The sequence below is a fragment of the Providencia sp. PROV130 genome, from assembly GCF_028482225.1.
GTDB lineage: Bacteria > Pseudomonadota > Gammaproteobacteria > Enterobacterales > Enterobacteriaceae > Providencia > Providencia rettgeri.
The window spans coordinates 57672-115342 of sequence record NZ_JAMPQC010000003.1; the positions used below are offsets into that span (position 1 = coordinate 57672).

The 57671-nt window shown below is 39.9% G+C and carries 51 protein-coding genes and 1 tRNA gene (2 of these 52 cut by a window edge); 38 read left to right on the forward strand and 14 right to left on the reverse strand.

Features of this window, described 5'->3' with window-relative positions; translation table 11 throughout:
- From ldtD to PSF28_RS01365, 4 genes are all read left to right on the forward strand, one after another.
- On the forward strand, window positions 1-942 hold the 3' portion of the coding sequence (gene ldtD, locus PSF28_RS01350) for a L,D-transpeptidase (protein ID WP_210838434.1). It extends 801 nt beyond the left edge of the window; 942 of the gene's 1743 nt are visible here — the last part of the coding sequence; its start codon lies off the left edge, out of view; it ends in the stop codon at window positions 940-942.
- A gap of 381 nt (window positions 943-1323) precedes the next feature.
- Complete coding sequence (locus tag PSF28_RS01355; RefSeq protein ID WP_210838436.1) at window positions 1324-1872, forward strand: YcbK family protein; 549 nt, start codon at window positions 1324-1326, stop codon at window positions 1870-1872.
- Between the two features lie 39 nt (window positions 1873-1911).
- Entirely contained in the window at window positions 1912-2559 is a 648-nt protein-coding gene (locus PSF28_RS01360) for an MBL fold metallo-hydrolase (protein WP_210838438.1), read from the forward strand.
- A 220-nt stretch (window positions 2560-2779) separates the two neighbouring features.
- Window positions 2780-11428 carry an anthrax toxin-like adenylyl cyclase domain-containing protein gene (locus PSF28_RS01365; RefSeq protein ID WP_272684525.1) on the forward strand — a complete coding sequence of 2883 codons (8649 nt, stop codon included), beginning with the start codon at window positions 2780-2782 and terminating at the stop codon, window positions 11426-11428.
- Between the two features lie 101 nt (window positions 11429-11529).
- Here PSF28_RS01365 and PSF28_RS01370 read toward each other — a convergent pair whose 3' ends face one another.
- The 4 genes from PSF28_RS01370 to pncB form a co-directional block, all read right to left on the reverse strand.
- Window positions 11530-12720, reverse strand: coding sequence for an amino acid aminotransferase (locus PSF28_RS01370; protein WP_272684526.1), 1191 nt, complete (start codon window positions 12718-12720; stop codon window positions 11530-11532).
- A 417-nt stretch (window positions 12721-13137) separates the two neighbouring features.
- Window positions 13138-14244 (reverse strand): porin, encoded by a 1107-nt coding sequence (locus PSF28_RS01375; protein WP_272684527.1) that lies wholly within the window; start codon window positions 14242-14244, stop codon window positions 13138-13140.
- A gap of 567 nt (window positions 14245-14811) precedes the next feature.
- Window positions 14812-16212 (reverse strand): asparagine--tRNA ligase, encoded by a 1401-nt coding sequence (gene asnS, locus PSF28_RS01380; protein ID WP_210838451.1) that lies wholly within the window; start codon window positions 16210-16212, stop codon window positions 14812-14814.
- A 490-nt stretch (window positions 16213-16702) separates the two neighbouring features.
- Window positions 16703-17917: a nicotinate phosphoribosyltransferase gene (pncB, locus tag PSF28_RS01385; protein WP_272684528.1), complete on the reverse strand. Its 1215-nt coding sequence runs from the start codon at window positions 17915-17917 to the stop codon at window positions 16703-16705.
- A gap of 521 nt (window positions 17918-18438) precedes the next feature.
- Here pncB and pepN point away from each other — a divergent pair.
- The 3 genes from pepN (at window position 18439) to PSF28_RS01400 (ending at window position 23211) form a co-directional block, all read left to right on the forward strand.
- Window positions 18439-21057 carry an aminopeptidase N gene (pepN, locus tag PSF28_RS01390; RefSeq protein ID WP_272684529.1) on the forward strand — a complete coding sequence of 873 codons (2619 nt, stop codon included), beginning with the start codon at window positions 18439-18441 and terminating at the stop codon, window positions 21055-21057.
- A gap of 328 nt (window positions 21058-21385) precedes the next feature.
- A complete protein-coding gene (pyrD, locus tag PSF28_RS01395; protein WP_210838460.1) occupies window positions 21386-22396 on the forward strand; it encodes a quinone-dependent dihydroorotate dehydrogenase in 1011 nt (336 codons plus the stop codon).
- 269 nt (window positions 22397-22665) lie between these two features.
- A complete protein-coding gene (locus PSF28_RS01400) occupies window positions 22666-23211 on the forward strand; it encodes a cell division protein ZapC (RefSeq protein ID WP_004909622.1) in 546 nt (181 codons plus the stop codon).
- Window positions 23212-23344: 133 nt separating this feature from the next.
- Here PSF28_RS01400 and PSF28_RS01405 read toward each other — a convergent pair whose 3' ends face one another.
- A complete protein-coding gene (locus PSF28_RS01405; protein WP_210839529.1) occupies window positions 23345-24460 on the reverse strand; it encodes a YcbX family protein in 1116 nt (371 codons plus the stop codon).
- Between the two features lie 98 nt (window positions 24461-24558).
- On the opposite strand from PSF28_RS01405, the gene rlmKL reads away from it, so the two are divergent.
- From rlmKL to rmf, 6 genes are all read left to right on the forward strand, one after another.
- Window positions 24559-26667, forward strand: coding sequence for a bifunctional 23S rRNA (guanine(2069)-N(7))-methyltransferase RlmK/23S rRNA (guanine(2445)-N(2))-methyltransferase RlmL (gene rlmKL / locus PSF28_RS01410; RefSeq protein WP_210839522.1), 2109 nt, complete (start codon window positions 24559-24561; stop codon window positions 26665-26667).
- 11 nt (window positions 26668-26678) lie between these two features.
- Entirely contained in the window at window positions 26679-28586 is a 1908-nt protein-coding gene (locus PSF28_RS01415; RefSeq protein ID WP_210839513.1) for an ABC transporter ATP-binding protein, read from the forward strand.
- A 30-nt stretch (window positions 28587-28616) separates the two neighbouring features.
- Complete coding sequence (gene pqiA / locus PSF28_RS01420; RefSeq protein WP_210839511.1) at window positions 28617-29891, forward strand: membrane integrity-associated transporter subunit PqiA; 1275 nt, start codon at window positions 28617-28619, stop codon at window positions 29889-29891.
- On the forward strand, window positions 29888-31537 hold the full coding sequence (gene pqiB / locus PSF28_RS01425; RefSeq protein ID WP_210839503.1) for an intermembrane transport protein PqiB: 1650 nt from the start codon (window positions 29888-29890) through the stop codon (window positions 31535-31537). Before pqiA ends, pqiB begins: the two co-directional genes overlap by 4 nt.
- Entirely contained in the window at window positions 31537-32091 is a 555-nt protein-coding gene (gene pqiC / locus PSF28_RS01430) for a membrane integrity-associated transporter subunit PqiC (RefSeq protein ID WP_109911061.1), read from the forward strand. The genes pqiB and pqiC overlap by 1 nt, the downstream gene beginning before the upstream one ends.
- A gap of 357 nt (window positions 32092-32448) precedes the next feature.
- Window positions 32449-32619 (forward strand): ribosome modulation factor, encoded by a 171-nt coding sequence (gene rmf / locus PSF28_RS01435; RefSeq protein ID WP_004909639.1) that lies wholly within the window; start codon window positions 32449-32451, stop codon window positions 32617-32619.
- Window positions 32620-32748: 129 nt separating this feature from the next.
- Here the strand turns inward: rmf and fabA are convergent, their stop codons facing one another.
- From fabA to PSF28_RS01450, 3 genes are all read right to left on the reverse strand, one after another.
- Window positions 32749-33267, reverse strand: a complete 519-nt coding sequence (gene fabA, locus PSF28_RS01440) for a bifunctional 3-hydroxydecanoyl-ACP dehydratase/trans-2-decenoyl-ACP isomerase (protein ID WP_004909641.1) — start codon at window positions 33265-33267, stop codon at window positions 32749-32751.
- 96 nt (window positions 33268-33363) lie between these two features.
- A complete protein-coding gene (locus tag PSF28_RS01445) occupies window positions 33364-35100 on the reverse strand; it encodes an AAA family ATPase (RefSeq protein ID WP_210839501.1) in 1737 nt (578 codons plus the stop codon).
- A gap of 208 nt (window positions 35101-35308) precedes the next feature.
- On the reverse strand, window positions 35309-35485 hold the full coding sequence (locus PSF28_RS01450) for a GhoT/OrtT family toxin (RefSeq protein WP_004909646.1): 177 nt from the start codon (window positions 35483-35485) through the stop codon (window positions 35309-35311).
- Between the two features lie 173 nt (window positions 35486-35658).
- Between PSF28_RS01450 and matP the strand changes: the two genes are divergently transcribed.
- Window positions 35659-36129 carry a macrodomain Ter protein MatP gene (matP, locus tag PSF28_RS01455; protein ID WP_210839499.1) on the forward strand — a complete coding sequence of 157 codons (471 nt, stop codon included), beginning with the start codon at window positions 35659-35661 and terminating at the stop codon, window positions 36127-36129.
- Between the two features lie 182 nt (window positions 36130-36311).
- Here the strand turns inward: matP and ompA are convergent, their stop codons facing one another.
- Window positions 36312-37382 carry a porin OmpA gene (ompA, locus tag PSF28_RS01460; protein ID WP_210839496.1) on the reverse strand — a complete coding sequence of 357 codons (1071 nt, stop codon included), beginning with the start codon at window positions 37380-37382 and terminating at the stop codon, window positions 36312-36314.
- 355 nt (window positions 37383-37737) lie between these two features.
- The gene (gene sulA, locus PSF28_RS01465) at window positions 37738-38259 is read right to left on the reverse strand and encodes an SOS-induced cell division inhibitor SulA (protein ID WP_210835319.1); all 522 of its coding nucleotides are present in this window, start codon (window positions 38257-38259) and stop codon (window positions 37738-37740) included.
- Between the two features lie 231 nt (window positions 38260-38490).
- Here sulA and PSF28_RS01470 point away from each other — a divergent pair, with 231 nt between their 5' ends.
- The gene (locus tag PSF28_RS01470) at window positions 38491-39105 is read left to right on the forward strand and encodes a TfoX/Sxy family DNA transformation protein (protein WP_210835317.1); all 615 of its coding nucleotides are present in this window, start codon (window positions 38491-38493) and stop codon (window positions 39103-39105) included.
- Window positions 39106-39207: 102 nt separating this feature from the next.
- On the opposite strand, the gene yccS is transcribed toward PSF28_RS01470, so the two are convergent.
- Window positions 39208-41358: a YccS family putative transporter gene (gene yccS, locus PSF28_RS01475; protein WP_272665293.1), complete on the reverse strand. Its 2151-nt coding sequence runs from the start codon at window positions 41356-41358 to the stop codon at window positions 39208-39210.
- A gap of 123 nt (window positions 41359-41481) precedes the next feature.
- On the opposite strand from yccS, the gene helD reads away from it, so the two are divergent.
- Window positions 41482-43533 carry a DNA helicase IV gene (gene helD, locus PSF28_RS01480; RefSeq protein WP_272684530.1) on the forward strand — a complete coding sequence of 684 codons (2052 nt, stop codon included), beginning with the start codon at window positions 41482-41484 and terminating at the stop codon, window positions 43531-43533.
- A gap of 55 nt (window positions 43534-43588) precedes the next feature.
- On the opposite strand, the gene PSF28_RS01485 is transcribed toward helD, so the two are convergent.
- Window positions 43589-44047, reverse strand: a complete 459-nt coding sequence (locus tag PSF28_RS01485) for a methylglyoxal synthase (RefSeq protein ID WP_210835313.1) — start codon at window positions 44045-44047, stop codon at window positions 43589-43591.
- A 114-nt stretch (window positions 44048-44161) separates the two neighbouring features.
- On the opposite strand from PSF28_RS01485, the gene PSF28_RS01490 reads away from it, so the two are divergent.
- Window positions 44162-44575 carry a CoA-binding protein gene (locus tag PSF28_RS01490; protein ID WP_210835312.1) on the forward strand — a complete coding sequence of 138 codons (414 nt, stop codon included), beginning with the start codon at window positions 44162-44164 and terminating at the stop codon, window positions 44573-44575.
- 84 nt (window positions 44576-44659) lie between these two features.
- Here the strand turns inward: PSF28_RS01490 and hspQ are convergent, their stop codons facing one another.
- Complete coding sequence (gene hspQ / locus PSF28_RS01495) at window positions 44660-44980, reverse strand: heat shock protein HspQ (RefSeq protein WP_004256095.1); 321 nt, start codon at window positions 44978-44980, stop codon at window positions 44660-44662.
- Between the two features lie 219 nt (window positions 44981-45199).
- Here hspQ and PSF28_RS01500 point away from each other — a divergent pair, with 219 nt between their 5' ends.
- The gene (locus PSF28_RS01500) at window positions 45200-45478 is read left to right on the forward strand and encodes an acylphosphatase (protein ID WP_004909670.1); all 279 of its coding nucleotides are present in this window, start codon (window positions 45200-45202) and stop codon (window positions 45476-45478) included.
- A gap of 7 nt (window positions 45479-45485) precedes the next feature.
- Here PSF28_RS01500 and PSF28_RS01505 read toward each other — a convergent pair whose 3' ends face one another.
- The gene (locus PSF28_RS01505) at window positions 45486-45815 is read right to left on the reverse strand and encodes a TusE/DsrC/DsvC family sulfur relay protein (RefSeq protein WP_004256090.1); all 330 of its coding nucleotides are present in this window, start codon (window positions 45813-45815) and stop codon (window positions 45486-45488) included.
- Between the two features lie 183 nt (window positions 45816-45998).
- On the opposite strand from PSF28_RS01505, the gene PSF28_RS01510 reads away from it, so the two are divergent.
- From PSF28_RS01510 to PSF28_RS01610, 20 genes are all read left to right on the forward strand, one after another.
- A tRNA-Ser gene (locus tag PSF28_RS01510) sits at window positions 45999-46086 on the forward strand.
- Window positions 46087-46250: 164 nt separating this feature from the next.
- Window positions 46251-47462, forward strand: coding sequence for a tyrosine-type recombinase/integrase (locus PSF28_RS01515; protein ID WP_008915269.1), 1212 nt, complete (start codon window positions 46251-46253; stop codon window positions 47460-47462).
- Window positions 47463-47675: 213 nt separating this feature from the next.
- On the forward strand, window positions 47676-48647 hold the full coding sequence (locus tag PSF28_RS01520) for a DUF6387 family protein (RefSeq protein ID WP_210855019.1): 972 nt from the start codon (window positions 47676-47678) through the stop codon (window positions 48645-48647).
- 130 nt (window positions 48648-48777) lie between these two features.
- Window positions 48778-48996: a helix-turn-helix transcriptional regulator gene (locus PSF28_RS01525; protein ID WP_210855021.1), complete on the forward strand. Its 219-nt coding sequence runs from the start codon at window positions 48778-48780 to the stop codon at window positions 48994-48996.
- Window positions 48996-49391, forward strand: coding sequence for a hypothetical protein (locus PSF28_RS01530; RefSeq protein ID WP_210855023.1), 396 nt, complete (start codon window positions 48996-48998; stop codon window positions 49389-49391). The genes PSF28_RS01525 and PSF28_RS01530 overlap by 1 nt, the downstream gene beginning before the upstream one ends.
- A 12-nt stretch (window positions 49392-49403) precedes the next feature.
- Window positions 49404-49997, forward strand: a complete 594-nt coding sequence (locus PSF28_RS01535; protein ID WP_272684531.1) for a BRO-N domain-containing protein — start codon at window positions 49404-49406, stop codon at window positions 49995-49997.
- A complete protein-coding gene (locus PSF28_RS23620; RefSeq protein WP_442958796.1) occupies window positions 49997-51214 on the forward strand; it encodes a host cell division inhibitor Icd-like protein in 1218 nt (405 codons plus the stop codon). The genes PSF28_RS01535 and PSF28_RS23620 overlap by 1 nt, the downstream gene beginning before the upstream one ends.
- Window positions 51207-51380: a DUF4222 domain-containing protein gene (locus PSF28_RS01550; protein WP_004265088.1), complete on the forward strand. Its 174-nt coding sequence runs from the start codon at window positions 51207-51209 to the stop codon at window positions 51378-51380. The genes PSF28_RS23620 and PSF28_RS01550 overlap by 8 nt, the downstream gene beginning before the upstream one ends.
- Before the next feature lie 2 nt (window positions 51381-51382).
- Entirely contained in the window at window positions 51383-51643 is a 261-nt protein-coding gene (locus tag PSF28_RS01555; protein ID WP_004255438.1) for a hypothetical protein, read from the forward strand.
- On the forward strand, window positions 51640-51837 hold the full coding sequence (locus PSF28_RS01560; RefSeq protein WP_137019079.1) for a hypothetical protein: 198 nt from the start codon (window positions 51640-51642) through the stop codon (window positions 51835-51837). The genes PSF28_RS01555 and PSF28_RS01560 overlap by 4 nt, the downstream gene beginning before the upstream one ends.
- A complete protein-coding gene (locus PSF28_RS01565) occupies window positions 51834-52013 on the forward strand; it encodes a hypothetical protein (protein WP_004255431.1) in 180 nt (59 codons plus the stop codon). Before PSF28_RS01560 ends, PSF28_RS01565 begins: the two co-directional genes overlap by 4 nt.
- Complete coding sequence (locus PSF28_RS01570; RefSeq protein ID WP_004906529.1) at window positions 52010-52219, forward strand: hypothetical protein; 210 nt, start codon at window positions 52010-52012, stop codon at window positions 52217-52219. The genes PSF28_RS01565 and PSF28_RS01570 overlap by 4 nt, the downstream gene beginning before the upstream one ends.
- Window positions 52216-52800, forward strand: coding sequence for an ORF6N domain-containing protein (locus PSF28_RS01575; RefSeq protein WP_137019073.1), 585 nt, complete (start codon window positions 52216-52218; stop codon window positions 52798-52800). Before PSF28_RS01570 ends, PSF28_RS01575 begins: the two co-directional genes overlap by 4 nt.
- Window positions 52797-52970 (forward strand): hypothetical protein, encoded by a 174-nt coding sequence (locus PSF28_RS01580; protein WP_004265069.1) that lies wholly within the window; start codon window positions 52797-52799, stop codon window positions 52968-52970. Before PSF28_RS01575 ends, PSF28_RS01580 begins: the two co-directional genes overlap by 4 nt.
- A complete protein-coding gene (locus tag PSF28_RS01585) occupies window positions 52970-53164 on the forward strand; it encodes a hypothetical protein (protein WP_004265067.1) in 195 nt (64 codons plus the stop codon). The genes PSF28_RS01580 and PSF28_RS01585 overlap by 1 nt, the downstream gene beginning before the upstream one ends.
- On the forward strand, window positions 53164-53778 hold the full coding sequence (locus PSF28_RS01590) for a hypothetical protein (RefSeq protein ID WP_210783428.1): 615 nt from the start codon (window positions 53164-53166) through the stop codon (window positions 53776-53778). The genes PSF28_RS01585 and PSF28_RS01590 overlap by 1 nt, the downstream gene beginning before the upstream one ends.
- A gap of 59 nt (window positions 53779-53837) precedes the next feature.
- Complete coding sequence (locus PSF28_RS01595) at window positions 53838-54212, forward strand: hypothetical protein (RefSeq protein ID WP_004265397.1); 375 nt, start codon at window positions 53838-53840, stop codon at window positions 54210-54212.
- Window positions 54199-56601 carry a primase-helicase zinc-binding domain-containing protein gene (locus tag PSF28_RS01600; protein WP_272684533.1) on the forward strand — a complete coding sequence of 801 codons (2403 nt, stop codon included), beginning with the start codon at window positions 54199-54201 and terminating at the stop codon, window positions 56599-56601. Before PSF28_RS01595 ends, PSF28_RS01600 begins: the two co-directional genes overlap by 14 nt.
- Before the next feature lie 460 nt (window positions 56602-57061).
- Window positions 57062-57460 carry a ProQ/FINO family protein gene (locus tag PSF28_RS01605; protein WP_272684534.1) on the forward strand — a complete coding sequence of 133 codons (399 nt, stop codon included), beginning with the start codon at window positions 57062-57064 and terminating at the stop codon, window positions 57458-57460.
- A gap of 12 nt (window positions 57461-57472) precedes the next feature.
- Window positions 57473-57671, forward strand: partial view of a tryptophan synthase subunit alpha gene (locus PSF28_RS01610; protein WP_272684535.1) — the 5' portion only. 20 nt of this gene lie beyond the right edge of the window; 199 of the gene's 219 nt are visible here — the first part of the coding sequence; its start codon is at window positions 57473-57475; its stop codon lies off the right edge, out of view.

A 57671-nucleotide genomic window follows, 5' to 3' on the forward strand; every position in this document is an offset into this window, starting at 1 on the left:
GAACCAACAGAAACACCTGTGAGCACTGTGTCAAAAGTATATGACCAAGAACTCGTCGACGCTGTAAAAAAATTCCAATTACAATATGGTTTAGAAGCCGATGGTGTGGTTGGAAAAGGTACACGTGTTTGGCTAAATATGCAGCCTAAGCAGAAAGCGGGTTTAATGGCGCTTAATATTCAGCGCTTGCGTATTATTCCTGCAAGTAGTGGTACTGGGATTTTAGTTAATATTCCAGGTTACTCTTTAGATTTTTATTTAAATGATGAAGTAATATTAGATTCTAAAGTGATTGTTGGTCGTGCTGATCGCAAAACACCGATCATGAGCAGTGCGCTAAATAACGTGGTCATTAATCCGCCTTGGAGCGTGCCAACCAGTATGGCCCGTAAAGATATTGCACCGAAAGGAAAACAAGACCCAAGTTATTTTAGCCGTAAAGGATATACGGTTTATTCCGGATGGGGCGCTGATTCATATGAAATCAACCCATATTCTATTGACTGGGATAATATCACCCCAGCGAATTTCCCATATCGCATTCGACAAGCACCGGGCCCAACTAACTCATTAGGGCGCTACAAGTTTAATATGCCGAGTTCAGATGCGATTTATTTACACGATACACCAAACCATAGTTTATTTAATCGTAATGCACGTGCAATAAGCTCTGGATGTGTGCGAGTGAATAAAGCAAGCGAATTAGCCAGTATTTTGTTAGGTGATGCCGGTTGGGAACAAAAACGAATTGATGGTGCATTGAAAGAAGGCTCAACACGGTATGTGAATATACCCGATAGGATCCCGGTTTTTCTGTACTATCAAACTGCTTGGGTAGATAAAGACCAGCAACCACAATATCGAGCCGATATTTATCAGTATGATAATTCCATTAATAATGCAGATAAATATTTGCCAATATTGAAAAAGGTTTTACACTAATCGTTTATTTAAAAGGGGAGCTTTTCTCCCCTTAAATATTTTAAATTAACTGTTTGAATATTCTTCGTCGTACATTTCCATTCAGCAAAACTCCACTAAAATCCGTTTTTATCCTGTTTATTCCGTTGTTTTATGGGTATCCACTTATTACCATTGTATTCACCTTTGATAAAGGCAGCATAATTTGTGTTTTAAATTGCATGTTTCGAGCAGTTTGAGTGACAAAACTCTCTTTTTGACGAAAATTGCAATAAAATTCCTGTGAAGTATGCATATCTTTACATAATTATACATTAAAGCTAGGCATGATTTGCTAGACTCAATAGGTTGCCAAAATTTTATCGATTAATACTGAATTTATTAGAGTCTGAGCTATCACCTATGGATATAATTGATCAATCCCGCAGAAAGTGGTTAGGTATTGGGGCCGCAACGATTGGCCTTAGCTTATTACCAAGCCATGTATTTGCTGCAATGACGACCCCTCGACCACGTATTTTACGTTTTCAAAATATTAATACAGGCGAATCGTTAAAAACTGAATTTTTTGACGGGCGCCGTTACAATAAGTCTGAACTAGCACGTTTAAATCATTTTTTCCGTGACTATCGTTGTGACAAAGTGAAAACCATCGACCCTAAACTGTTTGACCAAATCTATTTATTACAAATGATGATGGGAACAAATAAACCTGTACAGCTGATTTCAGGTTACCGTTCCTTAGAAACAAATAACCAACTGCGCCGTAAGGGTTCAGGGGTAGCGAAAAAAAGCTATCATACTCGCGGGCAAGCAATGGATTTTCATATCGAAGGGTTACAATTGAGCAATATTCGCAAAGCTGCGCTGAAAATGAAGGCTGGTGGTGTTGGTTATTATCCTCGAAGCAATTTTATACATATTGATACAGGACCTGCAAGAACGTGGTAATCTGTGCATAGGTGACACAGATTACGGAGTAATTGCTCGATGAAATATACTATTATCCCAGTAACACCGTTTATGCAAAACTGCCAAGTTATTTGGGATGAAAATACGTTAGATGCAGTCGTTGTTGATCCCGGTGGAGAAGCAGAAAAATTAATTTCTGCTATTGAAAACCTTGGGTTGAAGTTAACTAAAATTCTGTTAACTCATGGACATTCTGATCATATAGGTGCATCAGCTATTCTTTCTAAGCATTTTTCAGTGCCTATTTATGGCCCACAAAAAGAAGACGCTTTTTGGATTGAAAACCTCGCAGAGCAAAATGCGATGTTTTACATAGGTGAATGCCCTGATTTTACGCCAGATTACTGGTTAGAAGAAGGGGATAAAGTAACTTGTGGCAATATTACATTCGATGTATTGCATTGTCCTGGTCATACCCCTGGGCATATTATTTTTGTGAATCACGCTGATAAATTAATTTCAATGGGTGATGTATTGTTTAAAGGGGGAGTCGGGCGAAGTGATTTTCCACGTGGTAACCATCAAGACTTAATTTCCTCTATTAAAAACAAAGTATTGCCTCTTGGCGATGATTTTGAATTTATTCCAGGGCATGGCCCAATGTCTAATCTCGGTTTTGAGCGAAAAACAAACCCTTTCTTGCAAGATGAACAGCCTATCTGGTAATCATCTCATCTGATTTGAACCCCTTAAATATAGGGGTTTTTTTATAGTTTGATATTTAGCATGTTATAAAAATAATAATTAACACTATGTCCTAATTGTTCTCAATCTAGTTTGGGAATACCTTGAATTTTGCTATTTTCCTATCGAAAAATAATTATTTTTTTTAATAATAATTAATTGAAATGGTTAGTGAATTTGTAATTTTTAGGGAAATAAGAATATGAATGATAAGGATGTCAAAGTAACAATTCAAGGTAATAACAAAGCAGGACGAGGTTATTCGAGTATCAATCTACAGCTGAAACCGTTGGCAGAACCTGTCTCGCAGGTTAAAACAGGCATTCCAGTGAGCCATCAACGCATTTTTACGAAAATAGCTACCGAAGAAAATATTATTATTGGTATACGGCCAGTAGATATTAAATCAACGAGTTTAATTGAATCGGGAATGTACAGTAGTAAAGGTTTAGCCGTTAAAGGTAAAAGTGCAGATTGGGGACCTCACAGTGGCTTTATTCCAATTCAACAACAATTTGCAAAAAAATCAGGTCGAGATAATAGCAGCCAATTTAATGACCAAATTCAGGGGCTACTTGGCACTGGTAAGGTCATTAGTGTTCATTTAGAGATTAGTACTGAGCGAATTGATGAATTATTGCGATTTAGTGCCATTTCACCATTAGAACCCATCGATAATGGTGGCTATCAACGTATTACATCTATTGTTAATGGTAACGAAAAAGTATTTTTTCTGAGGAAAAATGAAAATAGCGCTTCAAATAGTTGGAAAGTTTATCATCAAGATAGCGGAAAATTCACTGAATTTCTGGTTGTTGGAGATAGCAAAACTGGCAAGCCGATAACGGCTGATTATGATTTATTTAGTATTATATTTCCAATATCGGATTTGGAACATTATATCAAAGTCAGTGAAATGCCATCTTGGGAAGAGTGGAAAAAAAGTGTTAATTATGATGAATTATCCTTCAAGCAAAAAAAATTATTTAATAACAAGACGGAATATGATCGTTATGAGGGGCAAGATAACGGAGTTATCAATAAAAAAATAAAACAGATTAAAAATAATATTAATCGCCAACTAGGCCGTGAAAATGGGTTTGAAATGGTTCACCACGGTGCTGATGATGCTAGCCCTGCCAGCGTTATGAGTGAAAATTTTCCGATAACGTTTTTCTTACCTGAAAGTTTGAAGGGTAAAAATAAACTTAAGGGATCAACCGAATCAATAAAAACTTATTTTCCAACGAATTCCAATGGCTCTATTATTATTAATGATGTGGATCAGCTATCTAATTTCCAACAACTATTAATTAATCAGGGATATCGAGCTCCGTTAAACAAAAAATGGAGTGAAGGTGATAGTAGCGGGTTATTTGAACCGAAAAGAAAAATATCAGCCAGCTACTTAGAAGGGGTAATATCAATTCGGCGGAAAAAAAGCCTGAATGACAATGCGGAAAATAATCAACAAGCTAGTGATATTGACGATGAATTTAAAGATATCCATTTAGATGATGATGCTAATAAACGTAAACCTATTCTTGCAGGAGAGCATTCACCCGAAATAGAAAACATAGATATTTGGAAGAAGCCTTTGCTGGAATATAATAATGAGAAGACTTTAGAAACAAAAAATAATCAACAAAGTAGTACTAATAGTGAGCAACCAAATAAGTATAACTATAATGTCATCATTCAATTAGAGGGGGATAGTGTAACTGCGGGGGCTGTAGCTAATGCATTTTCTAAACACCCTGCTGATACGATGGTTATTCAATATAGTTTAATGACACAGCAATATAATGTTTTACATGGTGATATTACCCGAGCTCAGTCAGGGAAAGTGCGTTGGATAACGGTAGGGCATGGTGATTATTTTGGCGCAAATAATCCAACCGTCTATGCCTATAAATCAGCAAGTGAATATACCGAAGGACTAAATTATCTAAAACAAAAAGTGTTCAATAATCATAATCCAGATAAGTTAGTCATGTTGGGCTGCCAGTTAAGCCGCGGCGGGATAAATGAAAACTTTGCATTGAAAGCCGTTGTACTGCTAAGTGAGAGCCATATTAATGTGCCAGTTGTTGCTTACAGCCGGGAAATTAATGTGGCAAATAATGGCCAGAAAAGAATTTATCCTACTGGGGAATATGGAAGTTCAGTTGCTACAGAGGGTTATAAGATGATTTATACATATCATTCTGAGACGGGCCAAGTAGAGATAAATAATCGGTTCGCAGCACTACATTTTATTAATGAATTACGTCGTGGTGAACTCACCTTTGCCCAGTTAATACAATCTTCTAAGATAGATCCTTTACGTATGTTTAGAGGTATAGATCCTCGAATATTTGATATCAATTTATTAAAACAAGTGTGTTATAACCCTGATGCATATAGATTATTCGATGAAGAATTAAACAAAAGTAATGGAGTTTTACCGGCGGATTTTCACACGAAATTTTCCAAGAAACTTAGCGAAATGAAAATTACTGATGTGCCTCTTTGGGAAATGGTCGACGCTGAACGCATTCTTAAAGCACCGACGGGTAGACAGCCGACGAGCTCAGAGCAGGTTGTTGTTATTCGCTTGTCTGAGGGTGAGAGTGGCTTACATCTAGCAGAAAAAATAGCGACTAGGGACCCATTGGGTACGGTAATATTTCAAATGGATGTAGACCGGAAAAAACACATTTTAGAATATGGTTCATTAGATTTAGCCACTTCAGCTCAAAGGCAACATAAGGTCAGTTGGTTGCTTATAGGGGATGATGGCGTTATTCAAAAATCAGCGACTAGGTTGGCCGCTGAATTATCGGTATTAAGAAAGAAGTACCCACAAATAGATGCTCAAAATATTATATTTCATTTAACCGATCCTTCAATGAAAGAGACAGGAAGTCGGCATAGGCAATTTATCTATGAGTTTTCTAGTAACCTAAAAACACGTGGAATTCCATTGACAGTTAAATCTAACTTTAATGATGAAACTCAAGGTCATTTGTTAGAGCCACATAATAAAAAAAGAAAGGAAACAGTACTCAGTAAAAAATCACCCCATTCTATTATTGAGATACTTGAAAAAATAGCGTTAAAAGAAATTTCTATTCAAGATATCAATAAGACAGATCACGCTTATTTATTGACGTATTTTTCAGATGAAAATGGAAATATAGATGTTAAAAAATTAAACATCGCAGTATCAGACCCGTTAGTTAACCGAAAACTAAATGAATTTCTAAGTCATAACGCTGAAACGAATACATTATCACTAGAGCTGCTTTTAGAACCTACAATATCAAGTAGCCATCAACAACAAGCAGGCGATATTCAGACATTATTGATCGCAATAAAAAATGACATATCAATATTAAATCACTTAAGTGGGCGTTCGCAGAAGATATTAATGAAACTATTTCCCGCAGGGGATGGAATAGATAAAGGCAAAATTTTAGCATTAGTGACAGATAATCATGAATTCATTTCATTTAGCAATAGGTTAAATGACTTTAGTAAACTCTCCACAGCTAATTTTACTGGCGATAATGCGCCATTAAAAAAATATTCTTTTGCGGATGCATTTAGTATTTATGAACAAAGCCAAGTACAGCGATTGACCCAATTTAACCAACAGTTAATGTATGGTAATAAGGTTGAGCTAGTGAACCATGGAGTTATTCGTTTTGGCTCTCAAAGCCGCGGGATGGATCAAACTTTGGGGGGAACATACGCAGTTGAATTTTATTTAGCAGGTGGTCATTTAGCACGAGACTTTATTGAACGTAAATCGCAAATAGAGCAAGCTACAGTGAAAAATGCATCGACATCAGCAGAAAGATCACTGTTGAGAAAGATGGAACAGTACAGCCAATATATTAATATTGAAGTTCACAATAATGGGGTTTCAATAGCGGATCAACCGATAGAAAATCTATTTTCAGCAGTTACAGATACGAATAACGTAATAATATTCTTAAAGGGGAAAACGGTCACTTACACCGTCACTCATGTGCAACGTAATGGAGGTTATGAAATTAGCTTATTTGACCCTCAAGGGGTCCAACTGAGTGTAAAAAACAGATCTTCTCAGCAAGCTCAGCAGCAATTCCAACGGCAAATTAAGCATTACTTTAGTGAAAGCCTCCAACTTTCTGATGGTGAATTCAGAGCAGACTTCCAGCTTATTGACTTGGATTCGACAGGTTTTAAAAGCGCATTGCCTTCTATGCGCAGCCAACGACAAACAATTATTGACCAAGCTGAATTTACGCTACCAAAAAACCGTTGGGTCACGCTCAATGGTGAAAAAATTGCCTTTGCGAAATTACAACAACTAGGTGCAACGATTGATGGAAAACCAATTTCTTTAGGTGACCTTAATACTACTGATTTACATAATAAAATTCGTTTTTCCCCTGATAAACTAACCATGTATTTCACGCTGATGGAAGGCGGAAAAGAAGATCTCGCTTTCATTAAAGTGTTCCATGAGCAATTAAAATCAGCAGATATCCATCAGCTAGTCGAGCGCCAAGTTAATTTTGCAGAATCGGGGGTATTGAAAAGACAGTTCAAATATTTGGCGAATAATCTCGATATTCAACGGGATATTATCCCACCGTCAACGCTGCTTAAGATTCACCAAGCCGGCCATAAGCTTCCTCAATTTCAGCGTATAGCAAATCGCTCTGGGCAAATAATGGGCGCAGCCGGTGCTATCCAAAGTTTGATTAGCGCGCATACAATTTTGGATAAATTAGATAACCCTGACCTTAGTGACGAGGAAATTAAAGAGTTAGAAAAACAGTTTTATTTGCTGGCTGCGTCTGCCCTGTTTAATTATGGCGATATGATAGTGCAACCAATGCTATTAAATATCGCACCAGGTAAGGGAGCCACCTCATTAGTTCGCGCGAGGATTGCTACAGGAACCGTGGTGATTTTCAATTTGGTGGGGATGGGAATTGATGTTTATCAAGCTTACGATAGCTTATCTAAATTGGACTGCGTAACAGACTCTAAACAGCGCCAAGACCTTATTGTAAATGCTTCTTTTTCTATTGCGAGTGCAGTGATTAATGGAGTCACCGTTATTGGTATTTTAGTGGGGTCCTCTGCAATTCCAGTCGCTGGGCTAGTTATTGGTGGGATATTACTAGTAGGAGGCTGGGTTTATAGCGGCGTTCGCGCGGTTGAAAATATCAAACAAGTTATTGATATTGATTGGGATCGTGAATTAGAAGAAGGGATCCGTGGTGCTTTAGGCCTAGACCCAACCCTACGTAGTCAGCAAGAAATGAATGTACAACATTATATTAATGCTTTTAAAGAGCAAGATTGGCATATGGATCTAGCTTTATTTGAAAATAATATTCTACAAGCAGGATTTGCTCATCACCTCAGTATTATTGAAAAGCCCACCTATGAAAATGAACAGCGATACTATTTAGTTGATAATTATAATAATTATAATAATTATGATAATTATTTCTACGGTAAGCTGGGGAATCTATATATGGGGGCGGGGGAGACTTCTGTACGGTTTGTACGTAAAGGGGCTCCCACGTTTACGGCTGATGAGGTTGATTTTATTTTAAAAAATAAAGTTGTCCGAACCACTGCGTGGTTTAAAAATTTAAAGCATCTCTATGAAAAAATGGGCTGGCCTTTTCGTCATGGTTTTCGTCTTCAATCAAAAAAGAAAGCGGTATTTGATCTTAAAAATACGGGCAGTATCGCCACTCATGAGCGTTATTCTTTAAATTCTGCTTATAAGAGCCCATTATTTGAGGCATTTAAAGCACGACATCAAATTTTAGATAATGAATTGTCATTGCCCCTGCAATATCAGTTAATAAATTCTCACCCGGAACAAATTAGTTTTTATTCGAAAAAAACGGAGTTCGGTGTCTTAGGGCAACATATGTTCAGAGAAAACGAACGTGCTTTTAGTGAGCATTTAGTGAATAACAGCCAGCGAACAGCGTTATATATTGAAAATACCAATAGTGAAGGAACCAGCTGGAATACGGCGAATGGTAATGATGTTGTCATTGGTAAAAAAGCACAGAAAAATGCCTTTCAGGTGTTATCCGGTGAGAAATATTTTGCAGGAGGAGATGAGAGCGATCTATTTTTTATCCGAGATAGCAGTTTAGCCTCGTTAACATCCCGAGAAGATAACAAGCCGACTAAGTACCTTGATGGCCAAGGGGGGCAGGATACCGTCATTATTGATAACCTACCCGATAGCTATCGTGTATGCGTAAACTTAAACAAAAATATGTTGCATTATCAGCGAGAGGGAGATAACCCATTTATTCCGGTTGCGCATTTGCAAAGTATGGAAAGTGTGATGGTCAGGGGGAATAGCAATGACCATTTACAGGGGAATGACACTGCAAACATATTGGATGGTGGGCTAGGTCAGGATATCTTAAAGGGTAAAGGAGGGGATGATAAACTCATTTTAACTCAAGGTATTGCCATTGGTGGTGATGGAAATGACAATTATCATATTCGCCGCTATGAGTGGCTTGAACATGCTGATGACTTGTACCTTACAGAGCGTTATTTTGACAGAAAAGACAAAGCAGTGAAAACGCGAAAGTACCTTAACCCTAGCTATACAGAAGGTCGCCATCAGTTTCAGGCAAAGGTGGTTATTAAAGAATCTAATTACTTACAAAGCAGAGTCACTTTAGAGTATTTTTTAGATGAAATAAAGCACGTTCAAATAGACGGCAACCACTTGGTTTTAACGCTCAAACAACCCAAAAATAGTATTGATGGCCATTTTTTTCAAAATGTGGAAAGTGAAGTCACTATTGTTCTCGAAAATGTGCAAGATTCGGCTTTGAAGGCACCACATCATGGATATCAGCTACAAACTCTTGATGGTTGGGTGATGATAACAGTGATAGATGAAAAACATCCTAACCAGTATTTCAGCTTAAGTTATGTACAAGAAAGTGACCAACTCCCTTCTACAGACGGAAAATCCGTCAAAATAGATGAATCAGTGGGTATTATAACGATAAACCAATCTCGTCATTATAAAAAGCCTACATGGGGATGGTTCATTCCAATAGGCCATGCAAAGCATTTAACTTACCGTGGAAATAGTCAAAACAACGTATTACCCCTGATAAAACTAGGGAGTTATATTGAAGTGAGTCAAGGACTAGATACCTATCAAATAGTGCAAGGCAAAGAGGAGTATGGTGAGGTTGAGTTTGATTTTTCTAAAGTAAATGACTGTTTTACAGATAAAGATAGTCTGTGCTTATTGTTACCTACAGAGATTGGTTATTCACTCTATATGGACGATGGACAGCTATACAGCGTAGATAAATTTGGGCAAAAAAAATTGGCGATTAAATTTAGCAACGTAGGTAATAAGCTCTCTGACGTTGTTTTAATCCAAGATAAGCATAGCAATTTATTTAAAGTCAACTTACAGGAAAACCGCCTATCACCAGTAAACCCAGTTAAAGAAAGTAGCACAAGTGACGATCAAATTATCTTGCCAATGGGCTATCAATCCGAAAAGCATGTTATTGATGCTCAAAGCGGTGACGATACTATTATCAATAAAGGTTTAGAAAGTTATGTCCTGTTGGGGGGAGATGGTGATGATAATCTTAAAGCTAGTGGTGGAAATAATATTTTATATGGTGGTGCGGGGGATAACTTTGTCAGTGGTGGATTAGGCCATGATCTGCTGTTATCAAGTCAGGGAAACGATACGCTAATGGGAGGCGTTGGGGATGACCACTATATCATCGATGGTAATCAGACTGGTGCGGTATATATTGAAGACTCTATTGGGAATAACAATATTCATTTGGTTAATTTTAAACATCAACCAATCGAAGAGGGTGATGCAAAATACCAGTTTTATGCATCATCAGCCGGTAAGCTTGTAAAAATTAAAGCCTTTAACGACGATGGCGAAGGAAACTTCAATATTCACCACTATGAGCGGCTAGACGAAAAATTTAGCTCCTCCACGAGCCACGGGATGACCCCGCTCGTTAATTATCTCTCTGAAAAACTCCATAAAGCCAAGCAGTCTGGGGAATTCACCACTTGGAAACCTATTGATGAACTTACAAGCACATTAAATGGCGTGGTAGTCAATGACGGCGCGAGACCTTTAAACCTAACGTTGAAAGATGATGGCATTGTATTACATCAGGATTGTACAAGAAATAATTGGCTTATTGATACCTTAGGTGGCAATGATCATGTCATGGATATGTCTCAACAAGGGCGCATTATTAAGGGGGGGAGTGGTCACGATAAGCTGATTACCCAAGGCGGTGAAAATGTGCTGTATGGCGGGCAAGGTGATGATATTTTATTGGCACAAGGGATGCATCAAGATGTACTAATCTCTTTAGATGGAAAAGACCAATTAGCGGGAACTCAAGGTGATGACCTCTATATTGTCAGCGGTCATGGAAAAGGTGATGTGAAGATCACGGATGTTGAGGGGCGCAATCAAGTGGTGTTAATTGATTTAGAGGAAACTAATTATAAACAATTATCAACTAACATTGCTGAAACAACATATCGCTCAAAGAGTGGAAGGGAAGTAACGCTGATTCATAACAACCATATTGGGTCAAAGAATCATGTCATGCAGGTGCGTCATCTTAACAGTTATCAGCAATTATCGGAACAACATATAGAGAAAACCATTGACCGTTTGGTTCAGCTACTCGTTGAAGAGCGCATTGATTATGAACGAAATCTCGACCTTAGCATCCCTAATGATAATTACCGGAAGAATTGGGGAGCGGTACAAATAACGGAGCGCTTCCTTAGCCATCTTAAATAGCTTTTTATAAAAAATGCCAGTCAGTAACGCGACTGACTGGCATGATATTAAATACGCTGCTTTAACATTTTCAATGATTAATTTTTAATGCATCCGAACAATTACAGCACTTTCACGATAGCGTCACACAAAGGAACCATGTTCTCAAGTGTTAAGCCTGCTACGTTAATACGGCCAGAACTTACCGCATAGATACCAAATTCGCTACGTAGACGCTCTACCTGCTCTTTTGTTAGGCCACTGAAGGAGAACATACCATTTTGGTTAATAATGAAGCTAAAGTCTTGTTTAGCGCCTTTTTCTTCCAATGTTTTCACTAACAGTTGGCGCATGCGCTTAATACGTTCACGCATTGCGGTTAATTCTTGGACCCACTCAGCTTTTAACACGTCATCAGAAAGGATGGTTGTTACCACTGCGGCACCGTGTGCTGGTGGGTTTGAGTAGTTTGCGCGAATAACCGCTTTCGCTTGGCTGAATGCGCGCTCTGCGTTGTCACTGTCTTTGGCAATGATGGTACAAGCGCCGACACGCTCATTGTATAAACCGAAGTTTTTAGAGAATGAGCTCGCAACAATCATTTCAGGGTTGTTTTTGGTGAAAATACGCAGGCCTTCGGCATCTTCATCTAAACCTTTTGCAAAACCTTGGTAAGCAAAGTCAAAAACCGGTAATAAGCCTTTTTCTGCACATAATGCGGCGAGTTTTGTCCATTGTTCAGCGGTTGGGTCAATACCCGTTGGGTTATGGCAGCAGCCGTGTAAAACAATCACATCACCCGCTATCGCAGATGATAAGCTGTTAAGCATGCCGTCAAAATCCATACCGTGGTTGGCTGCGTCATAGTAGTTGTAAGTTAAAACTTCTAAGCCAGCAGCTTCAAAAATATTTTTATGATTAGGCCAAGTTGGGTTGCTAATCCAAACACGTTTTGCATTGGTTTGCTTGGCAATAAAGTCAGCGGCGATACGCAGTGCGCCTGTACCACCCGGTGCTTGCGCTGTACGTGCACGTTTCGAGGTGACAATTTCATGTTGTGCACCGAATAACAGTTCTTGTGTTACACGGCCAAATTCTGGCATTCCGCTAATCGCAAGATAGTTTTTGGTGTTTTCGTTATCCAGCAGGAATTTTTCTGCTTTTTTAACGGTATCAAGCACAGGGGTTTTCCCTGATTCGTCTTTATAGACGCCAATACCTAAGTTGATTTTATTATCGCGGGGATCAGCACGGAAACTATCAGCAAGACCTAAGATTGGGTCAGCAGGGGCAGAAGTAATTTTTTCAAACATGTTGTCGATTCCAAAGCTCTGTAGTGGTACCCACACAGTTCCTAAGGTATGAAGGCATAAGTGAGAATGCGGTTGGCTATCCTTGCTTGTTATCTGCCCAGACCATACGAAACTCGCGGGTGTAGCTGAAAACGGGTTTAGTCGAACGAGTCGAGTTCTCAGGGTAACGTGATAAAGGCTTTTTGCCAACCGTTTTACCAAAAATTGGCGAGATCTTGTGAACTAGGTAGGAATTGCATGTAATCTGACCATAAATATCTATAAAGATGGTGAATCTGTCTGTCTTATTGATAATTCTGGTGTTTTTGTGGAGGAGAAATTTATGCTAGAGATGAAAAAAGAGAAATAAAAAAGCAGCGCCGAAGCGCTGCTTACAAAAACATGTTACCGTTTTCTAACTTATCAGTTAACTGATAATTAGAATTGGTAGATCAGACCTAAACCAACTACGTTATCAGTGTTGATACCGTTAGCTGTGTTTTTAGTGAAGTCATTGTCTTTTAACAGGTTGATTTTGTAATCAACAACTGCAGACATGTTTTTGTTGAAGTAGTAGTAAGAACCAACAGATACATATTTCAGGATATCTTTATTGCCGTAGCCTGGCAGGTCTTTACCTTTAGACTGTACGTAAGCAACAGATGGTTTCAGACCGAAGTCGAACAGGTATTGAGCAACTAATTCAACGTTTTGAGTTTTGTTAGCGATGAAATCTTTGCTACCGTAGTGAGTCATGTTCAGTGTCTCACCGTACATAGCTGCTAAATAAACGTTGTTAGCGTCGAATTTACCACCTACGTTCCATGCTTGTGCACGGTCACCACGAGCTTGGCTAGTTTTCTGGTTTTCAGTACGAGCAGAGTTAGAATAACCACCACCCAGAGTTACGCCCCAGCCTAAGTCATAAGCTGTTGAGAAACCGTAACCGTCACCGTTGTTTTTGTAAACTTCAGAAACGCCAGATTTGTTAGTTTCGGTATTTTTACCTTGATATTGCAGAGCGAAGCTCAGGCCATCAACATAACCGAACATGTCGCTGTTACGGTAAGTTAATAGGTTACGGTTACGACCAGTCATGAATGTGTCAGTCTGAGCCATAGAGTCGCCGCCCCATAATGGCAGAACGTCGGTCCATGCAGCTGTATCATATACAACACCGTAGTTACGACCGTAGTCGATTGAACCGAAATCAGCAAATTTCAGACCAGCATACGCTAAACGGTTTTTGTTGGTGTTGTTGTCTTCACCTTTGTTGGTTTTAGTTTCCCACTCGAAACGACCAAAACCAGTCAATTGATCAGTGATTTGAGTATCACCTTTCAGGCCTAAACGAACACGTGAATCATCACCGTCTTCGCTCTTAGTACCATTACTACCTTTGCCATCTGCAAAGTAGTGACGAACGTCAACTTTACCGTAAACGTCTAATTTGTTGCCGTCTTTGTTGTATACTTCAGCTGCGTTTGCTGCACCAGCAGCTAACAGAGCTGGGATAACCATTGCAAGAATATTGCGTTTCATCATTATTATTACCCTCATTGGTGTTATTCGGACACCTGCCACTGCCAAAAATAATTCGCAAAAAATAATTGGAACTATTTGTGAGAGATTAGTGTCGTCTATGTCGGCGACCAGTGTTCCATTGCTAAATAAAATTATCTACCCTCAAAGTGCTACAAAATCAAAGATTCTGAAACAAATGGTAACTAGATGTTTCAAAATGTAAAAAATAGATCAATAAATAACCACTCATCGTACCAGTTTAAAAAATATTACAAAAATTAGGGAACTTTTTCAAAAGACAAATTGAGTTTTTTTTGAGCAGTTTAGCGAATGTAAAGCGGTTATTTATCACTAGTAAAAAGAGAATAGTGAGATTAAAAAGCAGATTATTCTTAGCACTAGCAGATTGCTGGCTGTTTACGGAGAATAATAAGGTGATAACGTAAAAATTGTGATCTGGTTATCATGTGGCTGCAATTCGATGTAACGAGATGAGATAGTTCTACAGCGAAAGTATATTAGGGCTGAAAAGTAACGGGCCAACATCAGCTGGCCCGTAAATTAGGGTGTTAATACAGAAAGCCGTTATTAGAACGCTGCATTTCTTGGGGTACGTGGGAATGGAATTACTTCACGCACGTTACCGACACCAGTGACATAAGCCACTAAACGCTCAAAACCAAGGCCGAAACCTGAGTGAGGAACGGTGCCATAACGACGCAGATCACGGTACCACCAGTAATCTTCTTTATTCATACCCATTTCTTCAAGGCGTGCATCGAGCATATCAAGGCGCTCTTCACGCTGTGAACCTCCGATGATTTCACCAATACCCGGTGCTAATACGTCCATCGCGGCAACGGTTTTGCCATCTTCATTAAGGCGCATATAGAACGCTTTGATGTCTTTCGGGTAGTTTTTCACTACCACTGGTGCTTTAAAGTGCTGTTCTGCTAAGTAGCGCTCATGCTCAGAAGACATGTCGACACCCCAATAAACTGGGTTTTCGAATTTTTGACCACAAGTTTCAAGGATTTTAATGGCATCCGTGTAATCAACTTGTGCAAAGTCTGAGTTAACAAAGCTTTCTAAACGGTTGATAACGTCTTTATCGACACGCTGAGCAAAGAATTCTAAGTCATCACGGCGTTCTTCAAGAGCAGCTTTGAAGGCGAATTTCAACATTTTTTCTGCCAGACCAGCCACATCATCTAAAGAGGCAAAAGCCACTTCAGGCTCTAACATCCAGAATTCCGCTAGGTGGCGGCTGGTATTTGAGTTTTCTGCACGGAAAGTTGGCCCGAAAGTATACACTTTGCTAATAGCCGTTGCGTAAGCTTCACCATTGAGCTGGCCTGAAACAGTTAAGAACGCTTCGCGACCAAAGAAGTCTTCACTGAAGTCCACTTCACCTTTGTCATTACGTGGCAGGTTGTTGTAATCCAGCGTGGAAACGCGGAACATCTCACCAGCACCTTCAGTATCTGACGCGGTAATTAATGGCGTAGAAACCCAGAAGTAGCCTTGTTCATCAAAAAAACGATGCAGGGCTTGAGCTAATGTGTGGCGCACACGCGCAACGGCACCAATTAAGTTAGTGCGCGGGCGCAAGTGGGCCGCTTCACGTAAGAATTCAACGCTGTGGCGTTTTGCTGCCATTGGGTAGGTGTCAGGGTCTTCAACCCAGCCAACCACTTTAACAGCGGTGGCTTCAAGTTCAAAGGATTGACCTTGGCCTGGGGATTCTTTTACGGTACCCGTAACTTCAACTGAACAACCCGTTGTGAGATGCAGGACTTCGTCATTATAATTAGGTAAATTATTATTAATGATAGCCTGTAACGGGTTAAAGCAAGAACCGTCATAAACGGCGAGGAAAGAAAAACCAGCATTTGAATCTCTCCTTGTACGTACCCAGCCTTGAACGGTGACTTCTGTGCCTACCGCCACTCGGCCTTGCAGTACGTCGACTACAGGCGCTACTATCATATAATTCACTCTCTTCATATTTAACGATATCTACTTCGACTATCTCAATCCGTCATACTTCGAGCCGTAGATGCGTTGGCTTCACAAACCGACCCTAGTCACATACCTATGTATGCTCCTAGGGCTCACTTTGTTTGCCGCCTTCCTACAACTCGAATTATTTAGGATGTAATTCAAATTGTTTTAAATCCATTCAACCGCTTATATCTATGAATATTATTCAAAAAATGTCATCGGTTTATGGCGATTAAAATAGTTAAAGTAGGGATATTAACGAAATCCCATGTTTCATGGGGCCAAAGCTCTATGTTACTTGCCATTTATTAGGAAACAAGTAAAAAATCGCGATAAAACATTTCTGTTGAAGCGAAGCGTGGTTATTGAGCTTAAAAGCTATAGTAATAGTAAGTGAATAAAAGAAAAAGGGGTTTTAAAGCTCTGGGCAAGAAAAGTGCAAATTCTTACTCAGAGCTAGGGAAAAGCGACTTAATTAGCTGGCTTTTTCCATTTTAGGCAGGTCAAACGCTTTTCTGAGTTGATTGACGAACTCATCATCTTCACAAATGGTTTTTCCTGGGCTGTCAGATAGCTTAGCGACAGGTTTACCATTGCACTCGACTAGCTTAATCACAATATTCAATGGGGTTACATGTGGAATATTGCAGGTTAGACGAGTACCGATACCAAAAACAAGGTTAATCCGCTGATGAAAATAACGATATAACTCAAGTGCTTTTTGTAGGTCTAAGCTGTCAGAGAACACCAACGTTTTGTTCATCGGGTCAATACCCAATTTTTGGTAATGAGTGATGGCTTTTTCACCCCATTCGATCGGGTCCCCCGAGTCATGACGCAACCCTTGGTAGCGGTTCGCAAAGTTAGCATCAAAATCACGCAAAAAGGCATCCATAGTGATACAGTCAGTTAATGCCACACCTAAGTGATTAGGGTATTCATCAAGCCAGCTCTGCAATGCCTCACGTTGGCTATTTGCTAACTCAGGGCTGATTTGTTGATGGGCTTGGAACCATTCATGGGCTTGTGTGCCAACAGGGGATAAATCTAATTCGTGTGCAAGTTTGTAATTGCTTGTTCCTACAAGATAAGGAAACTCTTGTTTAAGCATTGAAACAATGGCGGATTGTACGTCGTAGGAGAAACGGCGGCGTGTCCCAAAGTCCATAAGCTTAAAGTTAGACAAATCAAGTTGGTGTTCATCGGCTTGTTGATAGAAAACATTTAACAGCTTTTTGAGTTGCTGAACAGCATCGTCAGGATGAATGTTTGGGTGCCTATCTTTTTGGATGATTTCACTGACCAATGCAAGGAGCGGTACCTCCCACATAATCACTTCACGCCAAGGCCCACTGATGCGAATCGCTAACTGACCTTCATTTGTGGTACTGACAACGACTTGTTCTGGGTTAAAGCGGAACGACTTTAACCACATAAGATAGTCTTCTTGGAAGAAAGGTAAGCGGCGGAGAAAATTTAGCTCGTCATCAGAAAGTGACAACTTAGCCATTAACTGAATTTGTTGCCTAATTTCATTGGCGTAAGCACCTAAGATCTCACTGCTACGACAGCGAAACTCAGCGACAACCGGTACCTGATGGTAACGGTGGAAAACGGCCTGCTGCATATGAAGCTTGTAAGCATCGGTATCAAGCAGTGATGTAATAATTGGTGTAGCGTCTAAATTCATGGCACGCAGACATCCTCGCGGAGCTTATCTTTACCACTAATGCTATTCATTTTTACTCTTGTTCCCCTAAAAGTCACAATGAGATAAAAGCAGCAATAGTCGTTAGCTAAATCGTTAAAGTTGCAAAAGTATACCCACTTTAGCAAAAGATAGAAGTGTTATTCTATCTCTTGTTTTCAAGGAGCACGGCAACCTAAATTCGCGTATTGCCTTTCTGTATTACTATGAAATCAAATAAATACGTTTTATGTGTATTCTGTCCATAGAAACAGACAAAAGCATTAATCACGAAAAGATACTAACACGCCATAAAATATTTAATAGTGCTATAGCACCAACAAACAAACGAATTTTTAACAAAGTTAAGTAGGGTGGGACATACAAAGCTAACATAGCCATAAAAATAGATAACATTTTTTGATGAAAATGTTTCTCAAATCCATTCACATTATTGTGGCTTATAGTATTGTATAAGTATTAAAGCAGTACGATATTGAATATAACGAATTAAAAGGTTACTTATGACCCAGTTAAGACAAGCGAAATATCGTCAGGATTATCAAGCACCTGATTACACAATTACAGAAATTGACCTCGATTTTAATCTTGACCCAGTGAAGACAGTGGTTACCGCAGTAAGTAAGGTAAAACGCCTTAATCCGCAATCTTCAACGCTTGAACTCAATGGCGAAGATTTATCGTTAGTTAGCCTCGAAGTCGATGGCAAAGCATGGCAAAACTATAAAGAATCTGAAGGTAAATTGATTATTGAGTCATTACCTGAATCATTCACACTGCGGATTGTGAATGAAATTAGTCCTGAAAAAAACACAGCACTAGAAGGGCTATATGTTTCAGGTGAGGCGTTATGCACACAATGTGAAGCGGAAGGTTTTCGCCATATTACCTATTACCAAGACCGACCAGATGTGCTGGCTCGCTATACCTCCACAATTACAGCAGATAAATCACGTTATCCTTATTTACTTTCAAATGGTAACCGTATCGCAGAAGGTGAGTTAGAAGACGGCCGTCATTGGGTTAAGTGGGAAGATCCATTCCCGAAACCAAGTTATTTATTTGCTTTAGTAGCAGGTGATTTTGACGTTTTAAAAGACACCTTTGTGACTCGCAGTGGCCGTGAAGTTGCGTTAGAACTTTTTGTTGATAAAGGTAATTTAGACCGTGCTCCTTGGGCAATGCAGTCCTTGAAAAATGCCATGAAGTGGGACGAAGAACGCTTTGGTTTAGAGTATGACCTTGATATCTATATGATTGTTGCCGTTGATTTCTTCAACATGGGAGCAATGGAAAATAAAGGACTGAATGTCTTTAACTCTAAATATGTTTTAGCCAAAAGCGAAACCGCGACGGATAAAGACTACCTGAATATCGAATCTGTGATTGGCCATGAATATTTCCATAATTGGACAGGAAACCGCATTACTTGTCGTGACTGGTTTCAATTAAGCCTAAAAGAAGGGTTAACCGTTTTTCGCGATCAAGAATTTAGTTCGGATTTAGGCTCCCGCTCTGTTAACCGTATTAACAATGTTAAAGTGATGCGTTCAGCCCAGTTTGCTGAGGATGCAAGCCCAATGGCGCACCCGATCCGTCCTGACAAAGTTATTGAAATGAATAATTTCTATACCTTAACGGTGTATGAAAAAGGATCCGAAGTTATTCGTATGATCCATACGCTGCTCGGTGAGGAAATGTTCCAAGCGGGAATACAACTTTATGTTCATCGCCATGATGGCAGTGCGGCAACCTGTGACGATTTTGTACAGGCGATGGAAGATGCATCAAATGTTGATTTATCACTATTTCGTCGTTGGTATAGCCAATCAGGGACACCAGTTTTAACTGTACGTGATGAATATTCACCAGAAAAACAGCAATATACCCTACATGTTAGCCAAATGACGCCGCCTACGGCAGATCAAGCGGAAAAGAAACCATTGCATATCCCATTGGATATTGAGCTCTATGATGAACAAGGTGGAATTATTACGCTAAAACGTGATGGCAGTGTTGTAAATTCAGTGCTAAACATTACGCAAGAAACTCAAACGTTTGTATTTGATGAGGTGACAAGTCGTCCAGTTCCATCCTTATTACGTGAGTTTTCAGCCCCTGTAAAATTAGATTACAACTACACGGATGAGCAATTAGCTTTCTTGATGCAGCATGCAAGCAATGAATTTGCTCGTTGGGATGCCGCGCAGCAACTAATTAATAATTATGTAAAAATTAACGTGGCTCATTATCAAAACGGCGAGGCATTAGTTTTGCCTGAGTCGGTGGTTGATGCTTTCCGTGGGGTATTATTAAGTGATTCGATTGATCCTGCATTAGTCGCATTGATCTTAACGTTACCTTCCGAAAATGAGCTTGCCGAATTATTTACGGTTATCGACCCTGTCGCGATCCACGAAGTTGTGAACTTTATCTATCATCATTTAGCGGTAGAAATGCATGATGAGCTTCTCACCGTTTATCGCTCCATTAATATTGATGGGTATCGGGTTGATCACCAAGATATAGCTAAACGTTCACTGCGTAACATTTGTCTACAATACTTAGCCGCGGGTGACGATAGCGAGCTGGCGAACAAATTAGTACTGGAACAATACCAATCTGCCGATAACATGACTGATTCGCTGGCTGCATTGACCGCAGCAAACGAATCACAGTTAGCTTGTAAAGAGCAGTTAATGGCAGACTTTGATGAGCGCTGGCACCATGATGGGTTGGTTATGGATAAGTGGTTTACATTACAAGGTGCAAATCCAGCGAAAGAAGCCCTTGCCAATGTACGTGAATTATTGAATCACCGTTCATTTAGCATGAGCAATCCTAACCGTGTTCGTTCACTTGTCGGTGCCTTCACTGCAGGGAATCCAGTTAATTTCCATGCGGAAGATAGCAGTGGTTACCAATTCTTGTATGACATTTTAGTCGATTTGAATACGCGTAATCCACAGGTAGCATCAAGACTGATTGAGCCATTGATCCGTTTAAAACGTTATGATGCACAGCGCCAAGCACAGATGCGCAAAGTGCTTGAGCAGTTAAAAGCGCTTGATAACCTTTCTGGTGATCTATTTGAAAAAATAACCAAAGCGTTAGAAAGCTAGTTTATATATAGCTAGCCAATTATTGGTTTTAATAAGCCGCTAAAATTTAATTTAGCGGCTTATTATTGTTTATGACAAAAGTGGAATATTAAATGAGAGATAACTCTCATAAAATGGTTGTTTTTCCCTCGAAAACCCAGACAAATGCATTTTTATTGATTTTTTCGTGGTAAAAGGGCAATAAGATAGGGTAATCTGTAGCGCGTTTTATCCGACGAAAAAACCGCATGTATGAATGAAAGCTCGGCAAATCCTATTTGGCGGGGTTTTAGCATGCGACATGATGTCTACTCTATTGAAACGTACTAGTAAAAATAGGTTATTGGATATGCTATATCACCTTGCCCGCAAGGCACTATTCCAGTTCGACCCCGAAAAAGCGCATGAATTGACTTTTCGCCAGCTTCAACGTTTGAATCATTCCCCTTTCCAATGTCTTATTCGCCAATCAGTTGCCACTAAGCCCGTTCAATGTATGGGGCTTTCCTTCAAAAACCCACTAGGACTTGCAGCGGGTTTAGATAAAGATGGTGAATGTATTGATGCATTTGGTGCAATGGGTTTTGGGTTTATAGAAATTGGTACAGTAACGCCTCGTCCTCAGTCTGGTAATGACAAACCGCGGTTATTTCGACTTGTAGAAGCTGAAGGTTTAATTAACCGGATGGGCTTTAATAATAAAGGTGTCGATAACCTTGTCGAGAATGTCAAGAAATCGAATTACGGTGGGGTCATTGGAATCAATATTGGTAAAAATAAAGATACACCTGTTGAACAAGGTAAAGATGATTATTTAATTTGCATGGATAAGGTCTATGCTCATGCAGGTTATATTGCTATTAATATCTCCTCACCAAATACGCCAGGGTTACGTACATTACAATATGGCGAAGCGCTGGATGATTTATTAAGTAGCATAAAAGCAAAACAACTGGAATTACAATTACAGCACCAAAAATATGTGCCTGTTGCTGTAAAGGTTGCGCCTGATTTATCTGAAGAGGAACTTATCCAAGTTTCAGATAGCCTAGTTAGACATAATATCGATGGCGTTATTGCAACGAATACCACGTTAGATCGTTCTTTGGTTCAAGGAATAAATCATTGCAATGAAGCGGGTGGATTAAGTGGTCGTCCTGTACAATTAAAAAGCACACAAGTTATTAAGATTATTTCACGTGAATTAAATGGCAAACTGCCAATAATCGGAGTAGGTGGAATTGATTCCCTTACTGCAGCACGTGAAAAAATGGAAGCGGGTGCCTCTTTAATTCAAATTTATTCTGGTTTTATTTACCATGGGCCAAAATTAATTAAAGATATTGTTAATCATATCTAGTAATAAATTGTAAATTTACCTATCAAGGGGGTTTATTTATTCCCCCTTTTAAACTATATTGCTAATAGTGGCTATTTTTGTATCAAATTGAACGCAATTTTCAGCAGATTTGCTATTTAGATAACAATATTATCCAGATATTTCTAACGTATCTTATTTAGTAGATCCAATTTTTAGCATATAAAAATAAGCCTTAGAGTAAATTTAGAAAGGATCATTATAGAGATCATTTCTGCTATATTTACCGGTAAATCGCTAAAGGGTCGTTTATGAATATTAAACCTGATGATCATTGGCGTTGGTATTTTGATCATGACCATAATAGGGTGATGTTAGATCTCGCCAACGGCATGATATTTCGTTCATGTTTTCCTGCTAAGATGCTAACGGTTTTTGCTCGTAATGAGATGCCTTTTAGTATCGAAGATGCAGGTGAATATTATTTATTCGATGAGCAGGCTAAAAGATTAAATATTACTCAAGAAGAAAGAGCTGAATTAGTCTTAAATAGCTTAGTTGCTTTTCGTTTTTTAAAACCACAGATGCCAAAGAGTTGGTATTTTTCTTCATTTCACTATATTAATGAACCTAAGCAGGGGCAAATAATTCAAGTGTGTTTAGAAAATACAAACCAGTACTTCACATTTATTATTGCTGAAGCTGGCCCATCTGCGAGTTTATGTTTATTAGCAGAACCAATCTTAGAATTACCCGATCGAACTTTACGATTCTGTGATCCAATTAAGATCATGAACGATCGCATGCTTGAATATTCATCTAAAGTTAAACGTCAATTATATGGTAATGCTATTTAAATGATCGTCAAAGATCCAGTGAAAAAATAGTTAAATAAATAGGTTTTTTTGCTAATTTAATTAATCTAGTTTTGAATGTTTAACACCATCATAGAATTTTTCCCCTGATGGTGTTAAAAAGCAAAACCAACACTTAGCTAAACGCTAATTTAACCGCTGTTTTTGGGATACAGCTGCAAGCGAGTATGTAACCGTTTTCTTTGATGGCACTTTGTTTTAATGGAGTGACTTCCCCAGAAATAAGCTTAATTTTACAGCGACCACAGATACCAGCTCGACACGAATAAGGGATAGTTAAACCATGGGATTCTAATTGTTCAAGGATCACATTTTGGTTATCACCTGTATATTCTGTTTCCTCAAAAACTAAACTGACATTATTGGCTTGAGTATTTAATTTATTAGCTGCTAGGTCATTTTCCCGCTCTTGAACTAAATATTGTTTTGCAGGTTTCGTTTCTAATATCGTCAGGGTATCACCAACACGAATAACACCTGTATTTTTGATAATCACATTTTGGCCAAAATCGACATCGCCGGTTTCATCTGAACGGAAGGTTTGTAGTGTTGCAAGTGGTTCGCTGTGGGGGTGTTTAACCCCTTTTTCCGGACTAACAGTCGTTAAAATGCATCGGCTACATGGCCTATCTAATGTAAAAATGACATCACCAATTTGAATAGTTTTCCATGTATCTTCTTCAAACGGCTTGGCGCCAGTAATAATTAAGTTGCCACGAAACTGTTCTAATTTAATACTGGCAGGGCAGCGACGTTGCAGTTCTTGGACAGAAGCTTCGTTGATCAGTAAAAAGGGATAGCCGTCAGCAAAAGACATTGGCACATCTTGGTATTCTTTGACACGGCGAGAAAGCTGAGGACTAAGCCAGCGTAGTTGTACTGGCTCGTCAAAAAAGCTAGTTAACCAACTATTTATCGCTTCAGGTGCAATAAGTGCGTGAAAATGATTGCCCCAAACTTCAGTAGGGCTCTGTTTCTCATCAAAGTCCTGATACAATACTGTTGCACTTTCGCCATTTGGTGCTCGCAAGTGAAGACCATTATTGAGCATTACCGGTGTAAAAAGTAACATTTGTGGATATTTTCTCGCCGTAATAAATTTACCTTCCAGCGTGGTTACCATAAAATTACGATCAAAAGTCAAACCGCTAATATCAGCGAAGGCGTGGGATAAACGAACTCCTCGCATAGATTTAACTGGGTGTGTATAAAGGCGCGAAAGCGTTATCATTTTTTAATCCTTATAATTGTGCGTAGCAACTTTATGACAACTGCATAAGATTAGCTATAATGCGCAACAATTTTTCATCCAAATTGGTAATAAATACTATGAATTCTCTGTTTGCCAGCACAGCTCGCGGCCTTGAAGAACTACTGAAAACGGAATTAGAATCGCTTGGCGCTAGCCAATGCAAAGTGGCCCAAGGGGGTGTCTATTTTCAGGCCGACGAACGTGTTATGTACCAAAGCCTACTGTGGAGTCGGCTGGCATCGCGTATTTTATTGCCACTGAATGATTTTGACGTTTACAGTGACTTAGATTTGTATCTCGGTGTACAAGCTATCGACTGGAGTGAGATTTTCTCTGTCAATGATACCTTTGTTGTTCATTTTACAGGGACTAACGAAGAAATTCGCAACAGCCAATACGGTGCATTGAAAGTTAAAGATGCTATCGTAGACAGCTTCGTACGTAAGCTTGATCAGCGCCCTGATGTCGCTCGCCAGCAAGCAGATATTCGTATCAACGTCTACCTTAATAAAGAAAGAGCCAGTGTGGCACTCGATTTAAGTGGTGACTCGCTACATATACGTGGCTACCGTGATTTGGCAGGCCAAGCGCCCTTAAAAGAGACACTGGCAGCAGCAATTATTAACCGTTCCGGTTGGCAACAGGGAACACCATTGGTCGACCCGATGTGCGGTTCAGGAACACTGTTAATTGAAGCTGCAATGATGGCAACAGATAAAGCTCCGGGATTACACCGTACTCATTGGGGCTTTTATGCATGGTCGAAATTTAACGCGGAACTTTGGCGTGAACTAACCACGGAAGCGCAAGTTCGTTTCCGCCAAGGTTTGAAAGAGACGACATCACGTTTTTATGGTTTTGATATTGATAAGCGTGTACTTGAAATGGCTCGTGCAAACGCTCGCCGTGCAGGGTTACAGGATTTAATTACCTTCAAGCAAGGTGATGCGGCAGCATTGGAAAACCCAGTTAACACCGATACGATAGGAACAATTATCAGTAACCCACCTTATGGTGAGCGTTTAGAAAGTGAGCCTGCTTTAATTGCGCTACATAGCCAGTTAGGGCGTATCGTGAAGGCCCGTTTCCCCGGGTGGCGTTTATCGATTTTTAGTGCCTCTCCTGAATTACTTAGCTGCTTGCAACTGCGTTCAGAGCGTGAATTTAAAGCTAAGAATGGTCCTTTAGATTGCGTTCAAAAGAATTATCAATTAGCGGCTACACCGTCAGAAACTATCGCGGAAATTTCACCTGATTTTGCAAATCGTTTACGTAAAAATATCAAGAAATTAAGTAAATGGGCAAAACAACAAGGTATTGATAGTTACCGTGTTTATGATGCTGATTTACCTGAGTACAATGTTGCGGTTGATATTTATGGCGATAAAGTGGTGATCCAAGAATATGCACCACCAAAAACCGTTGATGAACGTAAAGCTCGTCAACGCTTATTTGATGTGATCACTGCAACAATGAATGTGCTAGAACTGACATCGAATCAGCTAGTGTTAAAGACACGCCAGCGCCAAAAAGGTAAGCAGCAATATGAGAAATTAGCCCAAAAAGACGATTTCTTTTTAGTGCAAGAATACAATGCGAAAATGTTGGTGAATTTGACGGACTATCTGGATACGGGGTTATTCCTTGACCATCGTATTGCCCGTAAAATGTTAGGCCAAATGAGTAAAGATGCGGATTTCTTAAACTTGTTCTGTTATACCGGTGCCGCCACAGTGCATGCAGGGCTTGGTGGAGCGAAAAGCACCACGTCCGTTGATATGTCACGTACTTATCTTGAGTGGGCTGAAAAAAACCTACAAGCGAATGGGCTAACAGGTCGTCAGCATCGTTTAATTCAGGCGGATTGCTTGAGCTGGTTGGCAAATAGCCGGGAACAATTTGATTTGATCTTTATTGATCCCCCAACATTTTCAAATTCAAAACGCATGGATGGTACATTTGATGTACAACGGGATCATATCCAATTGATTACCCATCTAAAACGGTTATTGCGCCGTGGTGGAACCGTGATGTTTTCTAATAACAAACGTGGTTTCAAAATGGATCTTGAAGCAATTAAAGAATTAGGATTACAAGCACAAGAAATCACAGCGAAAACACTGTCAGAAGATTTTGCTCGTAACCGTCAAATACATAACTGCTGGCTAATTAGCCACGCAGAGTAAGGATAGAATCAATGGCTTTAATTAATTTGTCGGGTGCATACCTTTCGTTTAGTGATGCCCCATTACTGGATAATACCGAAATTCATATCGAAGATAACGAACGTGTATGTTTGGTTGGTCGCAATGGTGCGGGTAAATCGACATTAATGCGAGTGTTAACGAAAGAGCAGCCGCTGGATGATGGCCAGTTAATTTACGAGCAAGACTTGATTGTAGCCCGCTTACAGCAAGATCCACCGCGTAATATTGAAGGCACTATTTTTGATTTTGTGGCTGAAGGCGTTGCAGAACAAGCTCAGTACCTCAAAGATTATCACCATGTTGCGAAAGAGGTCGAAACTGACCCGAGCGAGAAAAATCTAAATAAATTAGCTGAATTGCAAGAGGTGTTGGATAACCGTAATTTATGGTTATTAGACTCTCGTATCAGTGATGTCCTGAAGAAACTCGGTTTACCTGCAGATGCAGAACTATCTTCATTATCAGGTGGTTGGTTACGTAAAGCCGCTTTGGGCCGTGCGTTAGTGAGTAACCCGAGAGTATTATTTTTAGATGAACCAACCAACCACTTAGATATTGAAACCATTCTTTGGCTGGAAAATTTCTTAAAAGATTTCCAAGGTAGTATCGTATTTATTTCCCATGACCGTTCATTTATCCGCAATATGGCAACCCGTATTATCGATTTAGACCGTGGGCAATTGTCTTCTTGGCCGGGTAATTATGATGACTACTTGGTAAATAAAGAAGAAGCTTTGCGTGTTGAAGAGATGCAAAATGCAGAATTCGACCGTAAATTAGCCCAAGAAGAGACGTGGATCCGCCAAGGTATTAAAGCGCGTCGTACTCGTAATGAAGGGCGTGTTCGTGCACTGAAAGCGCTACGGGTAGAGCGTTCAGAGCGTCGTGAAGTGATGGGCACAGCGAAAATGCAAGTAGGTGAAGCATCTCGATCTGGCAAAATTGTATTTGAAATGGAAAATGTGAATTACCAGATTGATAATAAAGTACTGGTAAAAGATTTTTCAGCTCAAGTATTACGCGGTGATAAAATCGCTTTAGTTGGGCCAAACGGTTGTGGTAAAACAACATTGTTGCGCCTAATGCTAGGGGATTTACAAGCAGATAGCGGACGAGTGCATTGTGGTACTAAGTTGGAAGTTGCTTATTTCGACCAGCATCGTGCAGCATTGGACCCAGATAAAACCGTGATGGATAACTTGGCAGAAGGCAAACAAGAAGTCATGGTGAATGGTAAGCCACGCCATGTTCTAGGCTATTTGCAAGATTTCATGTTCCCACCAAAACGTGCGATGACACCTGTTCGAGCACTTTCGGGCGGTGAGCGTAACCGGTTACTGCTTGCACGTTTATTCCTAAAACCAAGTAACTTATTGATCCTCGATGAACCGACTAACGACCTTGATGTCGAAACTTTAGAGTTACTTGAAGAATTAGTTGATGGTTACCAAGGAACGGTTCTACTGGTCAGCCATGACCGAGAATTTGTCGATAACAGCGTGACAGAGTGCTGGATCTTCGAAGGTAATGGGGTTATTAACCGTTTTGCTGGTGGGTATTACGATGCTCAACAGCAAAAAGCACAAACCGTGAGTTTGAAAGCAGAACAAACGAGTAAAGTGACTGGCCAAGATAAACAGCCGAAACCGAAAGAAACGGTAAAACGTTCAAATAAGCTCAGTTACAATTTATTACGTGAATTGGAACAATTACCAGCAAAATTGGAACAACTTGAAAGTGAAATTGAAGCGCTGCAAGCTCAAGTTGGGGATGCTGATTTTTTCAACCAACCACATGATGTAACAGAAAAAACGCTGAGTCAGTTAGCGGCAAAAGAAGCTGAATTAGAGCAAGCGTTTGACCGTTGGCAAGAGCTTGAATTGCTGAAAAACGGCTAATTACGTTTTAATTAAAGGAGCAAATACACTTTGTGCAACCATGAGTCTCATGAACATGTGCTTTGTCCTCAGTGTGACATGTTGGTTGCAGTTCCTGAATTGGAGCAAGGGAGCAAGGCAACGTGTCCACGCTGTGAAACCACATTGGTCTCAAAGTGGCGATATCCGTATAAGCAGCCGGCAGCATATGCAGTTAGTGCATTAATTATGCTATTTATTGCCTGCTTATTCCCCTTTGTTAAGATGGGCGCCGCAGGGATTGAAAATGAAATCTCGTTATTCCAAATAATTGAAATTATAGCAACCACGCGTTATAGCGGTCTGGCACTCTTTTTTCTATTTTTTTCATTGATTATTCCTGCATTTTGTATGATCACAATTATTCTTTTAGGGTTGCAAGTTCATATTCCTAAAGGTATTAAAGTGGTGATCACCCGTATTTTGTTCCAAATGAAAGCGTGGTGTATGGCTGAGATCTTTTTAGCGGGGGTCTTAGTCAGCTTTGTTAAATTGATAGCTTACGGTGATATTGGTATCGGGTTAAGCTTTTTACCTTATTGTGCGTATTGCATGCTACAAGTAAGGGCTTTTCAGTGCTTAGACCGCCATTGGCTGTGGAACCGAATTGAAGCGGCTCCGAAGCTAGATAGGCCGTTAATCGTGGGTCAGACGGGTATTAAACAAAATGTACGTTTATGCCTTGTGTGTACGGCGATTTTACCTGCCGAGCAGTCCAAATGCCCACGTTGTCACTCTCATGGTAGTGTGCGTAAAAACCAAAGTTTACAATGGACTTTGGCGCTTTTAGTCACATCAATTATGTTGTATATCCCTGCTAATGTGCTGCCAATGATGACTACTAATACGTTGGGAACGGCATTAAATTCGACCATTATTGATGGTGTGATTTTGTTGTGGGAAGACGGGTCATATCCTGTTGCCATGGTGATTTTTGTGGCCAGTATCATGGTACCTACATTGAAGATGATAGGAATTGCGTGGCTTTGCCTAGATTCTAAAGGGTACGGTAATCGCGACCCGCATCGTATGCACTTTATTTATGAGTTGGTGGAATATGTCGGCCGTTGGTCAATGATAGATGTGTTTGTTATTACTATTTTAGCCTCTTTGGTTCAAATGGGGCAATTGATGAATATTGTCCCTGCGATGGGGATTATTTTCTTTGGTGTGGTTGTTATTCTCACAATGTTTGCAGCGATGACCTTTGACCCTAGATTAACATGGGACCGCTGTGAAAGAAAAAATGCAGTAAATACTGTTGAACAAGAAGGAGTCATCGGGTGACTGATAAAGAAACACCACAGGCCAATGCCAAAATTAGCAAGCTAAAAAGTTGGTCGCCTGTATGGGTGATCCCAATCGTGACGGTCTTGCTTGGTGCTTGGGTCTTATTTTACCACTTTAGCAACCAAGGCCCAGAAGTGACATTAATCACTTACAATGCTGAAGGAATAGAAGCGGGTAAAACGAAAATTAAAAGTCGCAGCGTTGATATTGGCGTTGTGGAAAGCGTGACACTCGATGACAATTTTAGTCGAGTGATCATTAAAGCGCGTTTGAACAATGAAATGAAAGAATTACTGCGTACCGACTCCGCGTTTTGGATTGTAAAACCGACAATCGGTCGTGATGGTGTCACTGGGCTGGGTACATTACTTTCAGGTGCTTATATTGAGCTTCAACCGGGCTTAGCGGCAAAAGAGCATTTCGAGTTCACTCTGTTGGATACCCCGCCTCTTGCATCACCAGATGCTAAGGGCATTCGTGTAGTACTGGTGAGTGATAAGGCAGGGCAATTAAACCCGGGTGATCCTGTATTATTCCGTGGTTACCGAGTCGGTTCTGTTGAAACTAGCAACTTTGATATGGATAAGCGTGATATGCGCTACCAATTATTTATCAATGCGCCGTATGATAAATTAATTAGTTCAAATGTACGTTTCTGGAAAGACAGTGGTATTGCTTTTGATATGTCATCCCAAGGTGTTCACGTTGAAATGGGCTCAATTGCTACATTGCTTACTGGTGGTGTGAGTTTTGATGTTCCAACGGGGTGGGTTCCAGGTGCGAATGTAAAGGAAAATACTGAATTCCAACTGTTTGATAACCAAAGCAGTATTCAAAACTCCTTGTATACACAGTATCAAGATTTTGTCTTATTTTTCTCCGACTCAGTGCGAGGCCTGCAACCAGGAGCACCGGTCGAGTTCAGGGGTATTCGTTTAGGTACTGTTGCACAAGTGCCTTTTTATACGGAAGGTTTAGACCAATCTCTGGATAATGACTTTAGAATTCCTGTTTTAATTCACATTGAGCCAGAACGTTTCTCTAAAGATGTTGGTAAGAATTTTAATTTAAAAAATGAATTAAATTTAGCGTTGAAAGATGGCTTGAGAGCATCATTAAAATCAGGGAATTTGCTAACTGGCGCATTATTTGTTGATTTGGATTTTGTGCAAAATGCAGAGCCTTATAAAGGCCCAACGGTGGTTGCTGGCTATAAAATTATCCCAACAACCAGTGCAGGGTTAGCGCAAATTCAACAAAAAGTCATTGCAGTGTTAGATAAAATTAACAATATGCCAATTGAACCGATGCTTAATCAAACCACACAAACATTGGCAGAAGGGCAAAAAGTTGTTAAAGAGGCTAATGCTATGTTGGCACAGCTCAACAAAGTGATGGCGAGTAAAGAGTTCCAGAATTTACCTCATGACTTGCAAAAAACACTGCAAGAAATGAACCGAGCAATGCAAGGTTTCCAACCTGGTTCACCAGCTTATAATAAAATGGTGGATAACATGCAGCGTTTAGACCAAGTATTGAGAGAAGTTCAGCCGCTTTTACGTACCTTGAATAATAAGAGTAATGCACTAGTTTTTGAAGCTGAACCAACGAAGGATGTTGAGCCTAAAGGAGTGAAAAAATAATGAGATATTTATTATCGATATTTGTTTTGTTATTGGCGGCTTGTAGTAGTACTCCAGAGAAAAAGTACTACCAATTGCCAATGAAAACTCCTCAGATACAATCTGCCGAGGTGATGGATAAAGGCCAAGTATGGTTGCAGCGTATTATGTTATCAGATGTACTGACGTCAAATGGTATTACCTACCAAACGACAGATGTCAGTTATACCAATGCAAGTACCCACTTATGGGCTAGCCCATTAGAGCAACAACTTGGGCAGTCGATGGTGAGTGAATTATCTGCGGCGTTACCTGAAAAATTGGTATCGTTACAGCCATTACAGAACTCACCGGATACACTTGATATCACTTTAACGGCCTTTAATGGGCGGTATGACGGTAAAGTATTAGTGCAAGGTTTTTGGACTTACTCTCATGATAACAACGTGATCCGCCGTAATTTTGATGTGCAGTTAGATCAAAACGAAGATGGCTATCCAGAGTTAGTCCGTACGTTATCGATGGGTTGGCAGCAAGTGGCTGAGAGTATTGCGAAAGAAATAGATAAATACTAGTTATTGGCAACTATTTAAGTAAATTATATTAAATGCACCTTGAATATATGTAGTTTTATATATTTCAGGTGCATTATTATTTTTATCAAATATAGATATTCTTTTAATTTATATTTAGTAAATAATAATTATATTTGTTCGCTAATATTATGATAAATAAAAGAATGTCTTTGTTTTTAATTTAAATCAATGAGTTATATTAATTGCCACATACAAGTCACATTTATGCTATTTATGACAAATATATGAAAATCTTTACTTGATTTTTTTATCAACGGGCGCTATTTCTATAGAGTACCTATTAAAAAATAGTAGGTGCTGTTTTCTTTTCCATTTAAATGATGAGGGAAGTAAGGCATGAAAAGACAGAAGCGAGACCGTTTAGAAAGAGCTTTATCGAGAGGTTATCAAGCAGGTTTAGCAGGGCGCTCTAAAGAGCTGTGCCCATATCAAGCAGTAGATGCTCGGTCGCATTGGCTAGGTGGTTGGCGAAAGGCGATGGAGGATCGAACCGTAGCGGTAGTATAATCCCCATATTCGTTGATCTTTTAGGTTAAATAGCCTGTACTCGTTTTCTTGCGTATTTTTGGGTTTTTAAGTTAAAGAGATCAATCAATTTAAGAACCTCCGCCATTGCGGAGGTTTGCATTTCAAAGCTTAGAATGCGCTCGTGTCTTTAAAAAGACCCACTTTTAAGTCTGTTGCAGTATAAATTAATTTACCGTCAACTAATACTTCACCGTCTGCTAAACCCATAATCAGCTTACGGTTGATCACGCGTTTAAAGCTGATACGGTAAGTGACTTTTTTCGCCGTAGGGAGAACTTGGCCCGTAAATTTAACTTCGCCAACGCCTAACGCACGCCCTTTACCTTCACCGCCGAGCCAGCCAAGGTAGAAGCCAACTAACTGCCACATTGCATCAAGGCCTAAACAGCCTGGCATGACAGGGTCGTTTGTAAAGTGGCAGCCAAAGAACCAAAGGTCCGGATTAATATCCAATTCAGCTTCCACATAACCTTTGTTAAATGTACCGCCATCTTCAGTCATACTGACGATACGATCCATCATCAACATGTTTCCTGATGGCAATGGAGGACCATTTTCTCCAAATAACTCGCCTTTACCAGAAGCAATTAAATCATCTTTTGTGTAGGATCCGCGTTTCTCAACCATGTTCTTAAGATAGCCTTTATTATGTGTAGGGCTACAGGATAGCGTACACTTGTACGCTGAACAACTCCGATCTGCTATTTTTTACGCAATCTTTACTCAACTCATCCATTTTAAGAACCAAGGGAGTCTAGCTTTATCTGGTGAGTTTGCTTGGTTGATTCGTTCTTGAATTAAAGCTAACAGGTGTACATTTTCCTCTTCAGCTTGTTGTTCAAAGTACGGCTGCTTAGTGAGTAAAGTAATGGCTTGGGCAACATGTTCAACAGGCCAAATATGGAATTGACCTTCTTGAACCGCTTCAACGACAGCCGACTTGGTGCATAAATGGCGCACATTTGCCATTGGGATGATGACACCTTGGTTGCCTGTTAATCCTCGTTTTTCACAGATATCGAAGAAGCCTTCAATTTTCTCATTTACCCCACCAATAGGTTGGACATAACCAAATTGGTCAACCGCACCGGTGATGGCAATTTGCTGATCAATAGGTTGTAGAGCTAATGCACTAATTAAAGCACACAGCTCTGCGAGCGAAGCGCTATCACCATCAACTTCACCATAGGATTGCTCAAAGACGATAGAGGCGGAGAAAGGCTGAGGTTGTTCTAATTTAAGCTCGTAATTTAAATAGGCTTGCATGATCATCATGCCTTTGGCATGAATATTACCGCCTAGCTCGGCTTTACGTTCTACATCGGTAAATTCACCATCACCTAAATGTGCAACACAGGTGATTCGCGAAGGTTCACCAATGGCATCAGGGTGCCCCGGGTATTGCAAAACAGACAAACCATTAACTTGGCCGATAACTTCACCTTCGGTTTTAACAAAGATTTGTTCTTGTAAAATATCATCTTGGGTTCGTTCGGCAAGAAAACTGTGGCGCCATTGGCGATTCTCATTTGCTTGATTAAATGACTCTTGAGTTAGCAAATGATTAACATGGTAATGGCTAGCATCGACAAGAGAGCGAACTAGCCAAAGAATATCAAGAGGAAGATTAAATTTATCTTCACAGTAACGTACAGCTTGTTGGATAAAAGGAGCCCAACCATCAGGCGAAATATTCGGTAATTTATTCGAATCAATAATGGATTTTATGTAACGCATCCATAAGGCCAATTGCTCTTCATCCTCGAAGAACATAATAGGCTCATATTCGCCATAAATAGCGCAGCTAAATAGCTCCGGTGCTGTAAATTCAAATTCTTCTAAAGCGAGTCGGTCACCAACAATAATAACTTTAAGTTCTAAGGGATGTGGCTCAATTTCAATTGGTAAAGGTTGATTTTCAGAATAAGGTAACCATTCAAGTTGTTGACGGTTAACCATATTTTTTAAGCGAGCCCACATTAAAGGCTGGTTAATTAAAGCACTAGCTGCGATAACTAATATGCCGCCATTGATTTGATGAAGTAAGCCAGGTACTAAATTCAAGGACGGGGTGACATAGCCGAATAATTGTTCAGGTTCTATCCAATTACGGTAAGCGATTTTTTCACGAGAAGAAAAACGGCTTTTAACACCATTTTTCCACTGAAAAAGTCGATTATCTTCAGATAATTGATAATCACCATCAATGGTGTTGATATTTGCTAGCAAGGGGGTAATTGCATTAGCATAAAGGCTAAGATATTCCTCACTTTCATCAGACTTGATAAACATAAAGCGCGTTTGGGCAAATTCATCAACAAAATGTTGTATGCCATCAGACAGCCTAGGCTGAATGTCTGAAAAAATTGCAGGGGTCAACGTTTCTGAAGATACAAATTTCGTCTGAAATGACGATAAGTTAGGAATTAGGCCTTGCCATGTTAGTTCTTGACTGATCACTATAATTATCTGCTATTAATAGGGTTATAAATAGAATGCCTGCCAATAAGCTGGGCGTATATGCTTGAACAAGGTTTATTTAATAAATTTGCTAAATAATATTGTTTGTTTTATAAACAAAATTCAGGCTAATTCATTACCCAATGGGCAAGCCTGTTATATTAGCCTTTGATAGGCAATCTTGCAGCAATAATTGTTGAATTATCGACTAGAATAACGAAAACATAAACACAATAGGTAGTGTCATTGGCCAAGTTAAGCCAATAAGTATGGCGCTCAATAAACGCATAAAACAGTTAGGGTCTTTTGTTACGAGTAGGGTAAATAGCATTGCGCATACTCCGCCAATCCCATAGATGACGAGTATGTATTCAAATGTGGACATGCAGTTTTATTAATTTGTTAACAGATAGGGGCGGATTGTACACTATTTTCACAAGGGTAGTTTGTCTTCTTTACTGAAAAAGTGAATATTCTACTAAATCGAATATCTGCTTGAGTATTTTGCTTATAATCTTGCTAATATAAAGATAGGTTCAATTTTCTTCAGGAAAAATTATGAAATATCAGCAGCTTGAAAATCTTGAATGTGGCTGGAAATGGGAATACCTCGTCAATAAAGCAAGAGGTGGTGAAGCTATTACCCGTTATATAGAAAGAAGCGCAGAAAAAGAAGCGATAGACTTGCTGCTAAAAATGGAAAATAGACCGATTGATGTACTAAAGTGGATCACTTTGCATATGAATCCTGAGCTTGATAATCGAATGAAACAGAGTATTCGAGCGAGGCGTAAACGTCATTTTAATGCAGAACATCCCCATACACGTAAGAAATCAATAGATTTAAATTTTTCGGTGTGGCAGCGTTTGTCTAATCTTGCAGTGAAACGTAATAAAACATTGTCTGAAACTATTATTCAGTTGATTGAAGATGCAGAACATAAAGATAAATACGAAAGCCAGATGAGCTCATTAAAGCAAGATTTACAAGCGATCCTCGGGACATCAAAGGAAAAGGATAATTCATAAAGATCGGTAAGGATCATTACTGTTGTGTGTATCCAAGTGGTATGCCTTTATTATGGGATATTTATTTTTAAAGTGAATATTTCTATCATACCTATTATTCTAATAGCATCTAATAGTAAAAAAACCCCAATATTAATTGGGGTTTTTTATGTTCAGTTCGAAATTCAAACTAGGGCTAAGAATTAAGCACCTGGTTGAGTTACAACTTCAGTTGTACCTTGGATTTCGATTTCAACGCGACGGTCTGGCGCTAAACACTCGATCAGAGCAGCACGGCCTTTAACATCGTCACATTTGTTACCAGTTACTGGATCTTCTTTACCACGGCCTTCAGCAGCGATTGCGCTAGCTGGAACGCCTTTAGCAACTAAGTAGTCAACTACAGACTGAGCACGTTTTTGTGACAGTGGCAGGTTGTAGTTTTGTGAACCGATACGGTCAGTGAAACCAACTACCAGTACGCGACCTTGAGTTGGGTCGATGCTGCTAAGTTCGTTGTACAGCTCATTCAGAGCTTCTTGACCTTCTGGTTTCAAGCTTGCTTTGTTGAAGTTAAACAGAACGTCTGAACGCAGAGTAAAACGTTTGTTTTCAACAACTGGAGCTGGAGCAACAACTGGAGCTGGAGCAACAACTGGAGCATCAGCTTGACCGAAACGGTAAGCAACACCAACACTCAGCATGCCGTTGTCTGGACGAGTACCGATATTGTCTTTGTCACCTAAGTTGCTAACCCATTGGTAGTCTAAACGAGTCGCCCACTCTGGAGTGATTGCGTACTCAAGACCCAATGCGTATACAGGTGCAACGCCAGTGTCAGTTTCTTTGAAACGACCTTGAGTTTGGTTTGCTTTTGCTTCAGTACGGTAAACCATACCACCTAAACGAGTGTAAACGTCTAAGTCATCCATGATTGGATAGCTTAATTTGGTCGTTAATGAAACACCCATAGATTTCAGGTCACCGCTGTTACCAGCGCCTTTGTATTTCATTTTACCGAACCAATCATAGCCAAGCTCAAAGCCCATGTATTGGTTGTATTGGTAACCTGCGAATGCACCAGCACCGATTGTGTCGCGGTCAGTAGTTTTACCTACATGAAGATCAGTTTCAGGTGAAGTGAATTTAGTGTCTTCATAGTGAGACCAACCTAATTTAGCACCGGTATACCAAGTGTTATCTTTTGGAGCTGCTTGTGCAACGGTTGCAAAAGCTGCTACTGCCACTGCTACTGCGATAGCTGTTTTTTTCATTTTTACGCCTCGTTATCATCCAATATTGGCTTGGCTTCGCTGAGCCTTATTATATGCCATTGGTTTAATTTACTTGCTAGGTTTCGCAGACATTATCTACAAAAAAATAATAAAAGTAAAAAAATAATGCCATAAGCCGAACAAGCTAAAGTCTACAACGAACTTAAAAAGATACAAGTAGAGTGAGCAATAATCGTTAAAAAAAGTATTTTTTTAGTGTATAAATCAGAGAGATATGTATATTTCTTGTAATGATTATTTTTTATCTATCTGATTGATCTACAATACTTTTAATTTAACTTTAGAGATAAATATTTCTAAAGGTTAAATTTAGTAAGAAAATTCTTAATCTTAGCTAGTGATAATGATTTGAGTGAATTTTTAAGTGGTTTGGCTGTCCTGCATGTGTGCTAACCATATTATATGTTTCTTGTGGGCGCATAATTAAACCGATAGAACGGCCTTCTTGAGCTGCATATTGTAAGCGAATAAAATCTTGCTCGCTTATTTCCGGTAGCCACCCTAAAACTACACTATAATTACCACTTCTTAGTGCTTTTTCCATGGCATCAATCGTAGTGATATCTTCCATATGATTTAATTGCATAACTTTATGAGTAGGTATACCTGATTGTTCTAACCAGTGTTTACTTAGTCGTTTATTTGGACTTAGCCAAAGTAACCAGCGCGATTGAACCCCAAACTGACGAAGCATTGGTAATAAAATATAATCCATAATAGGGTGTTTTTCATCGTAAACAAGTTCGCTCACCATACCTTGTTGCATAGATCTATTGGTAAGCCCTGTAGCAGGGATTGATTGTGCGTAATTATTAAGAGAATGTTCTGTTGAGTTGTTCCAAGAATAGATGCTCATAATTTACCTCGTTACAATGCTGTATGAACATACAGTAACTGTATATCCATCCAATATCAAGACTATTTTTTCAAAGCGCTTCGCAACTTTGTTGTTTTTCTCTGCATTCTGCTTGGCATTTTTTATGGAAACTCTCAAAATTGGTTACGCGTAATTATCTGTAAAAAAAGAAATTATAAAATTAATTTTCTCAAGGATGAAAATTGAGCATACCCAAAAAGGAGTTTGGTAATGTTGTTAGAAGAAGAAAAAATTTTTTATTTATCCGGTTTGTTAAGTCAATTTGGCGCATTAAAACGTAAAAATCATTTTGGTGGATTTTGTTTATTAGTCGATGATGCAATTGTGGGGCTGGTACTTGATGACTGTTTTTATTTACGTGGTTGTTTAGTTGCGAGGAGCCACTTTGAAGCGTTAGGGTTTAATCGGTTAGTTTATAGTAAAAAAGGTATTCCATTGGAAATGCGGTACTATCAACTTTCGGAACAAGTTTGGCATGACGAAGTTTTGTTTCTCCAATATATTGAGTTAGCGTACCGTTCAGCTATCGAGGAATTAAAACAAAAGCAATCAATGACCATGCGTATAAAAGATTTACCTAATATGAATATGTCAGTTGAGCGTGCTCTAGGGAAAATAGGCGTATCTCATGTTGATGATTTGCGCATGATGGGTGCAAAGGCTTGTTTTATGAAGCTAAAAAAACATGGTAGAAATAACCCCAGCATCAAGCTACTGATTGGTTTAGCAGCTGCAATAGAAGGATGTCATAGTGCTGTTTTGCCTAAGGATATCAAACAAGAACTAATTGCTTGGTATAATAGCTTTGAGTTGACGTCAGCCTAAACTCACTGAAAACGACTTTTGCCATTAATATAATCAATATTACATATAGCTATACGAGGATGAGTGGGTATTTAGAATTTTAATACCCGCTCATCTGTATATTTATGTTGCACTGATAGTGCGAATGATTTGCTGTATCTCAGGGATTAGCTCAAGTAATAACTTAGTTTGCTCCATGATAAGCAACGTTTTTTCGTCATCACTGGTTGAAATATCATCTATGCGGTGTAATAGACTATGGCGAAGTTTATCTGATTTTTCATCAACAACTAGCGGGTCAATGGTTGTGATTTGTAAGGATGATTCAACATAGCAAATAGCGTCGTTGAGTAATAAAAGATTGCCTTCATTTTGCATTTTTTCACGATGCGCACCTAGCGCTGAAATATAACTGAGTAAAGTATGGTTTAAGCAAAGAAGGCGAAAAGCTTGTTCTTGGGTGATTCGGTAAGACTTAGGATCAGAAGCCATATTGGACACAATGGAAGCGAACTCTGCATCATTATTGTGTGCGTCTCTACGTGCAACTCGATACTCAAGGCGGTTGTCTTTACCTTGGTAGTACTGCTGTAAAATAGCATCTAAATAACGGCAGTTGCTATCCATGGTTTTTTGAATGATTTGGGGGAGTTGGCGGAATTTCCAATCTGGCCAAATAAAGCTAACGGCAAGTAATGCAATAAAACAACCAATTAATGTGTCAATGATCCGTGGAAGTGCAACATCAAACCCTTCACCCAGTAGGTTAAAACAAAACAAAACGAGAAGTGTGATGAATAAGGTTGCTTGAGCATATTGGCTACTGCGAAACATAAAAAACAGTAAGCCAGAAATAACGATTAGCGTAAGTTGGCCTTCCATCGAGGGGATTAAATTCAGCAAAGGTAAACCAATGAGAATACCAACAATAGTTCCTATTATGCGAAGGGCTAAGCGGCGTTTAGTGGCACTGTAGTTAGGTTGGCATACAAATAAGCTAGTGAGTAATATCCAATATCCTCGTTCCATATCAAATAGTTGGATAATTATATAGCCAGAACAAAGGAGAATTGACATTCTTACTGCATGGCGAAATAAAGATGATTTTGGCGTTAAATGGTGTTTAACTCGTGAAATAATATCACTAATCCCTGATAACGATTCATCAGATAACTGTTCTATTTGTTTATTATTTTGCTGCCATGCACTTTGCTCAAGGCTCAGGCCTTTAAGTTGAACATCAATTCCTTTTAAGTTTTTAAGTAAGTTATACAGGGCTTTAATTTCATGAAGTTCAGGTGATTGCTGTTTTAGTAGCTGTAGCGATTTTTCAATGTAAGTGAAAGTGCGTTCAAAACGAGGATTATGTTGGTATTGTTTACGCCATAAAACAGATTGAGCAACTTGTTGGCAGGCTCTCGCTTGCATGGTTAATAGGCGTTGGAAACGAAATAAAATATCACAATGACGTAAAGTGCGGCTAAGTTGTTGATATTGTATGTGAGAGGAGCTAGCCCGTTCGTGAATGTCTTGAGCAACAAAATAATATTGTAGCGAATTTCGTGTACCTTTTTGTCCCCGATCTCCTTTTAATCGACTCAATAATGCCATTTTTGCTTGGTTCATGGTGCTGACCAAGTGACTGTTTACTAATGCTAAATCATAAACAGAGCGTTGGTAGTCATCTTCTAAATCAGGATCAAATAAGTTAGCTTTTGCATCTAAATAAGCTGAAAGTTGCTGATAACATTGGGTTATTGCATCTTGTAATGGCCTTACTGGAAATAAAATATGCCCAATCAAGGTTAAAATATTATACCAAATTGCCCCTGTCAGTAATAATGCGGGTTGTTGGTACCAAGTATCAAAAATGGGTACACCGAGCATGGTATAAATGGCAATTAATAGTGCGCCAAATGCGATGGTAGCGTATCGCTGTCCTAAAGCACCAAGAAGAATAAAGCCACACGTAGAAAAAGCGAGGCCAAAAAAGAAAAATAAAGGATAGGGAAAAAGGAGTTCAATAGAAACGGATGCAATAAAAAAACAAAAAAGTGTAATAATTAAATTTTTTATTCTACCAGTTAGCCTATCATCTAAGTCAGTTAGTGCTGCAGCAACGACACCCAATGTGAGTGGGATGGTGATTTTAGGTTCTTGACCTAACAACCATGGCACTAAGGTTGCGCCTGTCAGGGCTATAAATATTCGGATATAATATAAAATATGGCTGTTATATAGCACACGACGATAACTGGTAAGCAGTGTTAACACAAAGTACCTCAAAGGTAAGACAAGCCTTAATCTATATAGGATAGCTTGTTTGCAAGGAATAAAAAACCGTTTGGAATCAAGCCAACCGTATTTTTATCATTGATTTTCTCAGGTGCAGGACGTATGGAACTGAAATCAACACAGATTGGACAGCGTCTGGCTCAGCATCCCTACAATCGGGTTCGCTTACTCAACGCAGGTATTGAAGTCAGTGGTGAAAACCACCAATATCTTATCCCATTTAATGAACTCATTGATCTTCGTTGTAAGAGAGGGATTGTTTGGGGGGAGTTAGAATTTGAAATTGTGAATGAACAGGTTGTTCGTTTACATGGCACGGAATGGAAACAAACTCAGCGCTTTTACCATTATTTAAATGAAAAATGGCAGCAATGGAGCACTGAAATGAGTCAAGTCAGTGCTCATGTATTGACTGAGCTCGTTAATGCGATTGAACAATTGACGCAGCAAGATCATTGGTTGACATTACACCAACTAGCCGAAATAAAAGATAAAATATCACAAAAATTCTCGTCATTGCCTATGCCTTTAGCACGTATTTCATTGTTTGAAAATTGTGCATCACAGTATCAAGAATGTTTGAATTGGCTAAGTAACAGTCAAGAATGCAGAAAACAAATTAATGATCACTGGTGTGAGTCTGTTTTAGTTCGCTATCACGATTTTTTCCAGCAGGTAGAAACATCGCCACTCAATTATTCACAGTCCTTATCAGTGATCAATGGTGAGGACAATGTATTAGTGCTGGCGGGGGCTGGGAGTGGTAAAACATCAGTCCTAGTCGCTAGAGCGGGCTGGCTTATCTTGCGAGGTTTAGCAAAACCAGAACAAATTCTCTTGCTGGCTTTTGGTCGTAAAGCTGCGGATGAAATGAACGAACGTATTCACTCACGCCTACAACAAGATATTGAAGCAAAAACTTTTCATGCTCTTGCTTTACATATTATTCGTGAAGGTAGCAAAAAATCGCCAGTGATTAGTGAGTTAGAAACAGACACTCAAAAACGGCATACATTATTATTAAATGAATGGCGGGAACAATGTTCAGCTAAGAAAGCGCAAGCAAAAGGGTGGAGAGAATGGCTTTCTGAAGAGTTACAATGGGAAATTCCAGACGGTGAATTCTGGAAAGACGAAAAAATTAGCACTAAAGTCGCTACTCGGTTAGACCGCTGGCTAAGCTTAATGCGTATGCATGGTGGTAGCCAGAAGGACATGATTGAGAATGCGGCGGAAGAAATAAGAGATCTTTTCCAAAAAAGTATTCGTTTAATGGCGCCGTTATTGAAAGCGTGGAAAAGTGCATTGAAAGATGAAGGTGCAATTGATTTTTCAGGATTAATTCATCAGGCCATCAATATTCTAGAAAAAGGGCGTTTTATTAGCCCATGGAAACATATTTTAGTTGATGAGTTTCAAGATATTTCTCCTCTTCGTGCTAAGTTATTGCAAGCACTACGAAAGCAGAATAAGCAAACGACGTTATTTGCTGTTGGAGATGATTGGCAAGCTATCTACCGGTTTAGTGGCGCAGAATTAGACTTAACTACATCGTTTGAACATAACTTTGGTATTGGAGAACTTTGCGCTTTAGACACGACTTATCGTTTTAATGAGCGTATTGGTGAGATTGCTAATCAGTTTATTTTACAAAACCCTATGCAGTTAGATAAGCCATTGAATAGCTTAACTAAAGGAAATAAAAAATCCGTTATTCTTCTGTATGAAGATGCGCTGGAACGTTTGTTGGATAAAATGAGTGGTTATGTCCTTGATGATGAAACGATATTAGTGCTCGCTCGCTATCATTATTTAAAACCTAATATTTTAGATAAAGCCAAGACTCGTTGGCCAAAATTAAACATTCAGTTTATGACTATCCATGCCTCAAAAGGGCAGCAAGCAGATCATGTGATAATTTGTGGCTTGAATAGTGGAAAGGAGGGGTTTCCTGCTCCTGCCCGCGAATCAATTATTGAGCAAGCATTACTGCCTAAGCCAGAAGATTTTGATCATGCAGAAGAAAGACGTTTGCTATATGTCGCATTAACACGGGCTAAGCAGCAAGTTTGGTTGCTTTATCACCCAGAAAAGCCGTCAGAATTTGTTGATGAACTCAAGCAGTTGGGCGTTCCAAAGCAAAAGAAACCTTAAGGTAATTTTATTTTGTATTAAGCGCCAGAATGCAGTGGCGCTTAATATTGATAGATTAGTTAGTTCGTTTAGTTAAGTAGCTTTGGTAATCAGGAATAACAATGTCTATCGCATTATCAAAATAGGGAGAAGTAATTAAAAAATCAGCGGTTGCAGGGTTGGTTGCGACAGGAATATTCCAAACTGTGGCTAAACGTAGCAAGGCTTTAACATCTGGGTCATGAGGTACTGCATTAAGAGGGTCCCAGAAGAAAATCAATAGGTCGATTTTTTGTTCCGCAATCATTGAACCTATTTGTTGGTCTCCCCCCATTGGGCCACTTAGCATACTAGTGACTGGCAACCCAGTGTGCTGGTTAATTAAATTACCGGTTGTTCCGGTTGCATATAAATTGTGAGCTTGAAGCCGTTCATTATTTTTCTTAGTCCAAGATAATAATGAGGGTTTACAGTGGTCATGGGCAACCAAAGCAATATTTTTTGAGGCTGTAATTATACGGGTAGTTGATTCCATGATATTCCCTTAAATAAGATGCGAGATAGACATCTTTAAAAATTGAATGAGCAAAGATATACAACATATATCATAATGCTAATGAATAGTTTATAGATTTTGGGAGATATTTTGATGAGAGATCAAGAAATTGCTGAAATTTTAAAGAGTGTCCGGACTATCGCTTTAGTCGGAGCGAGTGATAAAGCAAATAGGCCGAGTTATGAAGTTATGGAATATCTTTTGCATCAAGGTTATACCGTTATTCCAGTGAGCCCAAAATTGGCAGGGCAAACTTTATTAGGGCAGCTTGTATATGAAAAGCTTAGTGACATACCTGAGCCCATTGATATGGTCGATGTATTTCGTAATGCAGAAGCCGCAGTAGGAGTAGCCAGGGAAGCGGTAGAAGTTAAAGCTAAAATTTTGTGGTTACAAAAAGGCGTGATTAGCGAAGAAGCGCAAAAAATCGCTTTGCAGGCAGGTTTACAGTTTGTTATGGATAAATGCCCAAAACAAGAAATCCCTGCATTAGGCCTTGAAAAATAAATAATTTTCTAACGCTAAAAAGTAAAGCAGCTAGTTAGCTGCTTTACGGTTGCGTTCATAAATAACAATATCGATATTTGAAGGTTAGTTGCGAAGGCGAGGTGCTTGCAACTGAGACCTTATTGATTCCGCTAGTTCATCCATTGATGGTTGTTCTGGATGATCTTCTACGGTTTCATAGGTAATTTGAGCTTCAGCCAAATAAGTATGAACAGCATCCCCATTGTCATCTTCCATAACAACATGATACCAAGGTAGATCGCGTAGTGTGCTGTTAGCGGCAATATCATCATCATGTGGTTGTTCGAGCGAATACTCAGCGTCTACATCTACAACGACGCCTAAGTAGCCGAGAAGTTTGTGTCTAACTTGTTGCCCGATTCCATATTTACTGGTGATCATCATAGCGACCTCCTAAAAGCCTTGCTTATACTTCAAACTATATATGGGCAGTGCTACGCGTTTTCAAGCTAAGATATGGACAATTATCAATAACGCAATACACTGTCTTTATACGTAACTATCAAAAGCAGTGCCTCATTTAGCAGATTATCTGTTCAATGAATAAAAAACAACTGTTAAAAGAAGGTATCAATACATTATGCTCTGACAATGGAGGTTCACATGACTGCATCAGGTCGTTATTTTTATATTTATGGTCGTGTTCAAGGGGTTGGGTTTCGTTACCAAACCTATCATTGGGCTAATCAGAATGGCATAAAAGGTTTTGTGTGTAACCGGGATGACGGCAGCGTTAAGTTAGCTGTTTATGGCTCAGAGCAAGATATTGAGTTTGTTGATGAGTGGCTGAAAGCGGGGGGCCCCCCAGGTGCCAAGATAGACCATTTTTTCACCGAAAATTGGCAAGCCGAGCCAATAGCGGACTTTAGTGTCCGCTATTAGCAAGAAATTAAATACATTTCACCGGTTTTGGCAGGCCAGCAAGTTTAGTGGCTTGTTTAGCTGGGCCTTTTGGAAATAGCCGGTATAAATAGCGGCTATTGCCTTTTTCTTCCCCAAATTGTTGAGAAACGGCTTTAACCAACATACGGATAGCCGGTGAGGTATTAAATTCCAAGTAGAAATTCCTGACGAAACGGATAATTTCCAGGTGTTCATTAGTAATTTCAATATCTTCTTGCTGCGCGAGTAAAGGAATTAATTCTTCACTCCATTGTTGGCTATCAAGCAGGTAACCTTGCGCATCTGTTTCTATTTCTTGATTATTAAAAACCAACATACTCTTATTCAACTCAAATAAAATTAGAACGTAAATTTAGCAAAAATTGGGATATAACCCAAGTAAAGTCGTTAGAATGTCGATATTTTCATCTAACAGTATGAAAGACGTATATTTTTAAAGCGAATGATCAAATTAGGGGTTTACATCCAATGAGAGGATGTTTATAGTGCACGTCATTGCGGAGGGGTGGCCGAGCGGCTGAAGGCAGCGGTCTTGAAAACCGCCGATGGGAAACCATCCGAGAGTTCGAATCTCTCCTCCTCCGCCATCTTCACTTCTAGCAACGTCTTCTAAAGTCTTCCAATCCCAAGTAAATCAAGCATTTTAACTAAATCCCATTATTCCAACGTCTACTAACGTCTATTGAAAACTACCCCCTTTAGGTGGTACATATGGGGGTACATTTATACCCCATGATTTGAGTACCCCTAAATGAAGCTAACAGTTAAACAAATTGATTCCAGTAAGCCTAAAGAAAAAGACTACAAACTATCTGATGGTGGTGGACTGTATCTATTGGTTAAAACTAATGGCGGAAAGTATTGGCGGTTAAAATACCGAATCGATGGTAAAGAGAAACTTTTAGCTATTGGAATTTATCCAACCGTTACACTAGCTGATGCCAGAAGAAAGCGTGATGATGCAAAGAGATTGCTGGCGGATGGAATTGACCCAAACCAACAACGCAAAGAACAAAAGCAAGCCTCAAAGATTGACAGTGTAAACACCTTTAAAAATATTGCCCTTGAATGGTATGAGGGAAGAAAGGATCGCTGGTCTGTTGGTTATCGTGATGACATGATGGACGCATTTGAGAAAGACGTTTTTCCTTATATAGGTAATCGCCCGATTGCTGAAATCAAACCCATGGAACTACTCGAAGTACTTTCTATTATGGAAAAGCGCGGAGCAACCGAGAAGCTAAAGAAAGTGCGTCAACGTTGCGGTGAGGTGTGGAAGTACGCCATTATTACTGGTAGGGCAGAGTATAACCCTGCGCCAGATTTAGCCAGTGCCTTTGTACCACATAAGCGTGAGCACTACGCCCATCTTTCAGTTAGTGAATTACCAGAGTTTCTTTCTTCTATAGATAAGTACATGGGAAGCCAGATTGTAAGAGTGGCATTAAGGGTGCTTATATTAACTGGAGTTCGACCAGGCGAATTGAGAAAGGCGGAATGGTCAGAAATTAACTTTGATACTGGAGTATGGGAAATACCAGCTGAAAAAATGAAAATGCGCCGACCGCATATTGTGCCACTATCAGAGCAGGTTATTGATTTACTGAAACAGATACATCCAATCAGTGGCAGCTATCAATATATATTTCCTAGCCGCACCGATTATAGAAAGCACATATCAGATATGGCACTGAATACGATGATTAGGCGCATGGGCTACAGTGGTAGAGCCACAGGTCACGGATTCAGGCACACAATGAGCACCATCCTACACGAACAAGGCTATAACACTGCATGGATTGAGACACAGTTAGCGCACGTTGATAAAAACTCTATTCGTGGGACGTATAACCATGCTCAGTATATTGATGGGCGTAGAGAAATGCTTCAATGGTACGCTGATTACATGGGGGCATTAGAGAACGGGGATAACGTTGTCCACGGCAATTTTAAACGTGCCTAATCCACCAGCTACCAAATACAGAACCAGACAATAAAAGGTCTGGTTTTTTTGTACCTTAAAGAGCCATAACTGGACAAATAGACAGTAATTATAGACTGTAGTAGACTCGTGTAGACTATAAAGAATAAAGCTATGCCTAGGCTGATCCCCGAAAACTAGTACACCTCTACTAGCTGGCATAGCTCCTACAGAATGAGGGCGTGAGGTGGCGGTATGGCTAGAGCTAAAGGACAAGATATACTCTCATGGTTCGATGTATCACGGTACGAAGAATTATTAGACATGACAGTGAGTGAGCTTATAGATGATGTGCAATTTAGAGGCTTTTTATTGTATCCGGGCGATGATAATGAAAAAATGATGACCACTAGAGATATGCATGAGTCAAGATTAAGTTTTATTGAGGGACTAAAGAAAGGTCATGTATGGTCAACTGCTGCATATCTTCACGCTATTGGTGATGGTGATTACAAAACGAATGAATCCCCAGTTGAAGAAGTGCCAAAAGATATAACTATTACAAGCAATGGATATCCTATTATTGGCAGGAATTTTTTTGAGGAAAATGAGCATTGCGAGTATACAGATGGTGTTGCCTGCACATCTTTTAATGTCGGAGATTTAATATCTTACTATAAGGCTCTCACTAGACAAGAATACATAGTAGAAAAAAGTAAAGGCATAGTAGAGGTCCAGAGTACTAGTATTTTCTCTCCAATTGTTAATGTTGACTATCTGAATGAATCTTTTGGTGGTGAAATAGTTATCAAGTGTAATCTGGAGGAATATTCGGATGATGAATTGGTCACGGAATTTAAAGAGTTAATTAAGTATTGGCGAGCAGAGGCAGGAATAGAAGAGCCAGATAGAGCCAATAATAGAATAGGTCTTTCTACCCTAAAGAAATTAATCACATATAAGATTATCCCTTTTATAGATTTACTAGTTTGGGAAATGGCCAACAACAAAAAAATAAGCAATGAAATTTTAGCAAGAGTGCTCTTTCCATTAACGGAATCAGATAGTGAAATTATGAGTGGCGTACAAATAAAAGATACCATAAGACCATTTGTTGAAAAAATACTTCATGAAGATTTACTAAGGGAGTTTTTATTTTTTACCAAGAAAAATGAACACCTTCAAAGTATGCGATTTTCAGACATACTGAAACTCGCCGAAAATTAATAGTAAATAATTATGCGGTAAATCATTTTTTTACTTATGTCTACTATAGATTAATAGTAGAAAGCAAAATACCCCTGAGATCTACGAACGTCTACTAAGGCGTATCATTAACTAGATAACAGGGGGCATTATGCCAACAGTAACAATCTTAAAAGAAAACCTCATTCGCTTACCTGAAGTTATGCGTCGTACTGGCTATGGTAAGGCGTGGATTTATCGCCTCATTGAAGCAGGTCAATTCCCTAAATCAGTAAAAATCGGTACTCGTTCTATTGCTTTTGTTGAGTCAGAAGTCGATGAGTGGGTAGCAAATAAGATTGCTGAATCACGTACTGGCGAGGTGGCATAATGGAAAAGAAAAACCACCCGCTACAGGTGGCTTCTCAGGATAACGCGACAGTATCTATTCTATCAAAGAATCCACCAAAAAAACACCGTGCCCGTTTATATATGTTAGGTACAGGCATTAATGGATTTACAGAGAATGAAATATTAATTCATTGTCGCTTATCGTCAGGTCGTAATTATCCAAATGAATTGGAACGTTTATTAAATATCGAACTAGAACGCATTGATGAGCCTAATCCTGATGGTATCGGGTCACACTACCGTTACCGCTTTAAGACGGCTCAGGATGCGCAGAAGGTTATCAATTTAATTAATGAACGCGCTGAACAAGGTAATTACCAAACACTGGATAAAGCCCACGCAAATAACATTTTAAGTCTCTACCCGACAAAATAACGGAATAAGAAAATGAAACTAAAAAATAACAGCTTAAATGCTGGTGGATTCGCTCACCCTAAATTCAGCGACGAGCCTATTTTAAATATTAATTCAGATGATATTTCCGTTATTCGATTTGAGGGAATAGAGGTACGGATAGTTAAAATTAATAACAATCCTTGGTTCGTAGCTAAAGATGTTTGTGATGCTCTACAATTAACTAACTCAAGGGCTGCTTTGCTGGCTCTAGATGAGGACGAAAAGGATGTAAGTTTAATTTACACCCTTGGCGGTAATCAGAAGTTGAATATTATTTCTGAGTCTGGATTTTATAAACTGATAGCCCGTAGCCGTAAGGCAACCACTAAAGGCACATTCGCGCACCGCTTCACTAATTGGGTATTCCGTGACGTTATCCCATCTATCCGTAAAACTGGCGCGTATGGTGTGCCATTCTCAGCGTTAAATGACTTTACCAAGCGTCAGCAACAATACCAAATTACATCCTCACAACATGGGCGTGATTTGCAATCCTGCAAACAAAAGAAAGCTGATTTACAGCGTGAAGAACGCGAACTATGGGAAAAGTACCAGCCTGATTTTCTTGATGGAGAAATCCACTAATGACGGCTATTAACTTACAAATGTTTGGTACACCCAAAGCGGTGTATCAAAGTTCAAATATTAATCAATTATCCCCAGAGTTGGGGAATATTGCCTACCAAGTGAATGATTCCCTACTGGCAGGTAATAACGTAAGTTCAACTTACACTAATCAGCCGATTACCATAGCTTTAAACTACGGTATTACTGGCAATCAATCAGACAAACATTCGTCTGGTTACTCGGTCAATATTTTGGCTCAGTGCTCAGCTAATATTTTGGCTCAGCAATCAGCTAAAACTTTAGCCGATGTATCAGCGAAAATTTACGCCAATCAATCACCCAAATTTACGGGAAATCAATCAGGGGAATATTTCTCAGGTTATAAATCCGCTGGTATTTTGCGCTACTCAAATTTGAGTCACTCAAAACGTGGAGAATTTACACCATTTGCTAAAGGTGATTTTTCTCACCTTTCTAAAGTCGGGAAATCCCGCTATTTGAATTCGTTCATCTCAAAAAATGGGAAAATTGAGTTTTGCGAGTCCATAAAAGGCAAAGTAATTGAGTTTTTACAGTCCATAAAAAAGGGCAGCCAATCGGCTACCCTTGGAAACGTCGATATTAAATACCGAGCAAGTGAGAATATTAATATTAGCTTACTTCTCTGGTATGGCAAATATCAGTTTTTAGGCTTAACACCTAATCTTTCCAGCTCGTTACGACAGGCTGTCTTAACCCATGCGCTAAATGAAGTATCTGCAGAGGCAGTATTGATTTGCTCTAATAGATCATCTTCAAAGCGAATATGTTTCATTGTGCTACCTGAACGGTCAAACGCCTTTTTCTCTTTTTTCTCTTGCATTGGTAACTACCACGGTTATAATGATTATGAGTATGGTAACTACCGCGATACCATAACGCAATGGTTACTTACTAAAAAAGCAATGCCCCGCTGTGCGCTAACACTAACGGGGCATCTAATCACCAACGATAGTCTAATTATCGAGGTAACTATGAGTAAGCATAACACACCCGTCACAGGGCGGACTAGTCTCACCCCTAACCAATCGTACAGATGGTTATTCCTCGCGTTAAACCGTAGCGATTACACCGCTAAACCTTGCCGTATTGCTGTTACAGCACCGAACGAGAACAGTGCAAGACTGATGCTTGTACGTGATTACATGCTGATATTCGCTGGTCGCTCACCTGTTCAGGGGGTGGCTCATGCGTAACCCTCAACCTAATGATTTTTACACCCACAAAAATAATGGCGAAACCGTCAAAGTTCTGTCGGTTCAATTCAACCGTGTGACCTTTCAGCGAGACGGCTTTGATAGTCCTGTCATTGTTCCATTAAGCCAGTTCAGCAACGAATACACCTATGCAGGGAGGGCTTAATTATGAGTCGTTTATATCCTGATAACTATCAGCGTATTCAAGCTGAAATAGCGGACATGTTAGGCAATAACACCCCTTTACACTCAGAAGAACGTAGCCGTGACCGTTTGCTTAGGGTTCGAAAAGGTATGGCTCATATTCTTTGTGAGGTATTCCCTCAGATTGATGATCCAAAAAAACAAGAACTCTATTACTGGTTGGAAGCTATTAACCGTATTAGTGACGCAGAAGCCGTAGACGCAAAATTAGAGGGGGAAGTATGAGCGCAGATATCACTATTCACCAAGCGGCTGAAAAAGCTCATCAGGTTGAGTTAATTAATCTACTCATTGAATCGCACCCGCACCAGTTACAAGGCAGTGAAATATCTACTTTAGCTTCTCTTATGGCGAAGTTATCCGGTGACGTCTGCGCATTTCTTCAAGAGGAAATTGTGGTACTGGAGGCGAACTCATGAGCAAGCCTATTCCATTAGACAGAGCCGCATATAAGGCACAGCAAAACAATTCATTGCTTGCCGTTATCTTGGAGCAAGTGAGTAGCGATTGTTCGCGTGAGTTAATCGACCTCGTTTCTATTGCGTATGACTTCAACGCAGAAATATGTGAATCCCTCGAGGAGGCGACCAAATGAAAACAATCAAATTAAAGGTTGGTCACTTATCTACCTTGGAAGAAGTCGAGCATATCAACGAGGAACTCCAAGCGTTGTTAATCCCACTCTTAACGGCTGTAGAGAATGAGGCTGATACAGATACACATTTTCTACTGAGAGCTGTTAATCGCCTTGTACATGCTCAAGGGAAAGAAATTACTCGGTTAGCGGAGGTGATGAAATGAGACAGGTCACTATCAATGCCACCAGCTTAAGCCCATTCATGTATCAAGGTAAGCGAGTAGTGACCTTTGCCATGATTGACGAGGTACACCAACGCCCGAAAGGTACAGCAAAGCGCACATTCAACACGCATAAAAAGCACTTCATTGATGGGGTAGATTACTTTTTGCTCACTAAGTACGTAATACGTACCGAGTTGCCCGAACTGGAAATAGGCGGAAAAGCAAAAGAGCTAATGCTTATCACTGAGTCAGGTTATTTGATGGTTGCCAAGCCATTTACTGATGATTTGTCGTGGCAGGTTCAGCGTTCAATGGTTAACAGTTATTTCCGACTCTCTGAATTCCCAGAAATTAAACACATTCAAATACCCACGCTGGCGGAACTTGAAGCCATGCCAATTGGTGAGGCTCAGAACTTGATTAGCCGTTTAGAAGCTGACTCTTATCAAGGTCACGGTAGGCGCGGTAGTTATGCCATGAACCTACGTCGTAAGGAGAAAAAAGCACTTAAACCAATGGTAATTGCCATTGAGCAAGCCTCACAGCTACACATTCAGGATATGGGGGATTATCGCTCATGAGAACGTTTCAAATCGCAGGATATGGCACAACACCTAAAGGGTTAACGCTAGGTATTTGTAAGCAGGTGATATCTACCACCCAGAAAGACGCACAATCGCAAGTGATGCGAGAAGCGCAACGTGACGGTTTAACCGATATCCGAATTAACTATGTGCGTGAGGTGAAGTAATGAAGCAGGAACAAAAACGCGAAGTGGAAAGGTTACTGGAGCCGCACCAATCAAAAGTATTAATGCTAATCACCTTGCTTTCCACGTGGCTGGACGCAGAGGAATGCGACGAAACCAGAAACATGATCTGGGCAGTATTGATTGTTGTTTATTCGATTAGGGATGAAATGAACGAAGCGGCAGAGGGAAAATAATGAGCTTATTTATCAAACGTAACGTTGCCAGTTTTGGCTATGGTGCCACAGGTGTATTGGTTGTTTATCGTGAGAATGGTCAGCTTAATGAGGTGATTAGTTACGACGATGCGCTTAAATCCCTTGATGCTGGTGATTTTGACACTGACTTGCTCATGGGGTTTGAGCTTGTATTGGCACTCTCAAAAGGTGAACGAGAACGCTTATTTAATCCAACATTAGAGCAAACGTTGATTCTATGCCGTTGGGTAGTGGCTGCGTCATTTGTTCAAGAGTTAAGAGATCAACATGGCGTTATTGAACTCGACAATGAGCGAGGCGGCAAAGATATTGCCACGCTGTATTACAGCGATAACGGTTCGGGGATATCGGTTTATCCATCGGGCGAACGTGCGTTGTTAACTACGCATATGGAGGACTTTGTTTGTGAGCAATACGGGCAGGAAATGGGGCGGCAGTTAGTTATCAGGGCTTACATGGACTTTATCAATATGCAGCCAGAAGTGGGAAATCGCCTCTCTGAAAAAGGGCGAAAGGGGCTAACTATCTTGCATGATGGCCTTATGAAAATCGCTCGTTCTAGTGAAGTTGGCACTATGCCAGTGTTTCACTGATAGGGGGGGAGCATGATTAATAATTTAACCCATTTACTGGCGAACAAAGGAGCATTTCAATGAGTAACATTATCCCATTTAAAACCAAAGCGAACTCGCTTGATGATGCGCTGAAAGCCTTTGCCTTTGCTGTATTTAAAAGCCGCCCGAATGACTTTGAGGAATGTTACACCTACACGGAAACATGCCAAGGCCGTACTAACAAACAACAAATTTCACCGATTGAGTACCTTTGTTTCTTAACTGAGGTTTGTTTTATTGAGCCGCTAATAGACCAGTTTGAGGAATACGAAACGGCCGCATTAGAAGCATTAACTAAAGCGGTAGATTGTGGGCGTCTTACTCTGGAAGGCGAGGCGTTATATCAATCTGTTTTAAGTGTGTCTCATGAAATGGCTGAACCAGCTGGAGGCGCAGAGAATGAAGCCGATTGATGTTATCCGTGATGTAAAGCTGAAAGCTAACGGCCAATGGCAAAACATATTATCTAACCTCGGGGCAGAAGTGCCCCTAAACACGCACACGGCTTGCCCTCACTGTGGCGGTAAAGACCGTTTTAGATTTGACGACAAAGACGGCAACGGCACATTTATTTGTAGTCAGTGCGGCTCGGGTGATGGGTTGGACTTAGTTCAGCGTGTTCTGGGTGGTAGCGTGACAGAAGCCGCGTATGAAGTGGCTGGCATGATTGGAATTGATACCCTTTCAGATAATCCACCAGCCTACCGTAGCCATGAGGTAAAAGCGCAACAGGACGCATTGAAAGCGCAGCAAGCCCAGAGCCAAGCTAACGAGCAGATAGAGAAGCATAAACGTTTTACAGCGCGATACAACCGCACTATTGCCAAAGCTAAACAGGGCGAGTCTGAGTATCTCAAGGCGAAAGGGTTTGATAGTACCACCGTGACTCTATTGTCTGATGGTTCGCTAATTATTCCATTGATAGACACTGACGGCACAATTACAGCCGCACAGACCATTAAACCCAATGGCGATAAACGGCTATTACTCGATAGTACGAAGAATGGCAGCTATTACCCCATTAATGAGCCTGTAAACGTTTCTACGGTGATTATCGCCGAGGGATTAGCAACCGCCATGACGTGCCAGTTAATCCAGCCAGAAGCGCACACAGTAGCGGCAATTGATGCGGGTAACTTAATTCATGTGGCTAAGGTGATGCGGACTCAGTACCCAGAGAGCAAGATTATCATTGCGGGTGATAACGACATTAAGCCCGACCAATCAAACATAGGAAAGCTGGCGGCAGAAAAGGCAGCTAAGGCAGTCAATGGTATTACGGTTTTACCGCCTACCGAGGATAAAGCTGATTGGGATGATTACCGCCTATCACACGGCATTGAGGCAGCAATACAGGCATTTAATGAGGGGATTAACGCCATGCAGGAAGCAAACACAGTCATCATTAATACCACTAAGGCTAAAAAGAAAAAGCGCGGTATTGATACTGATACCGATATTGCCAAATTAGCCCCGAATCAATTGGCTATGTTGCTGATTGAGCGATACGGACAATTAGCCGTTAACACAGAGTCATTGACGGTATACACCTATAGCGGGGTGATGTGGGAGGCAATTAAAGATAGTGAGCTTTCCCGCGAAATGGCTGACTTTTTTATTGAGAATGAAACCCACTTTAGTATGAGGCGGATCACTGGTGTCATTGATGTATTGAAAGTCATTGCTGAACCCATGGGCGAGTCTGACATTGATTTAATCGGTTTCACTAATGGCGTATTGAACACGAAAACCCATGAATTTAGACCTCACAACGCTAACGATTGGTTATTACATCAAAATGGGATCACCTATACCGAACCCGCAGCAAGTGAAAATCTGAAAGATAACGCGCCAAACTTTACCGCATGGTTATCTCATGTATCGGGGGGAGATGAGGGAAAAGCAAGACGTATCAAGGCTGGATTGTATATGGTGTTTGCTAATCGTCATGACTGGCAATTGTTTATCGAGGCAACAGGCGTAGGCGGTAGTGGTAAAAGCGTATTCGCACATATCGCTGAGTTGTTAGCAGGGAAACACAACACATCAAGCGGTGATTTAAAGGCCTTGGACGATGCGAGAGGCAGAGCGCAATTTGTGGGTAAAAAACTGATTTTACTCCCTGACCAACCTAAATATGTTGGTGATGGTGCAGGGTTAAAGGCGATTACGGGCGGTGATCCAGTTGGTATTGACCCCAAATACGAAAAGCAATTTTCTATGGTGATGAAATCCGTTGTATTCATGACGGGCAATAGACCCATGCAATTTACTGAGCGTAGTAATGGCGTTGGTCGTAGGCGCGTTATTTTTCATTTCAATGAAACGGTGAGCGAGGATAAAAAAGATAAGAACCTGCCAGAAAAGATACAGGCAGAAATTCCTGTCATTATCCGTGACTTGCTGCGCGAGTTTCCAAACCCTGATACAGCCAATAAATTACTGATTGAACAAAGAGGCTCTGGTGAGGCGGTTGATGTGAAACGTGAAACTGACTCATTAATTGATTTTTGCGCCTATCTTGTCGCACTCGAAAGGGTTGAAGGCATGTTTATGGGTAACGCGAATATCTCACCACCCGCACCGAGAAAGTACCTTTATCATGCTTATATGGCCTATATGCAAGGGAACGGCAACAGGAACCCATTAACACTCACAACCTTTGGGCGTTCTATCGACGGTGCGCTCAAAGAGTTAGGAAAAAAATACATTAAAGATCGCTTTACTCAGGGAGTCAGAACAAACCTCGAATTAAACGAACTGGAAGCCGAGGACTGGCTACCACGAGTACCGACAAAATAACGTAAAAGTAAAGTTTTAAGTAAAACTGTTCATAGTGTTCATAAATGAAAAATAGGTATAGATATCAATAGGTAATTTATGAACACTTGATATTAAAGTATTCATTAAGTGTTCATGAGTGTTCATTGTTGATATGTAGACTCTACATAAGTCTTCATAGGTGTTCATTGAAGTGTTCATATTTAATTGATTGTTATATATGGAAAATAACTTTTTATGAACACATGAACAGTTAGCGCATAAAACTTTTCACACCTTGCAACGAAAAATAATTAAGAGCATAAAAAATGACAAATCAATCGGAAATAGCGAAACAAAATTACATTACTTCACTGGCTGGCTTGAAAGCCGAAGGCCTCAGCAGCGAGGAGGCAATCGCTTTTTTGCTTATTCGAGAGCTGCGAAGTGTAGCCACTGAACTAGAACGCTTAGAATCGACAATATCAGAGAGGCTGTAATCATGGATCAGAGAGCAACATTAATGCTAAAGCGTAAAACGACACAGGAAGCCCCACAGCAACCGAAGAAGAAAAACAAGGCAGATGTTCACGCGAAGAAGAAGCAACACCGTATCGACCGTATAGCGAAGCATTGGACGCTATTTAGTGAGCCAGAAGCCAAGCCGCTAATGATTGGCATCAAGGAAGCCATGATTGCTGATGTTAAAGATAAAGGGCTGGATATCCCAGAGAGCCACATTAAACAGGGATTACGGTCATACATCAGCCGCAAGGCATATTTGAAAGCGCTTACTCTGGGCGGCAATCGGTTTGATATGCACGGACAACCTAACGGAGAGGTTACGCCAGAACAACAAAGCATAGCAGAGCAAAAACTGATAGAGTGGCTAAAGAAATGATACAGGAGCCTTATGAAAATTATTTACAGAAGCAATGGTAATCAAGATGTAATTGAATTGGCTTATACAATCTTTGAGCTTGATAAAATTAAATATGCCATGCAAGCCGTCAGGCGTATCGCTGACGTTAATGTCAAAACTTCAGGATTTATTTTTAGGCGCATGGTTATTACAGGTACGCCAGAACAAATCAAAATTGCTAGAAAGGCTC

What these genes read in the sequence shown, in the direction of transcription:
- PSF28_RS01355 (WP_210838436.1), top strand. Translation starts at nt 1,324, where the DNA reads ATGGATATAATTGATCAATCCCGCAGAAAGTGGTTAGGTATTGGGGCC.
- PSF28_RS01360 (WP_210838438.1), top strand. Translation starts at nt 1,912, where the DNA reads ATGAAATATACTATTATCCCAGTAACACCGTTTATGCAAAACTGCCAA.
- PSF28_RS01365 (WP_272684525.1), top strand. Translation starts at nt 2,780, where the DNA reads ATGAATGATAAGGATGTCAAAGTAACAATTCAAGGTAATAACAAAGCA.
- PSF28_RS01370 (WP_272684526.1), bottom strand. Translation starts at nt 12,720, where the DNA reads ATGTTTGAAAAAATTACTTCTGCCCCTGCTGACCCAATCTTAGGTCTT.
- PSF28_RS01375 (WP_272684527.1), bottom strand. Translation starts at nt 14,244, where the DNA reads ATGATGAAACGCAATATTCTTGCAATGGTTATCCCAGCTCTGTTAGCT.
- asnS (WP_210838451.1), bottom strand. Translation starts at nt 16,212, where the DNA reads ATGATAGTAGCGCCTGTAGTCGACGTACTGCAAGGCCGAGTGGCGGTA.
- pncB (WP_272684528.1), bottom strand. Translation starts at nt 17,917, where the DNA reads ATGAATTTAGACGCTACACCAATTATTACATCACTGCTTGATACCGAT.
- pepN (WP_272684529.1), top strand. Translation starts at nt 18,439, where the DNA reads ATGACCCAGTTAAGACAAGCGAAATATCGTCAGGATTATCAAGCACCT.
- pyrD (WP_210838460.1), top strand. Translation starts at nt 21,386, where the DNA reads ATGCTATATCACCTTGCCCGCAAGGCACTATTCCAGTTCGACCCCGAA.
- PSF28_RS01400 (WP_004909622.1), top strand. Translation starts at nt 22,666, where the DNA reads ATGAATATTAAACCTGATGATCATTGGCGTTGGTATTTTGATCATGAC.
- PSF28_RS01405 (WP_210839529.1), bottom strand. Translation starts at nt 24,460, where the DNA reads ATGATAACGCTTTCGCGCCTTTATACACACCCAGTTAAATCTATGCGA.
- rlmKL (WP_210839522.1), top strand. Translation starts at nt 24,559, where the DNA reads ATGAATTCTCTGTTTGCCAGCACAGCTCGCGGCCTTGAAGAACTACTG.
- PSF28_RS01415 (WP_210839513.1), top strand. Translation starts at nt 26,679, where the DNA reads ATGGCTTTAATTAATTTGTCGGGTGCATACCTTTCGTTTAGTGATGCC.
- pqiC (WP_109911061.1), top strand. Translation starts at nt 31,537, where the DNA reads ATGAGATATTTATTATCGATATTTGTTTTGTTATTGGCGGCTTGTAGT.
- rmf (WP_004909639.1), top strand. Translation starts at nt 32,449, where the DNA reads ATGAAAAGACAGAAGCGAGACCGTTTAGAAAGAGCTTTATCGAGAGGT.
- fabA (WP_004909641.1), bottom strand. Translation starts at nt 33,267, where the DNA reads ATGGTTGAGAAACGCGGATCCTACACAAAAGATGATTTAATTGCTTCT.
- PSF28_RS01450 (WP_004909646.1), bottom strand. Translation starts at nt 35,485, where the DNA reads ATGTCCACATTTGAATACATACTCGTCATCTATGGGATTGGCGGAGTA.
- matP (WP_210839499.1), top strand. Translation starts at nt 35,659, where the DNA reads ATGAAATATCAGCAGCTTGAAAATCTTGAATGTGGCTGGAAATGGGAA.
- ompA (WP_210839496.1), bottom strand. Translation starts at nt 37,382, where the DNA reads ATGAAAAAAACAGCTATCGCAGTAGCAGTGGCAGTAGCAGCTTTTGCA.
- sulA (WP_210835319.1), bottom strand. Translation starts at nt 38,259, where the DNA reads ATGAGCATCTATTCTTGGAACAACTCAACAGAACATTCTCTTAATAAT.
- PSF28_RS01470 (WP_210835317.1), top strand. Translation starts at nt 38,491, where the DNA reads ATGTTGTTAGAAGAAGAAAAAATTTTTTATTTATCCGGTTTGTTAAGT.
- helD (WP_272684530.1), top strand. Translation starts at nt 41,482, where the DNA reads ATGGAACTGAAATCAACACAGATTGGACAGCGTCTGGCTCAGCATCCC.
- PSF28_RS01485 (WP_210835313.1), bottom strand. Translation starts at nt 44,047, where the DNA reads ATGGAATCAACTACCCGTATAATTACAGCCTCAAAAAATATTGCTTTG.
- PSF28_RS01490 (WP_210835312.1), top strand. Translation starts at nt 44,162, where the DNA reads ATGAGAGATCAAGAAATTGCTGAAATTTTAAAGAGTGTCCGGACTATC.
- hspQ (WP_004256095.1), bottom strand. Translation starts at nt 44,980, where the DNA reads ATGATGATCACCAGTAAATATGGAATCGGGCAACAAGTTAGACACAAA.
- PSF28_RS01500 (WP_004909670.1), top strand. Translation starts at nt 45,200, where the DNA reads ATGACTGCATCAGGTCGTTATTTTTATATTTATGGTCGTGTTCAAGGG.
- PSF28_RS01505 (WP_004256090.1), bottom strand. Translation starts at nt 45,815, where the DNA reads ATGTTGGTTTTTAATAATCAAGAAATAGAAACAGATGCGCAAGGTTAC.
- PSF28_RS01515 (WP_008915269.1), top strand. Translation starts at nt 46,251, where the DNA reads ATGAAGCTAACAGTTAAACAAATTGATTCCAGTAAGCCTAAAGAAAAA.
- PSF28_RS01520 (WP_210855019.1), top strand. Translation starts at nt 47,676, where the DNA reads ATGGCTAGAGCTAAAGGACAAGATATACTCTCATGGTTCGATGTATCA.
- PSF28_RS01525 (WP_210855021.1), top strand. Translation starts at nt 48,778, where the DNA reads ATGCCAACAGTAACAATCTTAAAAGAAAACCTCATTCGCTTACCTGAA.
- PSF28_RS01530 (WP_210855023.1), top strand. Translation starts at nt 48,996, where the DNA reads ATGGAAAAGAAAAACCACCCGCTACAGGTGGCTTCTCAGGATAACGCG.
- PSF28_RS01535 (WP_272684531.1), top strand. Translation starts at nt 49,404, where the DNA reads ATGAAACTAAAAAATAACAGCTTAAATGCTGGTGGATTCGCTCACCCT.
- PSF28_RS23620 (WP_442958796.1), top strand. Translation starts at nt 49,997, where the DNA reads ATGACGGCTATTAACTTACAAATGTTTGGTACACCCAAAGCGGTGTAT.
- PSF28_RS01550 (WP_004265088.1), top strand. Translation starts at nt 51,207, where the DNA reads ATGCGTAACCCTCAACCTAATGATTTTTACACCCACAAAAATAATGGC.
- PSF28_RS01555 (WP_004255438.1), top strand. Translation starts at nt 51,383, where the DNA reads ATGAGTCGTTTATATCCTGATAACTATCAGCGTATTCAAGCTGAAATA.
- PSF28_RS01560 (WP_137019079.1), top strand. Translation starts at nt 51,640, where the DNA reads ATGAGCGCAGATATCACTATTCACCAAGCGGCTGAAAAAGCTCATCAG.
- PSF28_RS01565 (WP_004255431.1), top strand. Translation starts at nt 51,834, where the DNA reads ATGAGCAAGCCTATTCCATTAGACAGAGCCGCATATAAGGCACAGCAA.
- PSF28_RS01570 (WP_004906529.1), top strand. Translation starts at nt 52,010, where the DNA reads ATGAAAACAATCAAATTAAAGGTTGGTCACTTATCTACCTTGGAAGAA.
- PSF28_RS01575 (WP_137019073.1), top strand. Translation starts at nt 52,216, where the DNA reads ATGAGACAGGTCACTATCAATGCCACCAGCTTAAGCCCATTCATGTAT.
- PSF28_RS01580 (WP_004265069.1), top strand. Translation starts at nt 52,797, where the DNA reads ATGAGAACGTTTCAAATCGCAGGATATGGCACAACACCTAAAGGGTTA.
- PSF28_RS01585 (WP_004265067.1), top strand. Translation starts at nt 52,970, where the DNA reads ATGAAGCAGGAACAAAAACGCGAAGTGGAAAGGTTACTGGAGCCGCAC.
- PSF28_RS01590 (WP_210783428.1), top strand. Translation starts at nt 53,164, where the DNA reads ATGAGCTTATTTATCAAACGTAACGTTGCCAGTTTTGGCTATGGTGCC.
- PSF28_RS01595 (WP_004265397.1), top strand. Translation starts at nt 53,838, where the DNA reads ATGAGTAACATTATCCCATTTAAAACCAAAGCGAACTCGCTTGATGAT.
- PSF28_RS01600 (WP_272684533.1), top strand. Translation starts at nt 54,199, where the DNA reads ATGAAGCCGATTGATGTTATCCGTGATGTAAAGCTGAAAGCTAACGGC.
- PSF28_RS01605 (WP_272684534.1), top strand. Translation starts at nt 57,062, where the DNA reads ATGGATCAGAGAGCAACATTAATGCTAAAGCGTAAAACGACACAGGAA.